The 54,854-nt window shown below is 62.9% G+C and carries 57 protein-coding genes and 1 tRNA gene (1 of these 58 running past the window's edge); 25 read left to right on the plus strand and 33 right to left on the minus strand.

The genetic code is table 11. The annotated features are described in order from the left end of the window. The 8 genes from AC097O_RS12765 to dusB all read right to left on the minus strand — a co-directional run. Window positions 1-190 (minus strand): helix-turn-helix domain-containing protein (locus tag AC097O_RS12765; RefSeq protein ID WP_479593192.1); only part of this gene is annotated, 190 nt, incomplete at its 3' end. A 71-nt stretch (window positions 191-261) separates the two neighbouring features. Next, complete coding sequence (locus AC097O_RS12770; RefSeq protein WP_479593193.1) at window positions 262-561, minus strand: helix-turn-helix transcriptional regulator; 300 nt, start codon at window positions 559-561, stop codon at window positions 262-264. 4 nt (window positions 562-565) lie between these two features. Beyond that, a complete protein-coding gene (locus AC097O_RS12775) occupies window positions 566-1,804 on the minus strand; it encodes a type II toxin-antitoxin system HipA family toxin (protein WP_479593194.1) in 1,239 nt (412 codons plus the stop codon). A 160-nt stretch (window positions 1,805-1,964) separates the two neighbouring features. After that, window positions 1,965-2,255, minus strand: a complete 291-nt coding sequence (locus AC097O_RS12780) for an antibiotic biosynthesis monooxygenase (protein WP_315182589.1) — start codon at window positions 2,253-2,255, stop codon at window positions 1,965-1,967. 24 nt (window positions 2,256-2,279) lie between these two features. After that, a complete protein-coding gene (locus tag AC097O_RS12785; RefSeq protein WP_479593195.1) occupies window positions 2,280-2,594 on the minus strand; it encodes a c-type cytochrome in 315 nt (104 codons plus the stop codon). Between the two features lie 4 nt (window positions 2,595-2,598). Further along, window positions 2,599-4,176: a bifunctional phosphoribosylaminoimidazolecarboxamide formyltransferase/IMP cyclohydrolase gene (purH, locus tag AC097O_RS12790; RefSeq protein ID WP_479593196.1), complete on the minus strand. Its 1,578-nt coding sequence runs from the start codon at window positions 4,174-4,176 to the stop codon at window positions 2,599-2,601. Between the two features lie 49 nt (window positions 4,177-4,225). After that, window positions 4,226-4,462 (minus strand): Fis family transcriptional regulator, encoded by a 237-nt coding sequence (locus AC097O_RS12795; RefSeq protein WP_315182599.1) that lies wholly within the window; start codon window positions 4,460-4,462, stop codon window positions 4,226-4,228. After that, window positions 4,459-5,505 (minus strand): tRNA dihydrouridine synthase DusB, encoded by a 1,047-nt coding sequence (gene dusB / locus AC097O_RS12800; protein ID WP_479593197.1) that lies wholly within the window; start codon window positions 5,503-5,505, stop codon window positions 4,459-4,461. The genes AC097O_RS12795 and dusB overlap by 4 nt, the downstream gene beginning before the upstream one ends. A gap of 177 nt (window positions 5,506-5,682) precedes the next feature. On the opposite strand from dusB, the gene AC097O_RS12805 reads away from it, so the two are divergent. Beyond that, window positions 5,683-6,210, plus strand: a complete 528-nt coding sequence (locus AC097O_RS12805) for a septal ring lytic transglycosylase RlpA family protein (RefSeq protein ID WP_479593198.1) — start codon at window positions 5,683-5,685, stop codon at window positions 6,208-6,210. Between the two features lie 83 nt (window positions 6,211-6,293). On the opposite strand, the gene aceA is transcribed toward AC097O_RS12805, so the two are convergent. Next, window positions 6,294-7,613, minus strand: coding sequence for an isocitrate lyase (gene aceA, locus AC097O_RS12810; RefSeq protein WP_315247155.1), 1,320 nt, complete (start codon window positions 7,611-7,613; stop codon window positions 6,294-6,296). A gap of 305 nt (window positions 7,614-7,918) precedes the next feature. Between aceA and AC097O_RS12815 the strand changes: the two genes are divergently transcribed. Next, window positions 7,919-8,383 (plus strand): YqaA family protein, encoded by a 465-nt coding sequence (locus tag AC097O_RS12815; protein ID WP_479593199.1) that lies wholly within the window; start codon window positions 7,919-7,921, stop codon window positions 8,381-8,383. Here the strand turns inward: AC097O_RS12815 and AC097O_RS12820 are convergent. The 7 genes from AC097O_RS12820 to AC097O_RS12850 form a co-directional block, all read right to left on the minus strand. Further along, on the minus strand, window positions 8,380-9,132 hold the full coding sequence (locus tag AC097O_RS12820; protein ID WP_479593200.1) for an RNA pseudouridine synthase: 753 nt from the start codon (window positions 9,130-9,132) through the stop codon (window positions 8,380-8,382). The genes AC097O_RS12815 and AC097O_RS12820 overlap by 4 nt on opposite strands. 75 nt (window positions 9,133-9,207) lie before the next feature. Beyond that, a complete protein-coding gene (gene ychF, locus AC097O_RS12825) occupies window positions 9,208-10,293 on the minus strand; it encodes a redox-regulated ATPase YchF (RefSeq protein ID WP_479593201.1) in 1,086 nt (361 codons plus the stop codon). Window positions 10,294-10,432: 139 nt separating this feature from the next. Then, window positions 10,433-13,642, minus strand: a complete 3,210-nt coding sequence (locus AC097O_RS12830; RefSeq protein WP_479593202.1) for a type I restriction endonuclease subunit R — start codon at window positions 13,640-13,642, stop codon at window positions 10,433-10,435. A 114-nt stretch (window positions 13,643-13,756) separates the two neighbouring features. Next, the gene (locus tag AC097O_RS12835; protein WP_479593203.1) at window positions 13,757-14,833 is read right to left on the minus strand and encodes a Fic family protein; all 1,077 of its coding nucleotides are present in this window, start codon (window positions 14,831-14,833) and stop codon (window positions 13,757-13,759) included. 203 nt (window positions 14,834-15,036) lie between these two features. Beyond that, window positions 15,037-16,317: a restriction endonuclease subunit S gene (locus AC097O_RS12840; RefSeq protein WP_479593204.1), complete on the minus strand. Its 1,281-nt coding sequence runs from the start codon at window positions 16,315-16,317 to the stop codon at window positions 15,037-15,039. Next, window positions 16,307-17,860: a class I SAM-dependent DNA methyltransferase gene (locus AC097O_RS12845; RefSeq protein ID WP_479593205.1), complete on the minus strand. Its 1,554-nt coding sequence runs from the start codon at window positions 17,858-17,860 to the stop codon at window positions 16,307-16,309. Before AC097O_RS12845 ends, AC097O_RS12840 begins: the two co-directional genes overlap by 11 nt. 21 nt (window positions 17,861-17,881) lie before the next feature. Beyond that, window positions 17,882-18,733, minus strand: a complete 852-nt coding sequence (locus AC097O_RS12850; protein ID WP_479593206.1) for an MOSC domain-containing protein — start codon at window positions 18,731-18,733, stop codon at window positions 17,882-17,884. Window positions 18,734-18,787: 54 nt separating this feature from the next. Here AC097O_RS12850 and AC097O_RS12855 point away from each other — a divergent pair, with 54 nt between their 5' ends. The 7 genes from AC097O_RS12855 to AC097O_RS12885 all read left to right on the plus strand — a co-directional run bounded on the left by AC097O_RS12855 (window position 18,788) and on the right by AC097O_RS12885 (window position 25,249). Next, window positions 18,788-19,915, plus strand: a complete 1,128-nt coding sequence (locus AC097O_RS12855; protein WP_479593207.1) for an FAD-dependent monooxygenase — start codon at window positions 18,788-18,790, stop codon at window positions 19,913-19,915. A gap of 13 nt (window positions 19,916-19,928) precedes the next feature. Beyond that, the gene (locus tag AC097O_RS12860; protein WP_479593208.1) at window positions 19,929-20,645 is read left to right on the plus strand and encodes a DsbC family protein; all 717 of its coding nucleotides are present in this window, start codon (window positions 19,929-19,931) and stop codon (window positions 20,643-20,645) included. A 75-nt stretch (window positions 20,646-20,720) separates the two neighbouring features. Further along, window positions 20,721-21,167: a DUF3429 domain-containing protein gene (locus AC097O_RS12865; protein ID WP_479593209.1), complete on the plus strand. Its 447-nt coding sequence runs from the start codon at window positions 20,721-20,723 to the stop codon at window positions 21,165-21,167. Between the two features lie 24 nt (window positions 21,168-21,191). Further along, window positions 21,192-23,006: a M61 family metallopeptidase gene (locus tag AC097O_RS12870; protein ID WP_479593210.1), complete on the plus strand. Its 1,815-nt coding sequence runs from the start codon at window positions 21,192-21,194 to the stop codon at window positions 23,004-23,006. An 82-nt stretch (window positions 23,007-23,088) separates the two neighbouring features. Then, on the plus strand, window positions 23,089-23,868 hold the full coding sequence (locus AC097O_RS12875) for an enoyl-CoA hydratase (RefSeq protein WP_479593211.1): 780 nt from the start codon (window positions 23,089-23,091) through the stop codon (window positions 23,866-23,868). A 37-nt stretch (window positions 23,869-23,905) separates the two neighbouring features. Beyond that, window positions 23,906-23,982 (plus strand) — tRNA-Met (locus tag AC097O_RS12880). A gap of 70 nt (window positions 23,983-24,052) precedes the next feature. Further along, window positions 24,053-25,249, plus strand: a complete 1,197-nt coding sequence (locus AC097O_RS12885) for a multidrug effflux MFS transporter (RefSeq protein ID WP_479593212.1) — start codon at window positions 24,053-24,055, stop codon at window positions 25,247-25,249. A gap of 19 nt (window positions 25,250-25,268) precedes the next feature. Here the strand turns inward: AC097O_RS12885 and AC097O_RS12890 are convergent, their stop codons facing one another. The 4 genes from AC097O_RS12890 to AC097O_RS12905 form a co-directional block, all read right to left on the minus strand. Then, complete coding sequence (locus AC097O_RS12890; protein WP_479593213.1) at window positions 25,269-26,336, minus strand: ABC transporter ATP-binding protein; 1,068 nt, start codon at window positions 26,334-26,336, stop codon at window positions 25,269-25,271. 22 nt (window positions 26,337-26,358) lie between these two features. Further along, window positions 26,359-27,159, minus strand: a complete 801-nt coding sequence (locus AC097O_RS12895) for an ABC transporter permease subunit (RefSeq protein ID WP_315208281.1) — start codon at window positions 27,157-27,159, stop codon at window positions 26,359-26,361. Further along, window positions 27,156-28,028 (minus strand): ABC transporter permease subunit, encoded by an 873-nt coding sequence (locus AC097O_RS12900; protein WP_315183204.1) that lies wholly within the window; start codon window positions 28,026-28,028, stop codon window positions 27,156-27,158. The genes AC097O_RS12895 and AC097O_RS12900 overlap by 4 nt, the downstream gene beginning before the upstream one ends. A gap of 107 nt (window positions 28,029-28,135) precedes the next feature. Further along, the gene (locus tag AC097O_RS12905; RefSeq protein ID WP_479593214.1) at window positions 28,136-29,245 is read right to left on the minus strand and encodes an ABC transporter substrate-binding protein; all 1,110 of its coding nucleotides are present in this window, start codon (window positions 29,243-29,245) and stop codon (window positions 28,136-28,138) included. A 328-nt stretch (window positions 29,246-29,573) separates the two neighbouring features. On the opposite strand from AC097O_RS12905, the gene AC097O_RS12910 reads away from it, so the two are divergent. The 6 genes from AC097O_RS12910 (at window position 29,574) to miaB (ending at window position 35,822) form a co-directional block, all read left to right on the plus strand. Continuing rightward, window positions 29,574-30,365, plus strand: a complete 792-nt coding sequence (locus tag AC097O_RS12910) for a sterol desaturase family protein (protein ID WP_479593215.1) — start codon at window positions 29,574-29,576, stop codon at window positions 30,363-30,365. Beyond that, window positions 30,346-31,203, plus strand: a complete 858-nt coding sequence (locus AC097O_RS12915) for a fatty acid desaturase (protein WP_479593216.1) — start codon at window positions 30,346-30,348, stop codon at window positions 31,201-31,203. Before AC097O_RS12910 ends, AC097O_RS12915 begins: the two co-directional genes overlap by 20 nt. Beyond that, on the plus strand, window positions 31,203-33,104 hold the full coding sequence (locus tag AC097O_RS12920) for an iron-containing redox enzyme family protein (protein ID WP_479593217.1): 1,902 nt from the start codon (window positions 31,203-31,205) through the stop codon (window positions 33,102-33,104). The genes AC097O_RS12915 and AC097O_RS12920 overlap by 1 nt, the downstream gene beginning before the upstream one ends. Continuing rightward, entirely contained in the window at window positions 33,101-33,973 is an 873-nt protein-coding gene (locus AC097O_RS12925) for a DUF6999 family protein (protein ID WP_479593218.1), read from the plus strand. Before AC097O_RS12920 ends, AC097O_RS12925 begins: the two co-directional genes overlap by 4 nt. 61 nt (window positions 33,974-34,034) lie before the next feature. Further along, a complete protein-coding gene (locus AC097O_RS12930; RefSeq protein WP_479593219.1) occupies window positions 34,035-34,436 on the plus strand; it encodes a hypothetical protein in 402 nt (133 codons plus the stop codon). Between the two features lie 48 nt (window positions 34,437-34,484). After that, on the plus strand, window positions 34,485-35,822 hold the full coding sequence (gene miaB / locus AC097O_RS12935) for a tRNA (N6-isopentenyl adenosine(37)-C2)-methylthiotransferase MiaB (RefSeq protein ID WP_479593220.1): 1,338 nt from the start codon (window positions 34,485-34,487) through the stop codon (window positions 35,820-35,822). 192 nt (window positions 35,823-36,014) lie between these two features. Here miaB and AC097O_RS12940 read toward each other — a convergent pair whose 3' ends face one another. The 4 genes from AC097O_RS12940 to AC097O_RS12955 all read right to left on the minus strand — a co-directional run bounded on the left by AC097O_RS12940 (window position 36,015) and on the right by AC097O_RS12955 (window position 39,147). After that, window positions 36,015-36,896, minus strand: coding sequence for a hypothetical protein (locus AC097O_RS12940; RefSeq protein ID WP_479593221.1), 882 nt, complete (start codon window positions 36,894-36,896; stop codon window positions 36,015-36,017). A 241-nt stretch (window positions 36,897-37,137) separates the two neighbouring features. After that, window positions 37,138-37,911, minus strand: a complete 774-nt coding sequence (locus AC097O_RS12945; RefSeq protein ID WP_479593222.1) for a hypothetical protein — start codon at window positions 37,909-37,911, stop codon at window positions 37,138-37,140. A 36-nt stretch (window positions 37,912-37,947) separates the two neighbouring features. Next, entirely contained in the window at window positions 37,948-38,622 is a 675-nt protein-coding gene (locus AC097O_RS12950) for a TetR/AcrR family transcriptional regulator (RefSeq protein WP_479593223.1), read from the minus strand. A 63-nt stretch (window positions 38,623-38,685) separates the two neighbouring features. After that, entirely contained in the window at window positions 38,686-39,147 is a 462-nt protein-coding gene (locus tag AC097O_RS12955; protein WP_479593224.1) for a phasin family protein, read from the minus strand. Window positions 39,148-39,304: 157 nt separating this feature from the next. On the opposite strand from AC097O_RS12955, the gene rfbB reads away from it, so the two are divergent. The 4 genes from rfbB to rfbC are packed head-to-tail and all read left to right on the plus strand — an operon-like array spanning window position 39,305 to window position 42,718. Continuing rightward, the gene (gene rfbB, locus AC097O_RS12960; RefSeq protein WP_479593225.1) at window positions 39,305-40,372 is read left to right on the plus strand and encodes a dTDP-glucose 4,6-dehydratase; all 1,068 of its coding nucleotides are present in this window, start codon (window positions 39,305-39,307) and stop codon (window positions 40,370-40,372) included. A gap of 8 nt (window positions 40,373-40,380) precedes the next feature. Then, a complete protein-coding gene (gene rfbD / locus AC097O_RS12965; RefSeq protein ID WP_479593384.1) occupies window positions 40,381-41,277 on the plus strand; it encodes a dTDP-4-dehydrorhamnose reductase in 897 nt (298 codons plus the stop codon). Next, window positions 41,274-42,173, plus strand: a complete 900-nt coding sequence (gene rfbA, locus AC097O_RS12970) for a glucose-1-phosphate thymidylyltransferase RfbA (protein WP_479593226.1) — start codon at window positions 41,274-41,276, stop codon at window positions 42,171-42,173. Before rfbD ends, rfbA begins: the two co-directional genes overlap by 4 nt. Further along, window positions 42,170-42,718, plus strand: coding sequence for a dTDP-4-dehydrorhamnose 3,5-epimerase (gene rfbC / locus AC097O_RS12975; RefSeq protein WP_479593227.1), 549 nt, complete (start codon window positions 42,170-42,172; stop codon window positions 42,716-42,718). The genes rfbA and rfbC overlap by 4 nt, the downstream gene beginning before the upstream one ends. A 110-nt stretch (window positions 42,719-42,828) precedes the next feature. Here rfbC and AC097O_RS12980 read toward each other — a convergent pair whose 3' ends face one another. After that, the gene (locus tag AC097O_RS12980; protein ID WP_479593228.1) at window positions 42,829-43,125 is read right to left on the minus strand and encodes a polyhydroxyalkanoic acid system family protein; all 297 of its coding nucleotides are present in this window, start codon (window positions 43,123-43,125) and stop codon (window positions 42,829-42,831) included. 110 nt (window positions 43,126-43,235) lie between these two features. Here AC097O_RS12980 and AC097O_RS12985 point away from each other — a divergent pair, with 110 nt between their 5' ends. Continuing rightward, window positions 43,236-43,544: a DUF1840 family protein gene (locus tag AC097O_RS12985; RefSeq protein ID WP_315182689.1), complete on the plus strand. Its 309-nt coding sequence runs from the start codon at window positions 43,236-43,238 to the stop codon at window positions 43,542-43,544. A gap of 66 nt (window positions 43,545-43,610) precedes the next feature. On the opposite strand, the gene AC097O_RS12990 is transcribed toward AC097O_RS12985, so the two are convergent. Then, the gene (locus AC097O_RS12990) at window positions 43,611-44,585 is read right to left on the minus strand and encodes a tripartite tricarboxylate transporter substrate-binding protein (protein ID WP_479593229.1); all 975 of its coding nucleotides are present in this window, start codon (window positions 44,583-44,585) and stop codon (window positions 43,611-43,613) included. Window positions 44,586-44,689: 104 nt separating this feature from the next. Further along, on the minus strand, window positions 44,690-45,142 hold the full coding sequence (locus AC097O_RS12995; protein WP_315182696.1) for a universal stress protein: 453 nt from the start codon (window positions 45,140-45,142) through the stop codon (window positions 44,690-44,692). A 121-nt stretch (window positions 45,143-45,263) separates the two neighbouring features. Between AC097O_RS12995 and AC097O_RS13000 the strand changes: the two genes are divergently transcribed. Next, window positions 45,264-45,968: an alpha/beta fold hydrolase gene (locus tag AC097O_RS13000; RefSeq protein WP_479593230.1), complete on the plus strand. Its 705-nt coding sequence runs from the start codon at window positions 45,264-45,266 to the stop codon at window positions 45,966-45,968. 135 nt (window positions 45,969-46,103) lie between these two features. Here AC097O_RS13000 and coaD read toward each other — a convergent pair whose 3' ends face one another. From coaD to AC097O_RS13020, 4 genes are read right to left on the minus strand one after another with little or no spacing between them, the layout of a single operon-like run. Next, a complete protein-coding gene (gene coaD, locus AC097O_RS13005; RefSeq protein ID WP_479593231.1) occupies window positions 46,104-46,598 on the minus strand; it encodes a pantetheine-phosphate adenylyltransferase in 495 nt (164 codons plus the stop codon). Further along, window positions 46,595-47,257, minus strand: coding sequence for a 16S rRNA (guanine(966)-N(2))-methyltransferase RsmD (rsmD, locus tag AC097O_RS13010; protein ID WP_479593232.1), 663 nt, complete (start codon window positions 47,255-47,257; stop codon window positions 46,595-46,597). Before rsmD ends, coaD begins: the two co-directional genes overlap by 4 nt. Next, complete coding sequence (locus AC097O_RS13015) at window positions 47,254-48,597, minus strand: M16 family metallopeptidase (RefSeq protein ID WP_479593233.1); 1,344 nt, start codon at window positions 48,595-48,597, stop codon at window positions 47,254-47,256. The genes rsmD and AC097O_RS13015 overlap by 4 nt, the downstream gene beginning before the upstream one ends. Further along, window positions 48,597-49,970, minus strand: a complete 1,374-nt coding sequence (locus tag AC097O_RS13020) for a M16 family metallopeptidase (protein ID WP_479593234.1) — start codon at window positions 49,968-49,970, stop codon at window positions 48,597-48,599. Before AC097O_RS13020 ends, AC097O_RS13015 begins: the two co-directional genes overlap by 1 nt. Before the next feature lie 28 nt (window positions 49,971-49,998). On the opposite strand from AC097O_RS13020, the gene ftsY reads away from it, so the two are divergent. Both ftsY and AC097O_RS13030 read left to right on the plus strand, forming a co-directional pair. Beyond that, the gene (gene ftsY, locus AC097O_RS13025; RefSeq protein ID WP_479593235.1) at window positions 49,999-51,042 is read left to right on the plus strand and encodes a signal recognition particle-docking protein FtsY; all 1,044 of its coding nucleotides are present in this window, start codon (window positions 49,999-50,001) and stop codon (window positions 51,040-51,042) included. Between the two features lie 169 nt (window positions 51,043-51,211). Further along, on the plus strand, window positions 51,212-51,928 hold the full coding sequence (locus tag AC097O_RS13030) for a PEP-CTERM sorting domain-containing protein (RefSeq protein ID WP_479593236.1): 717 nt from the start codon (window positions 51,212-51,214) through the stop codon (window positions 51,926-51,928). Between the two features lie 7 nt (window positions 51,929-51,935). Here the strand turns inward: AC097O_RS13030 and AC097O_RS13035 are convergent, their stop codons facing one another. Next, window positions 51,936-52,688 (minus strand): hypothetical protein, encoded by a 753-nt coding sequence (locus AC097O_RS13035; protein WP_479593237.1) that lies wholly within the window; start codon window positions 52,686-52,688, stop codon window positions 51,936-51,938. Window positions 52,689-52,779: 91 nt separating this feature from the next. On the opposite strand from AC097O_RS13035, the gene AC097O_RS13040 reads away from it, so the two are divergent. Both AC097O_RS13040 and AC097O_RS13045 read left to right on the plus strand, forming a co-directional pair. Next, window positions 52,780-53,472: an alpha/beta hydrolase gene (locus tag AC097O_RS13040; protein ID WP_479593238.1), complete on the plus strand. Its 693-nt coding sequence runs from the start codon at window positions 52,780-52,782 to the stop codon at window positions 53,470-53,472. Next, on the plus strand, window positions 53,469-54,725 hold the full coding sequence (locus AC097O_RS13045) for an Hsp70 family protein (RefSeq protein WP_479593239.1): 1,257 nt from the start codon (window positions 53,469-53,471) through the stop codon (window positions 54,723-54,725). The genes AC097O_RS13040 and AC097O_RS13045 overlap by 4 nt, the downstream gene beginning before the upstream one ends. A gap of 62 nt (window positions 54,726-54,787) precedes the next feature. On the opposite strand, the gene AC097O_RS13050 is transcribed toward AC097O_RS13045, so the two are convergent. Next, on the minus strand, window positions 54,788-54,854 hold the 3' portion of the coding sequence (locus AC097O_RS13050; RefSeq protein ID WP_479593240.1) for a DUF2059 domain-containing protein. It continues 497 nt past the right edge of the window; the window shows 67 of its 564 coding nt (coding positions 498-564); the start codon falls outside the window, past its right edge; its stop codon occupies window positions 54,788-54,790.

Raw genomic sequence — 54,854 nt, forward strand, 5'->3', positions numbered from 1 at the left:
AGCGCTGATGGGCAAAGGTGCCGCTGTAGGCGGCCAACGGGGCATTGCGCTCAATCTCACGGCTGATGGTGGAGGGTGAGCGGTGAAGCAGTCGGGCGATGGCCCGGATGCCCAAGCCTTGCTCGCGGTACTGTGCCAGCGCGATGCGCTCGTCCGACTGAAGTTGCTGGTACTGGGGGGCTTTTGTCATTTCTGCACCTTAGTTGAATAAGGTGTTGCACTTCAGATTTGAACTCGCCAAGCACAAACGGCCTATTTCCCTTACAACTCGTTTTGGGGTGCTTGCAGGGGCACCAAGCCTACACGCAGCCCGAAAATCTGCGCCAGCTTGTTGAGGGTGTCCACCGTGGGGTTGCCCTGGTCGCGCTCGATCTGGCGCAGGGCTTGCAGGCTCACCTGGCGGTGGGCGGCGTATTCGGCCTGGGTCAGGCCGCTGATCTTGCGCATCGCCCGCACCGACTGGCCCAGGCTCATCTCGCCCGTGGGCGCGGCGGCGTACAGCCGGGCGCGGGCCGCGCTGAGGGCATCGGGGTCGCGGGATTTGACGCGTTTATCGGCCATGGGGTCAGGCGAGATTGCGCAGCTGGGCGGCCTGGGTGGCGATGGTCTGGGCGCACTGGGCCAGCACTTCGGGCTCCACACCGTGGACGGCAGCCGTGGTGGGCAACGCGGCCACCACCTCGGCAAAGGCCTGCAAGGCGGCCACGACCTGCGCATGTTCAGACTCGGGGAGACGCAATTGCGGCAACACTGCAGACCAATCGGCCAGGCGCTTGCCGTCGGCATCGACCCAATGGCAGCCGCGCAGCACCACTTCGGTGTCCAGGAACATGGGTGCAAAGTCGAACACCGGGGTGAGCTGCACGCGGCCACCGGGCAGGGTTTGCACGGCGGTGTTGCGGGCGTGGTTGTCGGTGTTGCGCAGGGCCAGGTTCAGCACGTCGCGCTTCAAAAACTCAATGGTCTCGGCCAGCGGGTCGTGGACCACGCGGCGCAGGCCTGCCAGCAGCGCGTTTTGCGTGGGCGTGCGGCCAAAACCGGTGAGGCCCAGCACGCTGGCCAGGCTTTCCTGGTGCAGGCGGTGCAGGCCCGCACCGTCCACCAACCGGTCGAAGCGCGGAACAAACAGCATTTCATCCACCAGCATGGGCTCGCCGTGCACCCGCAGCCCGCAGGCCGCCGCCACGCGCAGGTAGGCGGCCTCGTTGCGCAGCACGGCCCGGTCGGCTTCGCTCTTGCCGCGCGGCAGTTTCAGCAGCCAGTGGCCGCGCGCCAGGTCGTCGGCCAGCGCCATGTCGGCAAACCATTGGCCCTGTGCGTCGGTGGCCAGTAAAAATTTGGGGGCCACGCCCTGCACGCCCGTGGTGCCCGCGGCCAGCATGGCGTGCACCGAAAGCTGGTCCAGGTAGTCGGCGCTGCGCTGCACGATGTCGTCCAGCGCAAAGCCGCGCTGCGCGCCCAGCGGGGCGGAGGCAGCCTTTTGCGCCTGGAGGGTAAAAAAATCGACTGCCGAGGCGATGCGCAAGTTGCCGATCGGGTTGAAGGCCCCGGCCATCAGCAGCGGCATGACCACGCCGTCGGCATCGGCCAGGCCCAGGGCATTGCACAAGAACGCCCGGCCTTTGCCTTGCGGCACCAGGTCGAACAGAAAGGAAGGCGGCGTGAGGTCTTCGACCGGACCGATGCCCCGGTCCACCATTTTGGGAGGCTGGTAACCCACGGGCAGATTCAGGGCGATGGCTTGGGGGTGGGTGCCGAAAATGTAGTCGGCACGGTATTCGACCCGGCAGGTGGCGGTGTCCACGGCGCGGATATCCGCTGCGGGAACCCAGCGCCCATGCTGAAAAACCTCGATGGTAGATTTTTCGGGATAACGCGGAGTGACTGCCATATTACCTATTTTAATAGGCAATATAGAAGAGTGAAAGAGGTAACTTTATATGCTTTGATAGTCAAATTATGATTTAAGCCACCTGGCGCATCTGCAGCAGTTCGAAGTCGCCAATCCAGTCGCCTGCCTGGGCGCGGAAAGCGACGCTGTGGGCACCGGCGATGTGGTTTTCCCAGGCGTTGCGGTCGGCCCAGCGCTCGTAGAACAGCACTTTGCCGGGCTGGCTGAGGTCTTCGTGCAGTTCGTAGGCTATGCAGCCGGGCTGCTGGCGCGACAGCTCGACCAGGGCGGTTTGGGCGGCGACCAAGGCGGCTTCAAAACCGGGTTTGGCCTGGGCACGGGCGATGATGATGAGATCGGGCATGGAAAGTCTCCAGGGATATGGGGCTTATGGTTGTGAGAGCACCCAGCGGGCCAGCGCCAATGCGTCGGCCTCGCTGAGCTGGGGATGCCGGGGCATGATGACACGGCCCCACACCCCCACGCTGCCGTTGCGGATCTTGCCCGCCAGCCGCGCCGGGGCATCCGCATCACCACGGTAGCGCGCGGCGATTTGTGCAAAGCCAGGGCCGACTTGTTTGTGCACCATACCGTGGCAGGCCAGGCAGTCGGATTTCTGGGCCAGGGCCTGCGGCGGGAGCGCCTGGGCGGCGGCCAGCCCGCTGCCCAGCAGCCAAGCCAGGGTCAGCGGGGCCCGCAACATACTTTTAGTGACGGAAGTGGCGCACACCCGTCAACACCATGGCCACACCGCGCTCGTTGGCGGCGGCAATCACTTCATCGTCGCGCATGGAGCCGCCGGGCTGGATCACGCAGGTCGCGCCCGCATCCACCACCACGTCCAGGCCGTCGCGGAACGGGAAGAAGGCATCGCTGGCCACCGCTGTACCGGCCAGGGCCAGACCGGCGTGGCCGGCCTTGATGCTGGCGATGCGGGCGGAATCCAGGCGGCTCATCTGGCCTGCGCCCACACCCATGGTCATGCCGTCTTTGCAGAAGACGATGGCGTTGCTCTTGACGAACTTGGCAACCTTCCAGGCGAACAGCAGGTCTTCGAGCTGCTGCGGCGTGGGTTGCAGGGTGGTGACGACCTTCAGGTCGGCCAGCACCAGTTCGTGGTTGTCGGCGGTTTGCATCAGCAGGCCGGAGCCAATGCGCTTGATGTCCATGGCGTTCTGGCCCTTGTCCCAGGCGGTGGCCCCCCCTGGAGGCAAAGCGATCTCCAGGATGCGGACGTTGACCTTGGACTTGAACACTTCCAACGCCTCGGCGGTGTAGCCGGGGGCCATCAGCACCTCTACGAATTGCTTCGAAATTTGCAGCGCTGCATCCTTATCCAATGTGCGGTTGAGGGCAATAATGCCGCCGAATGCGGAGGTCGGGTCGGTCTGGAAGGCCTTGCTGTAGGCCTCCAGGCCGTTTACACCCACGGCCACGCCGCAAGGGTTGGCGTGCTTGACGATCACACAGGCAGGCACGTCGAAACTCTTCACACATTCCCAGGCCGCGTCGGCATCGGCGATGTTGTTGTAGCTGAGTTCCTTGCCCTGCAACTGTTTGGCCGTGACCAGCGAGCCGGGGGCGGGGTACAGGTCGCGGTAGAAGGCAGCCTGCTGGTGCGGGTTTTCGCCGTAGCGCAGGTCTTGCAGCTTGACGAAGCGGCCATTGGTCTGTGCGGGAAACAGCGCGTGGCTGCCGTCCTCCTGGATGCTGGACAGGTAGTCGCTGATGGCACCGTCGTACTGGCTGATGCGGTTGAACGCGGCGACAGACAGGGCGAACTTGGTCTTTTGGCTGACGCTGCCGGTGGCTTGCAGCTCGGCCAGCACGGTGGCGTACTGGCTGGCATCGGTGAGCACGGCCACGTCTTTCCAGTTCTTGGCGGCGCTGCGCACCATGGCGGGGCCGCCGATGTCGATGTTCTCAATCGCGTCTTCCAGCGTGCAGCCGGGCTTGGCGACGGTGGCTTCAAACGGGTAGAGGTTGACCACCAGCAGGTCGATGGTGGCGATGTCGTGCGTCTTCAAAGCCGCCATGTGCTCGGGGAAGTCGCGGCGCGCCAGCAGGCCGCCGTGGACCTTGGGGTGCAGGGTTTTGACGCGGCCATCCAGCATCTCGGGGAAACCGGTGTGGTCGGCCACTTCGGTGACCGGCAGGCCGTTGTCGGCCAGCAGCTTGGCGGTACCGCCGGTGGACAGCAGGCCAAAGCCCAGGGCGTGCAGGGACTGGGCAAGTTCCAAAACACCGGTTTTGTCAGAGACGGAGAGAAGTGCGTTCATGGGCATCGGGGGATCGAGGGGAGGTTAAAAATCGTTACGAACAAGCCGTTGCGGCCTATTCCATCAAATGGTGTTCCAGCAGCTTCTTGCGCAGGGTGTTGCGGTTCAGGCCCAGCCAGGCGGCGGCGCGCGACTGGTTGTGGTCAGCCTGGGCCATGACCACTTCGAGCAGGGGCTTTTCCACCACCCGCACCATCATGTCGTACATGCCTGCGGGGTCGATGCCGTCCAGGTCTTTGAAATAGCTTTCCAGACTGGCGCGCACGCACTCGTCGATACTTTTTTGGCTCACGCGGCGCTCTCCAGATGCAGGTGTTCTTGTTCGGGGCTCGATAGGGCAGCAGGCATGCGGTCCATGCGGCTGGCCAACTCGGCAAAAAAATTGTCCACCGCGGCCCATTGCTGCTGCGGGTCTTCCAGCAGGTTCATGCGGGCGCGGAAGGCTTCGCCACCGGGCAGGGTTTTGACGTACCAGCCGATGTGCTTGCGGGCGGTGCGCACGCCGCTGTATTCGCCGTACAGGCTGTAGTGGTCTTGCAGATGGTCGAGCAGCAGGCGCTGGACTTCGGCCACCAACGGCGGGGCCAGGTGGGTGCCGGTGTCCAGAAAGTGCGCCACTTCGCGGAAGATCCACGGGCGGCCCTGGGCGGCGCGGCCAATCATCACCGCGTCGGCCCCGGTGGCGGCCAGCACGTCGCGCACTTTCTCGGGGGTGGTCATGTCGCCATTGGCCACCACGGGCACGCGCACCGCGGCTTTGACGGCGGCGATGGTGTCGTATTCGGCGTGGCCGGTGTAGCCCTGCTCGCGGGTGCGGCCATGCACGGTCAGCATCTGGATGCCGGCCTGCTCAAACTGTCGCGCCAGCGACACGGCATTCTTGTTCGCCTGGCTCCAGCCGGTGCGCATCTTCAGGGTGACGGGCACGTTGTGCGGGGCGCAGGCGGCCACTACGGCTTCGACGATGGCCAGGGCCAGCGGCTCGTCTTGCATCAGCGCCGAACCGGCCCATTTGTTGCACACCTTCTTGGCCGGGCAGCCCATATTGATGTCGATGATTTGCGCGCCGTTGGCGATGTTGTAGGCCGCCGCCTCGGCCATCATTTCGGCGTCCGTCCCAGCAATTTGCACGGCGATGGGGGCGGCTTCGCCGTCGTGGTTGGCGCGGCGCGAGGTTTTCAGCGTGGCCCACAGGTCGCGCCGCGAGGTGACCATTTCACTGACTGCATAGCCCGCACCCAAGGATTTGCACAAACGCCGAAACGGCCGGTCCGTCACGCCGGCCATGGGCGCAACAAACAGGCGGTTCGCTAACGCGTACGGGCCAATGTGCATAGGAATAGGAATCAGCGCCGGTAAGGCGCCAAGGAAATACGGGGGATATTTGGGGAGAATAGGCATTCTAACTGCCCAAAATTTCAGCAATTGAAATCTGACGTTTGCTTACACCCGTACCATGACCCATCGGTGACGCGGCTATGACCGTTGGCTGACAGGCACTAACATGCCGCCATGTTTGAAAAGTCTTTTGTTGTGTTGGCCTTGCTGCTGAGCGCTGCTGCGTGCGGACAGGCATCCGCGCAAGCCCAACCCGACACACCCGAGGAAGCAGACGGCGAAGCTCCACCCGCTGAGATCATCCGCGCCTCCCCTGCCGACTTTTGGGCCACCGACCTGGGCGCAGGCACCGGCCAGCGCGGCAAGGCCAGCTGGTACGGCCCGCGTTTCCACGGCAGGCGCACCGCCTCGGGCGAAGTGTTCAGGATGCACGAACTGACCGCCGCCCACCGCACCTTGCCGCTGCTGAGCTACGCCAAAGTCACCTACCTGCGCAACGGCAAAAGCGTCATTGTGCGCATCAACGACCGGGGCCCGCACATCCTGACCCGCCGCCTCATCGACCTCAGCCGCGCCGCCGCCGCCGAACTGGGGCTGATCGACCAGGGCGTTGGCGACGTGCTGGTAGAACGTGTGGTGGCGCGCCAGGACGAAGACGCGGCACCGCCCCGACTGCGCCTGCCATTGCTACCAAATAGGTAGCTACAAATGCAAGCAGCCTGCGCGGTGGCAGGCTGTTTGATTCAAAAACCACCCCAGGCTAGCCGGGGTGGAAGCGCCAGTCCTTAGTGGAACTGCTCTTCTTCGGTAGAACCGGTCAAGGCCGTCACGCTGGACTTGCCGCCCTGGATCACCGTGGTCACTTCGTCGAAGTAACCGGTGCCCACTTCCTGCTGGTGCGACACGAAGGTGTAGCCGCGGTCACGGGCGGCGAACTCGGGTTCTTGCACCTTCTCGACATAGGCCGACATGCCGCGCTTCACGTAGTCTTGCGCCAAGTCGAACATGTTGTACCACATGGAATGGATACCGGCCAAGGTGATGAACTGGTACTTGTAACCCATGGCACCCAGTTCGCGCTGGAACTTGGCAATGGTCGCGTCGTCCAGGTTCTTCTTCCAGTTGAACGAAGGCGAGCAGTTGTAGGCCAGCATCTTGCCGGGGTGGACCTTGTGCACGGCTTCGGCAAACTTGCGGGCAAATTCCAGATCCGGCGTGCCGGTTTCGCACCACACCAGGTCGGCGTAATGGGCGTAGGCGATGGCGCGGCTGATGGCCTGGTCCATGCCCTTGTTGGTCTTGTAGAAGCCTTCGGAGGTGCGCTCACCGGTGATGAAAGGCTTGTCGTTTTCGTCATAGTCGCTGGTCAGCAGATCGGCGGCTTCGGCGTCCGTCCGGGCAATCACCAGGGTGGGCACGCCGCACACGTCGGCGGCCATGCGGGCAGCGATCAGCTTTTGCACGGCTTCAGCGGTAGGCACCAGCACCTTGCCGCCCATGTGGCCGCATTTCTTGACCGAAGCCAACTGGTCTTCCCAGTGCACACCCGCCGCGCCGGAGTTGATCATGGCCTTCATCAGTTCGAACGCGTTCAGCACGCCGCCGAAACCGGCTTCCGCATCGGCCACGATGGGCGCGAAGTTGTCGATATAGCCTGCATCGCCTGCGTCAATGCCCTTGCTATGCTGGATTTCATCGGCACGGCGGAAGGTGTTGTTGATGCGCTCGACCACCTTTGGCACCGAATCCACGGGGTACAGCGACTGGTCGGGGTACATGGCGGCGTAGCCGTTGTTGTCGGCAGCGACTTGCCAGCCGGACAGGTAGATGGCTTTCACGCCAGCCTTGACTTGTTGCATGGCCTGGCCACCGGTCAACGCACCCAGGCAGTTGACGTAGGCTTCGGTGTGCAACAGATCCCAGAGCTTCTCAGCGCCGCGGCGTGCCAGCGTGTGCTCGATGGGGAAAGAGCCACGCAGGCGCACGACTTCGGCGGCGGTGTAACCACGCTTGATGCCCTTCCAACGGGGGTTGGTGTCCCAGTCTTTTTGCAGAGCGGCAGCTTGTTGGTCACGGCTGAGTTGTTCGGTGATGGATTGCGGCATAAAAAACTCCAAGGTGGATTGAAAGGGGTCTGCACTGCGTGGGCTTGCGGTGCCGATGGACAAATTCTAAGTCTTCTATAAGACTTTTCATACTCTTATGTCTTATATAAGATTAAAAATATTAATGATAAGAATCAATAACTTACGTTTTATTTTTTATGATACGAAAACATTTTTTGTAGTTTGGTAAAAAATATTGCAGTGCAGCATGGGGCGTTTTCGCAGAGCGGTTTTTAATTTCCACATCGTGAAAAATACACCGGCACAGACCCCAACCGGGCCATACGCCCCACTACACTGCCCCGATGGAATCCTGGATCGCCCACCTTCTCACCCTGCTGGCCCTGCCCCAGTTCGGCCTGAGCACCGTCTTCATCGTCGCGTTCATCTCGGCCACGCTGCTGCCACTGGGCTCGGAGCCGGTGGTGTTTGGGCTGGTCAAACTCAACCCGGAGCTGTTTTGGCCCGCCATATTGGTAGCCACCGCAGGCAACACGCTGGGCGGTGCGGTGGACTGGTGGATGGGTTATGGCGCACACAAGGTGGCGGATAAATACCAGCACTCGTCCCACCACACCCGCGTACTCGGTTGGCTGGAAAAGCTGGGGCCCAAAGCCTGTTTGCTGGCCTGGTTGCCCCTGGTGGGCGATCCGTTGTGCGCAGTGGCGGGTTGGCTCAAGCTGCCGTTCTGGCCGTGCCTGGGTTATATGGCGATTGGCAAATTTGCCCGTTATCTGCTGATGACAGGCTCGCTGGTCTGGGCTTTTTAAAACCGCTCGTGTTCCGCCAAGTAGCGCCACTGGCCGGGCGCTAAAGCCGTCATGGCCACGCGGCCCACGCGGATGCGCTTGACGCTGCGGATCTGCAAGCCCGCGCCTTCGCACAGGTAGTCGATCTGGCCGGGGCGCTCGCCTTTGAGGGCAAAGCGCAGGCGGGTCTCGGTATCGGTATTGCTGCTGATGCTGACCTTGGCGGCGGTCAAAATCTTCTCGTGGTACTGCACCGGGTCCGCCAGTTTGCGCAGCATGCCGGGGGTGACATCGCCCGCCACCTCGACCATCACCTCGTGTTCGATCAGGTCTGCGTCTTCTTCCAGCTTGCGCACCACGCGGCCATCCTGGGTGTAGACCACCAGGCCACTGGCGCGGCTGTCCATGGGCGTGGCCAGGCGCAACTGGGCGAAGTGCTTCTTCAAGGTGCGGATGCCGGAACGGTCGTCCGGCGTGTGGTTCTCACGCGTCAGCAAGCTCAGCGCGGCCTGTGCTTTCGGGCCAGGGCCTGCGTCCAGCCCAGCGGTGAAGCCCACTGGCTTGTGCAGCACCAGAGTGACCGTAGGCGGTGCCAGCAGCGTGGCATCCGGGTCTACGGTGATCTTTTGCGCGCCGACGCGGAACATCGGCTCTTCCACCAGTTGCCCGTCCACCCGCACCCAGCCGCCTTCGATGTACTGCTCCGCCTCGCGGCGGGAGCAGGCCAGCTGTTCAGCGAGACGTTTGGCAAGGCGAACCGGTTCGGTCATGGAGTGGGCTACTACAAAATAAATAGCTGCTCACGCCCATTCCATGAGCGCTAGCAGCCTAAAAGATTCAAAAAATCAGGAGCTGAACAAGAAGTTCATCACGTCGCCATCCTTGACCACGTACTCCTTACCTTCCGCGCGCATCTTGCCCGCGTCTTTCGCGCCCTGCTCGCCCTTGAAGGCGATGTAGTCGTCAAACGCGATGGTCTGGGCGCGGATGTAGCCCTTCTCAAAGTCGGTGTGGATCACGCCCGCGGCCTGCGGGCCGGTGTCGCCGACGTGGATGGTCCAGGCGCGCACTTCCTTCACACCGGCGGTGAAGTAGGTTTGCAGGCCCAGCAGGGTGTAGGCGGCGCGGATCAGGCGGTTCAGGCCGGGCTCGGTCTGGCCCAGCTCTTCCAGGAACATGGCGCGGTCTTCGTCTTCCATCTCGGCCATTTCGGCTTCCATCTTGGCGCTGATGGCCACCACGGGCGCGTTTTGCGCGGCAGCATAGGCCTTCAGGCGGTCGAGCATGGGGTTGTTCTCAAACCCGTCTTCGGCCACGTTGGCCACAAACATGGCAGGCTTGGCGGTGATCAGGAAGAATTGCTTGAGCAGCGGCAGCTCTTCCTTGCTGAAGTCCAGCGTGCGCACCGGCTTGGCTTCGTTCAGCGCCACCTGGCACTTCTCCAGAATGGCCACCAGCTTGATGGATTCCTTGTCGCCCGAGCGGGCCAGCTTGGTCACGCGGTGCAGGGCTTTTTCCACCGCAGCCAGATCGGCCAGGCACAGTTCGGTCTGGATCACCTCGATGTCGGAGATCGGATCGACCTTGCCCGCCACGTGGATCACGTTGTCGTCTTCAAAGCAGCGCACCACATTGATGGTGGCATCGGTTTCGCGGATGTGCGCCAAAAACTTGTTGCCCAGGCCTTCGCCGGTGCTGGCCCCGGCCACCAAACCGGCGATGTCGACAAATTCGACCACCGCAGGCACCATGCGCTCGGGCTTGACGATCTCGGCCAGTTGCGCCATGCGCGCATCCGGCACTTCGACAATGCCCACGTTGGGCTCAATGGTGCAAAACGGATAATTTTCCGCAGCGATGCCCGCCTTGGTCAGCGCGTTAAACAGGGTCGATTTACCGACATTGGGCAAGCCCACAATGCCACATTTCATGGGGAATCCTTCAGGAGCCGAGTCTTTGCGCCGGTAAAACCACCACGGCGCAGAGGAAAAAAGAGGGAGAACAGGCCCGCTGCGCGGTGGCAGGAGGCTGTGTGAAGCCCGCCATTGTAATGACCCCGCTGCCCGCAGACTAAAGCGCCCAATCCTCGCCGATGGCCTGCATTTGCTGCAAAACCAGCTCCACCGCGCTGTCTTGCAGGTCCGGCGGGTACTTGTATTTGCGCAGAATGCGCTTCACCATCAGCCGCAGCTTGGCGCGCACGCTCTCGCGCTCGGACCAGTCCACGCTGAGGTTTTGGCGCAGGTTCTCGGTCAGCTCGTGGGCGATCTTCTTCAGGGTCTCGTCGCTGAGTTCGCGCACAGCAGACTCGTTGTTGGCTAGCGCATCGTAGAAACGTACCTCGTCTTCGGTCAAGCCCAAGGTCTCACCGCGTGAAGACGCTGCACGAAACTCCTTGGCCATCTGCACCAGCTCTTCCATCACCTGGGCGGTCTCGATGGATCGGTTTTGGTAGCGGGTGATCACGTTCGCCAGCATTTCAGAGAATTTGCGGTCCTGCACCACGTTGCTGGCAAAGCGGCTTTTGACTTCGCCCTCCAGCAGGCGCTGCAACAGCTCCACCGCCAGGTTGCGCTCGGGCAGGTTGCGCACCTGGGCCAAGAATGCATCGTCCAGCAGGCCGATGTTGGGCTTGTCCAGGCCCACGGCATCGAAGATATCGACCACCGCGTCGGACACCACCGCCTGGTTGATGATCTGGCGGACAGCCAGGTCGCGGGATTCCATGCTGCGCTTTTGGGCTGTGGCATCTTTCTTGGTCAAGATGACCTTGACGCCCTGCATAAAGGCCACTTCTTCGCGCACCAGCTTGGCCTCGTCTAGCGTGCAGCACAGGGTGAAGGCGCGGGCCATGGCCACGGCGTTGTCGGCAAAACGTTTCTTGCCGTCCCGGGTCGGCCCGGTTTGCAGGCCCAGAACATGGTTGGCGGCCCCGGCCAGGGTTTTGTGGCCACCGGTCAAAAAGCCGCTGTAGTCAAAGCCGTGCAGCAGGCTGCGCAGCACGTCGATCTTCTCCATCAGCACGCTGTACGCTTCAAACGCGTCCACTGTGGGGCGGCCCCGGCCCTGGGCCTGGGTGTATTCCTTCATGGCGGCTTTGAGCTCGTTGCCAATGCCGATGTAGTCCACCACCAGGCCACCGGGCTTGTCCTTGAACACGCGGTTGACGCGGGCAATCGCCTGCATCAGGTTGTGGCCCTTCATGGGCTTGTCCACGTACAGGGTGTGTACGCAGGGCGCGTCAAAGCCGGTGAGCCACATGTCGCGCACGATGACGATCTGCAGCGGATCGGTGGGGTCTTTGAAGCGCTTTTCCAGCCGCTTCTTGGTTTGCGGGCTGTAGATGTGCGGGCGCAGCAGGGCGCGGTCGCTGGCCGATCCGGTCATGACGATCTTTATCGCGCCTTTCTCGGGGTCAGCATCGTGCCAACTGGGGCGCAGGCGCACGATCTCGTTGTACAGATGCACGCAGATGTCGCGGCTCATGGCCACCACCATGGCTTTGCCAGGCTGGGCCGCGTTGCGGGTCTCGAAGTGCGCGACCAGGTCCGCCGCCACGCTGGCCACGCGGGGCTCTGCACCCACCACTTTCTCCAGCGCGGCCCAGCGGCTTTTCAGAGCGGCTTGCTGGCTGTCTTCTTCGTCCTCGGTCAGCGCGTCTACCTCGTCATCGATCTGCAATAGGTCATCGTCCTTCAGCCGCAGCTTGGCCAGACGGGCTTCGAAATAGATGGCCACCGTGGCCCCGTCTTCCTTGGCCTGCTGCATGTCGTAGACGTGGATGTAGTCGCCAAACACGGCGCGGGTGTCGCGGTCGGTGCTGCTCACCGGCGTGCCGGTAAAGGCCACGAAGGTGGCGCGCGGCAGTGCGTCGCGCAGGTGCTGGGCGTAGCCGACCTGGTAGCGCTGGGTGATAAACGGCGGTGGCGCAAACGCCACGTGGTGGGGGTTTGGCACGCCATCGCCTGTAGCTATGACATTCGTAGCTGCTTGCGCCCATCCATTCAGCACGGGAGGCACTTTTCGCTCTTTTAACTTAGCCTCAAACCCGTACTGCGTGCGGTGCGCTTCGTCGGCGATCACTACGATGTTGTGCCGGTCGGACAGCACCGGGAACGTGTCTTCGTCCTCCCCCGGCATGAACTTCTGGATGGTGGCGAACACGATGCCACCTGACGGGCGATTCCCCAGCAGCGCCCGCAGCTCCTGCCGGGTACGCGCCTGCACCGGCTGCTCGCGCAACAAATCCTGCGCCAGGCTGAACACGCCGAACAACTGCCCGTCCAGATCGTTGCGGTCGGTGATGACCACGATGGTCGGGTTCTGCATGGCGGACTCTTGCATCACCCGGGCGGCAAAGCAGGTCATAGTGATGCTCTTGCCGCTGCCCTGGGTGTGCCAGACCACGCCGCCCTTTTGGCTGCCACCGGGCTGAGAAGCTGCCACCACCTGCCCAATGGCCGCGCGCACCGCGTGGAACTGGTGGTAGCCCGCAATCTTCTTCACCAGCGTGCCGTCGTCCTCAAACAGCACGAAGTAGCGCAGGTAGTCCAGCAGATAGGCTGGAGCCAGCACGCCGCGCACCAGGGTTTGCAGTTCGTTGAACTCGCCCAACGGGTCCAGCGTGGCTCCGTCGATGGTGCGCCAGGCCATGAAACGCTCGGGGTCGGCGCTCAGCGAGCCCAGCAGCGCCTCGGTGCCGTCGGAGATGACCAAGATTTCGTTGGTCTGGAACACGTCCGGGATCTGCTCTTTGTAGGTCTGAATCTGCTCGTACGCCTTCCACACGTCGGCATTCACATCAGACGGGTTCTTCAGCTCCAGAAGTACCAGCGGCAGGCCATTGACGAACAAAATGATGTCGGGCCGCCGCGTGTGGCGCGGGCCGCGGATGCTGAACTGGTTGACCGCCAGCCAGTCGTTCTGCGCAGGTACGGCCCAATCTACCAGCCGCACAAAGTCGCCCCGCGTATCGCCATTGAGCTGGTACTGCATCGGCACGCCGGTCACCAGCAGGCGGTGGAACTGCCGGTTGGCGGCCAGCAGCACCGGCAGACCCAAGTCCAGCACTTGCTGCATTGCGTCTTCCTTGGCACCCGCAGGCACGGTCGGGTTCAGCCGGTTGATTGCCTCCCGTAAACGGCCCACCAGCAGCACCTGGCGGTGGTTGCTCCGCTCGGGCGCGTGGCCATCGGGGGCGATGTCGGGGCCGTAGGCATGGGTGTAGCCCACGTCTTGCAGCCAGGCCAGGGTTTCGCGTTCGAGCTGGTCTTCGGTCATGCGTTCGCGGTGTCCACCGACATGTTGATCCAATCGACAGATAGGAAATATATGTTTAAAAAATTAGTGAAAATCGACATGTTTTGCAGAAATGTCGATCGCGTCACCCTATCGTCACCCCACCAACTGGGCAAACAAGGCATCGTTGACGTAATACTTCTCACGCCCATGCTTACTCTCGCGTAGCACCCCCAGGCCGGCCAAGGTCTGCAAATAGCCCGATGCCGTTTGTCGCTTGGCAATACCAGCCTCCACCACAAACTGTATTTTTGTGTAGGGATGGCGAAATATCACCTCCACCAAATCTTTGCTGTACACGCCCGGCGCTTCACGCTGCACCCTCTCACGCACCTGCTCCATCAGATCCCGTATGCGGGTCACCTGGTCGAAAGTTTGCTGCGCCGTACTCTCCACAGCCTTCAACATGAAGAGCAACCAGTTCTCCCAGTCCTGCGACTCGGTCACCCGGCGCAGCCCCTCGTAGTAAGCCGCTTTGTTGGCAATGATGTAGCGGGATAGAAACAGCACCGGAATGTCCAGCAGACCCCGCTCCACCAGATACAACAAATTCAAAATGCGCCCCGTGCGGCCATTGCCATCCGGAAACGGATGGATCGCCTCAAACTGGTAGTGCATCACGGCCATCTTGACCAATGGGTCCAAATCGTCCTCGGCGTGGATGAACTTCTCCAGATTCGACAGCTTGTCGCGGATCACGGCATCGCCCACCGGGGGCGTGTAAATCACCTCGTCACGCTCATTCTTGAGTGCCGTACCCGGTAGCACCCGTACCTGCAGCTCGGTCTGCTTGATGAGTTGCACGATCTCCACAAACAAGTTCGTCGTCAACGGCCGGTCGCGCAGCGCATGAAACCCGTGGTACAGCGCCTGGCGGTAACGCAGCACCTCTTTGGTATGCGCATCGGTTTTGCCATCGGCATCGGCATCGGCCCGGTACAGCTCATCGTTGGTCGTCACGATGTTTTCAATCTCCGACGACAACCGCGCTTCCTGCAACACGATGCTGTTGATCAACACACCCTGGTTCGGTATTTGCGCAGCCAGTCCCCGCAAGTTAGCCAACACCCGGTTCGCGGCAATCGCCTGCTTGAGCACGACCTTGCTTTCCAATTCGGCCGCAGGCGGCAACAACGGCAGTGCGTTATAGGGCTGGCTACGGTCAAACAACATAGGTATGCGGGCCTCCACTAGACATGGTTAAAAAACGCGAATTTCTATGCATGTTAGTCCGCACATGTATAGAAAACGCGGTTTTTTATACATGTGCGTGGCGGCGTGGCGTGGGGTAGCACGCTTTGACTTATGCATGAAATCAGTCTCTAGCGCAGATATCACCTGCGCAAGCAGCTATCTAAAAAATAGCAATCAGCGTTTTATGCACAAACCTCGTCCAGCACCGCTTCGGCCTGTGGCAGCCGCAACTGGCCGGAGATCAAGCGCGGGAGCAGGGTGTCGCGGAGGGTGGCGAGGATTCTGGCGCACTGCTTCGCCTGAACTATTTTTTTATACAAATCATCCACAACAAAACCGAACGCCTTAAGCACCAGTGGATCAGGCACCTTTATCTTGAAACGGTCGATATCATTTTTCCCAAGATGAATCACTGTTGTAGCAGTTTCTGATGCTTCGACAGAAGCAAGCAACGGCATGATGCTGCGGTGTAAATAGGCCGCTGGAAAGCCCGCCTTGGGCGCAAATACACACACTCGTTGATTTAACCAGGCTTCATCGCCGCCCCACAGGTATGCACGGAACTCACCGTCCATGCCAACGACAACATCGCCTGGCTGCACTAAATATCCTTTGGAATGCTCCTCTGGCGTAAAAATACCGGGTGACTCGTCACGCAAATCGCGAATGCGAATAAGTGGTTTCCCAATACCCTCAGAATTGAACTTTTTTGAGGCAAAGGGAGCGCCATAGATTACGTTCGCGGCGGCATAAACGGACTCCACACGCCACCCTTTCGGTATCAAACCCAACTCCGAATCCTCCAAGCCATCGGGAAACAGCGCCGCTGTGGCCTCATCCATGCCTTCGGGGGCGCGGCCTTCCATCTTAGCGCGCACGGGGTCGAAATCGACAAACCACGACTTGAACAGCGCCTGGGCGATGCCCTCGAGCGTGGCATTGGTTTCGCGCAGAAGGGTGATGCGGTCGTCGAGGGCTGCCAGAACTTCAGAAATTCTCCGTTGTAGATCGAAAGGCGGGAGATCGAACTGGAAGTCCCGCATCAACTTTAGAGACACGTTCTTAATCGTCGATCCAGTGGCGAGATTCTGTATGTAGCTTTGGAAGATTTCACTCTCGAGCACGTAGCGAATGAAATGTTTATCGACGTTATCTTCAACATTAAAGTAACAAGCACTTTTTCCAAGAACAACCTTTTCACCTGCATAAATAGCAACGTTGCCTAGGGTTCCATTGATCGACACCAGTATTGTTCTGTCGGTAAGCTTTTTTTTGTACTTATTGAACTCGGAAACTGCAACGCGTTTCGTTGTGTCATTGAAGGCAATCTTGCCGTTGCTAAGGTTGTTGCCATTGATGAAAAAATATTCACCATGCGGATCGTATTCAGGTGTGCCGTGAAGGCCATCACCCAGAACAGACGTGACCTCTTTGAGTGTGACTCGGCTCCAATCAGAAGTCATACCCCAGCCCCCCCAACTTCCTTCGGATCACTTGGTCCAGCTCCGCCCCCTTGGCCATCTGCTCACCCAGCTTCTCCGTCAACAGCTGCATCTTGGTCGCAAAGTCCGCGTCGTTGTCTTCCACCTCTTCCGCGCCCACGTAGCGGCCGGGGGTGAGCACGTGGCCGTGCTGGGCGATCTCGGCCAGTTTTACGCTGCGGCAGTAGCCGGGCTCGTCGGCGTACGCCTCGGCACCGGGCTCACCGCGCCAGGCGGCGACGGTGGCGGCGATGCGGTCGATCACCGCGTCGGTGAACTCGCTTTGCACGCGGCTGATCATGGTGGCGAGTTTGCGGGCGTCGATGAACAGCACTTCGCCCTTGCGCTGCGTCTTCTGCTTCACCAGAAACCACAGGCAGGCGGGGATCTGGGTGTTGAAGAACAGCTGGCCGGGCAAGGCGACCATGACTTCCACCACGTCGGCATCAACCATGGCTGCGCGGATCTCGCCCTCGCTGTTCTGGCTGCTGCTCATGCTGCCGTTGGCCAGCACGATGCCTGCGCGACCGGTGGGCTTGAGGTGGTACAGCATATGCTGCAGCCAGGCGTAGTTGGCGTTGCCTGGGGGCGGCTCGCCATAGGCCCAACGCGGGTCGCCGCTGAGGCTGGCGTGCCACCAGTCGCTGATGTTGAAGGGCGGATTCGCCAGGATGAAGTCGGCGCGCAGGTCGCGGTGCTGGTTGCGGGTGAAGCTGTCGCCGGGCTCTTTGCCCAGGTTGAAGTCGATGCCCCGGATGGCTAGGTTCATGGCGGCCAGACGCCAGGTGGTGGGGTTGGATTCCTGCCCGTAGATGGACACGTCGCCCCGCTTGCCACCGTGAGATTCGATGAACTTCTCACTCTGCACAAACATACCACCCGAGCCGCAGCAGGGGTCGTAGACCTTGCCGGTGTGCGGGTTCAGGATGGCGACCAGGGTTTTGACGATGCTGGCCGGGGTGTAGAACTGGCCGCCACGCTTGCCCTCGGCGCTGGCGAACATGCCCAGAAAGTACTCGTACACCTGGCCCAGGGTGTCGCGGGCCACATCGGGCGTGGCACCGAAGCCTATGGTGGACACCAGATCGACCAGCTCGCCGAGCTTGCCGTCGGGCAACTGGGCGCGGGCGTAACGCTTGTCCAGGATGCCTTTGAGGCGCGGGTTCTCGGCCTCGATCAGGGTCAGCGCGTCGTCAATGTGCTTCCCGATCTCGGGCTGTTTGGCCGCTGCCCGCAGGGCTTCCCAACGGGCCGCTTCGGGCACCCAGAAGATGTTGGCCTCGGTGTAGTAGTCGCGGTCTTCCAGCTCGGCGGCCACGTCTTCGGCACTGGCCTGGCCGTAAAAATAGGCATCCTCCGGGTCCACCAGACGCAGGGCCAGGCTGGCGTGGTGGGCGGCAAAGGTGTCGGAGATGTATTTGACGAAGATCAAGCCGAGCACCAGGTGCTTGTATTCGGCGGCGTCCATGTTGGCGCGCAGTTTGTCGGCGGTGGCCCAGAGTGTTTTTTTAATGTCGTCAAGCATGCAGAGGGCAGGTTTCCAGGTTTAGTCAAATTTGTAGTCAGCACAGGCGCTTTGGCCCACGCGCAACTCACTATCCATCCCAGCCAGCACGATGGCATTCATGCCAAAGGCCACGGCCCCGCCGACCACGGCGGTTTGGCGGTAGGTTTGCAGCATGTCGCCTACCGTGGGGGTGCTGAGGGCGGTGGCGGGGTCGATGTTGGGGATGGGGCAGCGCGGGCAGGGTTTGACCATGCGCAAGCGCGCCTCACCCTGTGCGGTGGTGATCAACAGCTCGTCCAGGCGGTCTTCGTCGTGGGCTTCGATGCCTGAGAGCACAATGTTAGGGCGAAAGCGCTCCATGGTCACAGCGGCCTCTCCGGCGGCGGCCAGGCGCTGGTTCAGGCCGTCGAGCGAGGCCTCGCTGACGACCAGCACGGCGTAGCCGTCGGAGAACTGGTTCAGCCCCTTGGCATCGCCGGTCCATTGCGCGCTGGAGAGGCGGCGGTGCTCGGGGTGGAAGCGCACCAGGCGCAGCGGCTGGCCCAAGAAGTCGCTGAACCACTGCGCCAATGCGTCGCCCATGTCGAAGGCGGGCACGGTGTCTTTCCACACCGTCACCTGCACGGGGTGCTCTATTTTGTCTAGCTGCACACGCTGGTCCAGCATGCCCGGGGCCCGTAAAACCATGTCAAAAGTCTGCAGCTCGGGCTGGATGAGGGCCATGCGCGGCAGCTCGCGCTGGGTGACGAACTGGCCTTGCGCGTCCACCACCATCCAGGCGCGGTCGAATTCCAGGCCGGTTTCCGTCAGCGTCGCGTGGTCCAGTGCCACCCCGGCGCAGGATTTGACGGGGTAGACGAACAGGCGGGTGATGGTGGCGGCGACATCCATAGGGCGATTCCTCGGGCAAATTTGCGCATTGTGCCCCGCTCCTACAATCGAAAGATGGCCCAACCTTTTGACATTTGTATCCGTGGCGCTGGCATTGTCGGCCGCACTTTGGCGTTGTTGCTGGCGCGCGACCGGCTGCGCGTGGCTTTGGTGGCCGACCCGGCCCACCCCCACCCGGCCGACGACGTGCGCGCCTACGCGCTCAATGCAGCATCGCGCACGCTGCTCGAATCCCTGCGCTGCTGGCCCGATGCGGAGCACGCCACCGCCGTGCAGCAGATGCAGGTGTGGGGCGACAAGGGCGGCGAGGTCACGTTTACCGCCAGCCAGCAGGGCGCGCCTGCGCTGGCCTGGATTGTGGACGTGCCCGCACTGGAAGCCCGCCTGGGCGAGGCCGTGCGCTACCAGCCGATGATCGAGGTGGTGGAGGCCCCCGTTAACACCGCGCTGACCGTGGTCTGCGAAGGCAAGGCCAGCGCCACCCGGGCCGAGCTGGGCGTGGAGTTCGACAGCATGCCCTACCACCAGCAAGCCATCGCCACCCGGCTGGTGTGCGAAAAGCCGCACGGACAAACCGCGCGGCAATGGTTTGCCAACGGCGAAATCCTGGCTTTTTTGCCCTTGCAGGGCGAGGCTGGGAACTCTGTGGCCGTGGTGTGGTCTGTGCAAGAGGCCCGTGCAGCCGCGCTGCTGGCCTTGTCGCCCGAAGATTTCTGCCTGGCTTTGCAAGAGGCCAGCCACGGCGCGCTGGGGGTACTTACTTTGGATGGTCCACGGGGAGCCTGGCCGCTGCACAAGGCGCAGGCCAACCATTGGATTGGCAGCAAGGACCAGCGTGCATGGGTATTGGCAGGCGACGCCGCCCACACCGTGCACCCGCTGGCGGGCCAGGGGCTGAACCTGGGCCTGGGCGATGCGGCCACGCTGGCGCAGGTGCTACACGGGCGCGACTACTGGCGCAGTGTGGGCGATGTGAAATTGCTGCGGCAGTACGAGCGGGCGCGCAAGACGGCGCTGCTGGCGGTGGGCGGGGCGACGGACGGTTTGCAGCAGTTGTTTGCGCGCGGCGATGCCACCACGCAGGGGCTGCGCAACTGGGGCATGCAGGGGTTTGAGCGCAGCGGCTGGGTGAAAGCCTGGGTCGCGCGGCAGGCCATGGGATTGGAAACTCTTGGGAATTGATCGGGAAATTGACATGACATTGATGAAATACGCGGCAGCCACGGCCATCGCCATCGCCTGCCTGGGTGCGCAGGCCGACGAAGCCTCCATCCGCAAAAACCTGGCCGAGCGCATTCCGCAAATGCCCAAGATCGAAGAGATCACCAAAAGCGCGATGCCCGGCCTGTTCGAGCTGCGCACCGCCGAGAGCGACATCATGTACACCGATGCCGATGGCAACTTTCTAATCCAGGGCAACCTGATCGACACCAAGGCCCGCCGCAACCTCACCGAAGAGCGTCTCAACAAACTCAGCGCGGTGGACTTCGACAGCCTGCCCAGCAAAGACGCGTTCACCATCGTGCGCGGCAACGGCAAACGCAAGATTGCGGTGTTCGAAGACCCCAACTGCGGCTATTGCAAGCGCTTCGAGAAGGATTTGCAGAAGGTGGACAACGTGACCATCTCGCTGTACCTCTACCCCATCCTGAGCGCCGACTCCACCGAAAAGTCGCGCAACATCTGGTGCGCCAAAGACAAGGCCAAGGCCTGGAACGACTGGATGCTGCGCAACCAGGTGCCCGCCGCCGCCGCCGCCAGCTGCGACGCGCCTGCACTGGCCCGCAACGTCGAGTTCGGCCGCAAATACCGCATCACCGGCACGCCTACGCTGCTGTTTGCCGACGGCTCGCGCATCCCCGGCGCCATTCCGGTAGAGCAAATTGAAGCCCAGCTCGCCAAGATCAAGTAACCCAGAGTTTTATGCCTTTCAGGCCTCTTGCGCTTATGGATAGGGCGTAAGAAGCTATTAAATATGAAGCAAAGTATGTTGCATACCCTGCCTGCAGAAACCCTGGTGCGCCGCCTGTCCTACCTGGGCCTGGTGCCTTTTGTGCTGCTGGCCGCGCTGATGTGGCTGGTATCGGCCGATCTGCACCCCTTTATCGCCATCGCGCTGGTCAGCTATGCCGGGGTGGTTGCCGCGTTCCTGGGCGGCATCCACTGGGGCATTGCACTGCGCCCCGATACGCTGAACGCACCACATGGCCGGTGGCACCTCGTCTGGGGCGTGGTGCCTTCGCTGGTGGCCTGGGTGGCGGTGGTCATGCCGGCCTACGCGGGCCTGCCACTGCTGGGCTTGCTGCTGGTGGCCTGCTGCGTGGTGGACTTCAAGACCTGGCCTGGCGTAGGGCTGGCGGCCTGGCTGCCGATGCGCCTGCGCATCACCGTCGTGGCGGTGGTCTGCTGCGTGCTAGGGGCTGCAGGCACCTGACTCCAGTGGGGTATTCTTGGTGCTATGCCCAACCCCACCGCGACCACTCCCGTCCATTACCGCGTGGAGGTGGCTAATCTCCACGCCCACCTGTTCCGCGTTACGCTGACCATCGCCCAGCCCGCCGCCCTGCAGCGGGTGTCGCTGCCGGTGTGGATTCCAGGCAGCTACCTGGTCCGCGAATTTTCCAAAAACCTGCAGCACCTGCAGGCCCGCCAGGGCAAGCGCGCCCTGCCCGTGCAGCAGCTGGACAAAAACACCTGGGAAGTTGCAGCCCAGCCGGGCAAGCCGCTGGTGCTGGTGTGTGAGGTCTACGCCAATGACGCATCCGTGCGCACCGCCTGGCTGGACGCGACGCGCGGCTTCTTTAACGGCACCAGCCTGTTTTTGCGGGTGCATGGGCAAGAAGACACGCCGCACGGGCTGGAGCTGGTGGCCAGCCCGGCCATCGCGCACTGGTCGGTGGCCACCGGGCTCACCGCCACCAAGATCGACCCCGCAGGCTTTGGCCAGTACCAAGCCGCCAGCTATGACGAACTGGTGGACTGCCCGGTGGAGCTGGGCACGTTCTGGAGCGGTGAGTTCAAGGCCTGTGGCGTGCCACACCGCTTTGTGGTGGCGGGCGCGCCGCCCTCGTTCGACGGCGCGCGGCTGCTGGCCGATACCAAGGCCATTTGCGAGGCCGAGATCCGCTTCTGGCACAGCGCCAACGGCGACGGCAAACGCCCCGGCAAGCCGCCGCACACAAGCTACGTCTTCATGCTCAACGCGGTGGACGACGGCTACGGCGGGCTGGAGCACTGCAACTCCACCGTGCTGGTCTGCAACCGCCGCGACCTGCCGCGCACGCCGGATGCCGAGGCCAAAAAGCCCGCCGCTCCGGTCAAGCGCAGCGAGGGCTACACCACCCTGCTGGGGCTGATCTGCCACGAATACTTCCACACCTGGAACGTCAAGCGCCTGCGCCCGGCCGAGTTTGCGCGCTACGCCTATGACGCGGAGCAGTACACCCGGCTGCTGTGGTTTTTTGAAGGCTTCACCAGTTATTACGACGACCTGCTGCTGCGCCGCGCCGGGCTGCTGGACAACGCCCACTACCTCAAGCTGCTGAACAAAACCATCAACCAGGTGCAGCAAACGCCGGGCCGCTTTGTGCAGTCTGTCGCCCAGGCCAGCATGGACGCGTGGGTCAAGTACTACCGGCAGGACGAAAACACGCCCAACGCCACCGTCAGCTACTACACCAAGGGCGCGCTGGTGGCCCTGTGCTTCGACCTGACGCTGCGCGGCCAGGGCCAGACCACGCTGGACGAGGTGATGCGCGCCCTGTGGCAGCGCTGCCAGGCCGGGCCCATGCGCGAGGCCGACTTTGCCGAGGTGCTGGCCGACCTGGCCGGGCGCAGCTTCGAAGCGGAAATCCAGGCCTGGGTGCACGGTACCGCCGACTTGCCGTTGAAAGACCTGCTGGCCGGCCACGGCGTGGCGGTGCATGAAGACCCGGCCCAACTGGCCCAGCGCCTGGGCCTGCGTGTGGGTGAGACCCAGGGCGTGCAGGTCAAGGTGGTGCTGCGCGGCGGCGCTGCCGAGCAGGCGGGTATGGCTGCAGGCGACGAATGGCTGGGCGTGGAAACCTCCGATGGCGGCTGGCGCATGGCCAAACTGGACGATCTGTTGCTGTACGCGGGCACCACCCGCCAGGTCACCGCCCTGGTGGCACGCGACAAGCGCCTGCTGCGCCTGCATTTGACCCTGCCCACGGTGGCCAGCACCACCACCTGGCGGCTGGCCACCGAGAATCCGCGCGCCGTGATGGCCTGGCTGGAGCCTGGCAAAACCTGATTTATATATAAAAGTGCCTCTACCGCTTATTTAATAAGCGTAAACAGCTCTTAATTCAATAGCAAACCCAAAAGGATTTTTAATGGACTACCAGGCAATTACCGTGACCACCGAAGCGGGCAAGGTCGGCATCGTCACCCTGAACCGCCCCAAGCAGCTCAATGCACTGAGCGACCAGCTGATGGACGAGCTGGGCCACGCACTCAAGGCGTTTGATGCCGATCCCGCCATTGGCTGCATGGTCGTCACCGGCAGCGAGAAGGCCTTTGCGGCGGGCGCGGACATCGCGGCCATGGCCGCCTACGACTTTGCCGAGACCTTCAAGACCGACTTCGTGACCCGCAACTGGGAGACCATGCGCACCGTGCGCAAGCCGGTAATTGCCGCCGTGGCGGGCTTTGCGCTGGGCGGCGGCTGCGAGCTGGCGATGATGTGCGACTTCATCATCGCCGCAGACAACGCCAAGTTTGGCCAGCCCGAAATCAAGCTGGGCGTAATTCCCGGCGGCGGCGGCACCCAGCGCCTGCCACGCGCCGTGGGCAAATCCAAAGCCATGGACATGGCGCTGACGGGCCGCATGATGGATGCCACCGAGGCAGAACGCGCGGGCCTGGTCAGCCGCGTGGTGCCGCTGGACCAGCTGATGACCGAGGTGCTGGGTGCGGCGCTGATGATTTGCGACTACGGCCAACTGGCCGTGATGGCGACCAAAGAATCGGTCAACCGCGCCTTCGAGAGCAGCCTGAGCGAAGGCATGTTGTTCGAGCGCCGCCTGTTCCACGCCATGTTCTCCACCGCCGACAAACGCGAAGGCATGGACGCGTTCCTGAACAAGCGCAAGGCGGTTTTTACGCACCGCTAAAAACCGGGGCAAAATCCGGTATATAATTTTGCTCTTTGGTGATATAGCTCAGTTGGTTAGAGCGCAGCATTCATAATGCTGATGTCGGTGGTTCAAATCCACCTATCACCACCAAATTTAAAACCCGCAGAGCACACGCTCTGCGGGTTTTTCCGTTTTTGGGTTTCAGTTACAGACTCACCACATGAAATCGAACTTCTTTCGCACTGCACTGGTCCTGGGTTTGCTGTCGGCCATTGGCCCCTTCGCCATCGACATGTACCTGCCCGCCCTGCCCTCGATCGGCCAGACCTTGAACGCCTCCATGGCGGCGGTGCAGCTCAGCCTGATGGTGTTTTTTGTGTCCATGGGCATTGGGCAAATCATTTACGGGCCGGTGTCGGACATGTTTGGCCGCAAGGCACCGCTGTACTTTGGCCTGCTGCTGTTTGCGGCGGGCAGCATTGGCTGCGCGCTGGCCCCCGACGTACAGACCCTGGTGGTGCTGCGCTTCATCCAGGGCCTGGGAGCCTGCGCGGGCATGGTGATTCCACGCGCCATCGTGCGCGACCTGCACACCGGCCACGATGCTGCCCGGCTGATGTCACTGCTGATGCTGGTGTTCAGCGTGTCGCCCATCCTGGCCCCGCTGGCGGGCAGCTTTTTGATCGAATGGTTTGGCTGGCGCAGCGTGTTCTGGGCCGTCACGGTAGCTGCGGCCCTGGGCCTGGCCCTGCTGGCCACCAGCCTGCCCGAAACCCGCCCTGCGGCGGACCGGGTCAACAGCAGCGTAGCCAGCGCCCTGGCGGGCTACGGCAAGCTAATGCGCGACCGGCATTACCTGGGGCTGGTGCTGATCGGGGCCTTTGGCATGGCCAGCTTTTTTGCCTACCTGGCCAATTCGTCTTTCATCATGATCGACCACTACGGACTCACGCCGCGCGAGTACAGCTTTACTTTCTCGGTCAACGCCGCCGCCTTCATCGGCGTGTCGCAGTTCACCGGCCAGCTGAGCCAGCGCTTTGGCCTGGTCAAGGTGGTGAACTTTGCCGTGGCCGGGTTTGCGGCGGTGATGGGCGTGCTGCTGCTGGTGAACCTGGGCGGCGTGGACCGGCTGGATGTGCTGATCGCTCTGCTGTTCGTCGGCTTTGGATTTTTGGGCCTGGTGGTGCCCACCACCGCCGTGCTGGCGCTGGAAGAGCACGGCGAGATAGCCGGCACCGCATCGGCCCTGATGGGCACCATCCAGTTCGTGGTGGGCGCGCTGGTGATGGCCGTGGTGGGCCTGTTTGTGGACGGCAGCGCCCGGCCCATGGTGCTGGGGATTGCCGGGTCGGCCATCGCCGCTTGGGTGTGCGCGCGCCTCACACTGGGCGGCACGCGCTCGGTACCGGCGGTTTAAGCACCACAGCGGCGAAGGCTCAGACTGTTTCTTCCAGCACCAGCAGGTTGTCAAACGAAAAGCCCAGGGTCACGCTCTCACCGCGCTGCGGCAGAGCGCGGTGCGGATCGTTGAACACGTCCAGCGACAGCACAAAAGTCCCCGTGCGGGCACGGATACGCACCACCGCACCCAAAAAGTTGACATCCTCCACGGTGGCCTGCAAAGCGTTGCGGCCGGGCACGGGTGGCTCCAACGTGATGGCTTCGGGTCGGATGGCCAGCGCCCGGGTTTGCCCCGCCACCGCGCCTGGCATCTTGGTGGCGGTAACCAAAGGCTGCCCGGCTACCGAAATCTGGCCCGCAGCCGGATCGACCACCGCGCCCGACAGCAGGTTCAGCGTGCCCACAAACGAGGCCACGAAACGGGTGCGCGGAAAGTTGTAGACCTCGCTGGGCGTGCCGATCTGCTCGACCCGGCCTTCGTTCAGCACCACGATGCGGTCGGAGATGGACAGCGCCTCTTCCTGGTCGTGGGTCACAAAAACCGAGGTGATGCCCAGCTCGCGCTGCACGGCGCGGATTTCTTCGCGCAGCGAGACGCGGATCTTGGCATCCAGGGCGGACAGGGGTTCGTCCAGCAGCAGCACCTGCGGCTTGCCCGCCAGCGCACGGGCCAAGGCCACCCGCTGCTGCTGGCCGCCCGACAGCTGCCAGGGGTAGCGCGCGCCCAAGGCGGCCAGGCCGATGAGCTTGAGCATCTCGGTCACGCGCAGGTGGATCTGCTCTTGCGGCATCTTGGCCACCTTGAGGCCAAAGCCGATGTTCTCGGCCACCGTCATATTGGGAAACAGCGCGTACGACTGGAACACCATGCCGATGTTGCGCTGGCTGGTGGGCGTGTGGGTGACATCCTTGCCGTCAAACTTGATGTTGCCGCCCGACGGGCCTTCAAACCCGGCCAGCATGCGCAGGATGGTGGTCTTGCCGCAGCCGGAGGGCCCAAGGAAAGTGATGAACTCGCCCTTGGCGATGTCCATGGTGAAGTCGTGCACGGCGGTTTGCGTGCCAAAGGTCTTTTTCAGATGGGAGATTTCGAGGAAAGCCATGTAAGGGTGTTTTTCTGAAAAATTATTGTTTGACAGCGTTCTTGGCATTGCGCCCGAAAACCTGGATCAGGCCCATGGAGGCCCAGGTGATCATGAAAGCCATGATGGCCAGCGCCGACGGCTCATAGGCCTTGTTGGCACCCACCAGTTGCAGGTAGGGGCCAAACGCCGGGCGGCTCAGCAGGCTGGCCATGGTGAACTCGCCAATCACTACCGCAAAGGTCAGGAACGCGCCCGACAAAATGGCCGAGCGCAGGTTCGGAAAAATCACCTTGAACAAAATGGTGAAGGTGCCCGCCCCCAGCACCTCGGCGGCCTCGGTCAGGGTACGCACGTCGATAGTGCGCAGGCCGGTGTCGACGGAACGGTACATGTAGGGCAAGGACAAGGTCACGTAGCTGCACATCAGCAAAAAGTCGGTAGCCCGCTCGTTGCCTGTCAATGGAATCCACGAGTTGCTGCCAAAGATGCGTAGGTAACCAAACACAATGACGATGGCCGGAATCACCAGCGGCAGCAAGGTGATGAACTCCACCAGCGGGCGCAGCTTGGGCAGGCGCAGCTGCACCCAGTAGGCCGTGGGCACCACCAGCAGCACACCCACCAGGATGGTGATGACGGCCATCAGGATCGAGTAGCCAAACGTGGCCTGGAACAGCGGGTCGGCAAACACCACCCGATAAGCTTCGAAGCTGTACTCGCCGCGCAGCATGCGCATGCTGAACTCGAAGGTGGCGATGAGCGGAATCAGAAAGTAGCTGGCCCCGATGCCGATGGCGATCCAGGCACCCAACCTGGACGGGGAAGAAGAGCTGGAACTCATGTGCGCCCCTTTTCCGATTTGCTGCGCAGCCAGATGTAGCCTGCGTTGGAAACACCCGTAATCACCACCATGCCCAGGGCCAGCGCGTAGCCCAGGTTGGGGTTGTGCAGCACGTCGCCCCGGATCTGCGCGTACAGCAGGATGGGGACGATGTTGAGCGAGCTGCCGGTGAGCGCATAGGCTGTGGCCACCGCACCAAAAGCATTGGCGAACAGCAGCAGCATGGCCCCCATGATGCTGGGCCACAGCACAGGCATCGCGATATAGCGCCAGTAGTGGTAGGCCGAGCCGCCCAGGCAGTCGCAGGCTTCGCGCCACTCGCGTTTCAGGCCCTCCAGCGCAGGCGAAATGATCAACACCATCAATGGGATTTGAAAGTACAGGTAGGTCAGCGTCAGCCCGGTGAAGCTGAGGATGCTGAAGCCGGTGGAGTACAGATCAAACCCCAGGTAATTGCGCATCAGCGCCGTGACCAGGCCCACCCGGCCCAGCGTGGCCAGAAAAGCAAAAGCCAGCGGCACACCTGCGAAATTGGAGGCCACGCCGGAGAACGTCATGAGCGTGGGCTTGATCCAGGCGGGCAGCTTGCCCTGCACTGCGGCCCAGGCCAAAAGGAAACCAATGGCACCACCGCCCAGGGCCGAGGCGGCACTGATGCGAATACTGATCCAGTAGGCACTGAGCACATTGGGCTCGAACAGCCCCCGGATGTTGGCCAGCGTGAAACCGCCATCCCCATCCTGGAACGCCCCCACCATCAGATACGCAGTGGGCAAAATCAGAAACATGGCGGCGAACACCAAAAACGGAAACACGCCCAACCAGTGCCAAGGGACGGATGTGGGCGCAGCCCCGCCGCCAGAATTCAAACTATGTGCCACGAGGTGCTACGCCTTTCAGCCAAGAATCCAAGCCCCAAAAAAACTTGGCATGGCCCCAAGAGGCCATGCCAAGACACACCTGAAGAGGCGCGGCTTTACTTCGCTACGTTGGCGCCCACCACCGCATCCCACTGCTTGGTGATGGCCTCTTTGGAGGCGTTTTGCTGGTCCAGCGTGGGGAATACAGCGCGGGCATAGCCGTCAGCCGGCGGCAGTTTGTCCAGCATAGCCTTGGGGAACTTGTTCTTGGCCACCATGTCGGCAAAACGGATGGGATGGCAGTAGCCATCGAGCCAACCCGTCTGGCCTTCATCGGAGTACAAAAACTCCATCCACAGCTTGGCGGCATTGGGGTGGGGTGCATACGCGCTGATGGCCTGCACATACACGCCTGCCACCACACCGGTCTTGGGCACCACTACGGCCACCTTGGGGTTGCCCTTGAGCGCGTCGCGGTCGGCCAGTGCGTTGTAGTCCCAACGGATGATGATGGGTGTTGTGCCTTGCGCCAGCGATGCGGCCTTGCCAGTCACGGGCACAAAGTTGCCCGCCTTGTTCATGTCGGCAAAATACTTCAAACCCGCCGCACTGATGGATGCCGGGTCTTTGCCGCCCATGGCCACACCTGCGGCATACACCCCCTGGATGGCCTGTGAGGAAGTACGCGGATCACCGGCCAGGGCGACCGAATTTTTGTACTCGGGCTTGAGCAGGTCGCTCCAGTCGGCTGGCACTTTGCTGATCAGGTCGGTATTGACCTCGAAGGCCAGCACGCCGTAGTAGTCACCGTACCAGTAGCCATCGGCATCCTTGGAGTCGGCGGGAATGGTGTCCCAGGTGGCGACTTTGTAGGGTTGCAGCAACCCGGCGGCTTTGGCCTGCGGGCCAAACGATAAGCCCACATCGATCACGTCGGGGGCTTGCGGGCCCTTGTTGTCCTTGTTGGCCTTGATAGCCTCCAACTCGTCGCCCGAACCGGCATCGGGGTTCAGTTCATTGACCTTGAGGCCGTACTTGGCCTTGAAGGTTTTGATCAGATTGCCGTAGCCGCACCAGGAATTGGCCAGCGCAATCACAGTCAGTTGGCCTTCTGCCTTGGCCGCTGCAATCAACTGGGCCGATTGGGCCGATGCATTCTGTGCACCACCCAATGCCGCAGAAACAGCTGCGGAGACGGCAAGAACCTTGAACATTTGACGATGCATATCACTTCCTTTTTGAGATGTCGGTAATCCGAAGAAGACACATTGGGCAGATGAAAGATCAGGGTTCTGCAAACGTCTACACAAGCGCATCCGTTTGCAAATACCCAGCCTGGGCTGGCGGCATGAAGGCAGAAAATACGCCTGGTACTCCCCGATTGCATACTACTGCCAGCCCTGTGCTTGCACAATCGTAGTGACGATATATGACCACTTTGCGACCATTTTGTGACACTAGCAATTTACAAGCCAACGACACCGCCCGCTGTACCTGCCTGGAGTGCTACAGTAAACTGAGCACCACACTGCCCTATCTTTTTGCCTGCCATCGATGCGCGACACCATTCTTCACCTGAGCTGGGCCCAGATCATGCTGTGGGGCTGCGGTTTTTTCGGCGTGCTGTACCTGGGCACCGGTGCGTTGAACCTGTTCATCGTGCGCCATCTCATGCCCCGCTGGGGCCGCGGCGGCCCGCTGGACCCGCGCCCCACCAGCCCCGGACAAACCGCCCGTGAGCTCCGGCAATCGGCCATCGCCATCCTGCTGTTTGGCGTGGGCAGCGTCGTGCCCTGGGGCTTTTTGCAACTCGGCTGGGCCCACCTGTCCATGGGTGCGAGTGGCTGGCAAATCGCGCTGGAAATTGGCGTATTGGTGGTGTGGAACGAAGTGCACTTCTACGCCAACCACTGGCTGCTGCACCGGCCCTGGTTGCGCCAGTTTCACCTGGTGCACCACCGCTCGGTGGTGGTCACGCCCTGGTCTAGCTACTGCTTTCACCCGGTGGAGGCGATGATGCTGGGCAATGTGATTCTGTTGCCCATGCTGGTGCATGACTTCAACGTGTGGTCGCTGCTGGCGGTGCCGGTGTTCAGCATTGTGTTCAACAACATCGGCCACTCCAATTACGACTTTTTGCCCGATGCCGACCACGACCGCTGGTGGCTCAACGGGGCCCGCCGCCACCACCTGCACCACGCCTGCTACCAGGGCAACTTTGGCTTTATGTTTCCGTTCATGGACCGGCTGTGCGGCACGGCGCTGCCGCCGGATGCGGCCCAAGGTCATATTGCCCGCCACCAAGCCCAGAATCACAAGAACAAGCATGCTGCGCCACCCGCGTGACTGGCAGTCGCTGCTGTACCTGCTGGCCCTGCCCGCGCTGGTGGTGTGGCAGTGGCGCTATGGCATCCATTGGTGGCTCTACCTGCCGATGCTGTTTTTGACCCTGGGCATCAGCGTGGTGCACCATAACCACGCGCACCTGAAGATGTGGCGCAGCCGGGGGTTGAACCGTGCTACCGACCTGTGGCTGACCTTGCTGCAAGGCCACCCCGGCTTTGTGTTCCACGCCACCCACAACGCCAACCACCACCGTTACCACCACGGCCCAAAGGACGCTGCGCGCACCTACCGCTTTGGCGGCGACCACAACCACCTGGCGGGCTATCTGCTGCATCCCCTGCAAGCCACCTGGGCGCTGTACCCGCTGTTTGTGCGCTGGCTGCTGAAGTTGCGTCGGCGCGCGCCGGGGGCGTTTCGCTACTGCCTGTTGCAGTACCTGCTGGTCGCTGCACTCTGGGGCGGGCTGGCGCTGCTGGATTGGCAGAAGTGGCTGCTGCTGGTGTTGCTGCCGCAACTGCACGGCCTGCACTGGCTGCTGGCCACCAACTACCTGCAGCACGCGCATGCCGATGGCTATTCCAAAACCGATTTCGCCCGCAATTTCGAGGGCGCGCTGAACCCGCTGTTGTTCAACATCGGCCTGCACACCGCCCACCACCAGCAGGGCCGCGCGCACTGGTCTACCCTGCCCGCTTTGCACACCCAAGTGCGCCGCCAGGTCCACCCGCGTCTCAATTGCGGCGGGCTGCTGCCGTATATGTTCACCACCTTTGTGCTGGGCCTGCTGCTGCCGCGTTACCGCAGCCAGCCACTCATGCCATCCCACAAGATCACCTGATGCCCACCCGTTTTAACCACGTCTACATCGAATCCGCAGGTTCTTTCTTGCCCGGCGCGCCCATCGCCAACGACGAGATGGATGCCTACATCGCGCCGCTGAACCGCATCTCCAGCCGCATCAAGGCCCGCATCCTGGCCGAGAACGGCATCCAGTCGCGCCATTACGCGATAGACACCGAGGGCCGCACGACCATATCCCACGCCCAGATGGCCGCCGCCGCCGTGCGCGACTGCCTGGGCCAGGCGGGAGCCAACATCGCCGATGTGTCGCTGCTCAGCGTGGGCTCATCCGGTGGCGACGCGCTGATGCCCGGCTTTGCCAACATGGTGCAGGGCGAAATGGGCGCGCCACCCATGGGCACGCTGTCCAGCCAGGGCGTGTGCGCGGCGGGGGTCACCGCCATCCTGCACGCCGCGCAGGGCATCGAGCTGGGCGCGCACCAGAAGGCACTGGCGGTGGCGGCAGAGATGCCCTCGCGCATGTTCAAGCGCAGCCGCTTTGGCCCGCGCGGCTACCAGAGCGACTTCGATGCGCATTTTTTGCGCTGGATGCTGTCGGACGGCGCAGGCGCGCTGCTGCTGGGTAACAGTACGCAGGGCCTGCACACGCCGCAAGGCCGCGCCAAGGTGCGCCTCAAGCTCCATTGGGTACACCAGCAAAGCTTTGCAGGCGACTACCCGGTGTGCATGCAACTGGGCCTGAGCGAAGACCGCAGCACCTCCTTCCTCGACTACCCCAGCGCCAGCGAGGCCGAGGCCGCCGGGGCCATGTCGCTGCGCCAGGACATCCGCCTGCTGCCGCACTTGTTCGACGTGTGTATCCACGAGTACGTGAAACTGGTGGACGCGGGCTGGGTGCAGTCCAGCGAGATTGACCACTTTCTGTGCCACTACTCGTCGGAAAAATTTATGCCCGTGGTGGCCGACCTGCTGGCCAAGGCCGGGCTGACGATTCCGCCTGAGCGCTGGTACAACAACCTGCGCACGCGGGGCAACACCGGGGCGGCATCGATATTCATCATGCTGGCCGAGTTCATCGCCACCCGCACCCTGAAGCCGGGCGAAAAAATTCTCTGCTTCATCCCCGAATCGGGCCGCATCAGCGCCGCCTACATGCTGCTGGAGGTGGAGGCGGCGGATGCACCCGCCACGCAGACGGTTACGGCGCCTATCGCACAACAGCCCCCCACCATCGCCGCCCCGCACGACCCGCAAGTTGCCCCGCCCACGCTGCAACCGCTGCTCACCGCCCTGGCCAGCATCTGGCACGGCTACCGCTCGGACGTATGGCGCAGCCCGGTCATCCACAAGCTGGTGGCGGGGCAGTTTGGCGTGGGGGATTACCGTAATTGGACAGCGCAGTGGGTGCCCCAGGTGCGCCAGGGCAGCCAGTGGATGCGCAAGGCCGTGGCCTCGCTCACGGGGCCCTTTGCCGAACTGGGCGCGCTGATAGAGACCCATGCCAGCGACGAGCAGGACGACTTTCACATCCTCTACGGCGACTACCTGGCCGCAGGTGGCACGCAGCCGCTGGATGCCTTGGCCCGCAACCCCGGCGGCGAGGCACTCAACAGCTACCTGCATGCCCTGGCCGCCACAGAGAACCCGCTGGGCCTGCTGGGTGCCATCTACATCATCGAGGGCACGGGCCAGCGCATCGTGCCCGCCCTGTTGCCACTGCTGCGCCAGCAGGTCAAGCTGCCGCCCAGCGCGTTTCGTTTTCTGGAATACCACGGAGCCAATGACGAGCACCACCTGGCCCGCTGGCTGGCAGCGATAGAAATCACCCTGGCGCTGGACCCGCGCGCAGCCGATGCCATCCTGCAAACCGCCCGCCACACGGCCCAGCTGTACCTGATGCAGTTTGAACACATCGCCCGAACTTCACATTCCCAATGAAACGCCTGCCCGACCTGCTCGCCCGCGACCACGACCCTTCTGACCCCAGCCCCTGGCTGGCGCTGTACCTGGACCAAAGCACGCCCCTGCCCGACCACGTGAAGCAGGCTTGGCTGGAGGATTCGAGTTCGGCATCCCGCCAATTCCTGCTGCCCTTTGTGCGGCCCCTGGCGCGCACCTGCATCGTGCTGATCCAGGTGGTCAAAGCCTTCATGCCCAAGGGCTGGGCGGCATCGAAAATGCTGCACCAACTGCTGGCCGAGGGGCTCAAGCGCCTGGTCTCGCCCGAGGCCAACTGGCTGGTGATGCGCCACTTCCACATGGGCGGGCAGATCTTGGAGTTCATCGCCAAAAACGCCCCCACGCCGGTCGCCACCAACCCACTGCGGCCCCTGACGCTGGACGACCTGAAGGACGAGACCTTCCTCAAGCACGACCTGAACCTGTTCAACTTTGTGATCCGCCTGAACCAGACCCTGCGCGATGCCGGGCAGCGACTGCAGTTTGTAGAAAAGCCCGACTTCAGCATGGTGGTGGAGCCGCCATTAACGGTGGAGCAGTTCCCGCATGGCCGCTGGAACAAGGTAGACCTGCAAACCGCCATCGAGTGCTTCACCCCCATCTACCAGCTGTTTCTGACCGACAACGACTTCTGGCGCGCCGCCAATTCGCTGCAACTGGACGAAACCATTGGCATCTACACCGCCACCATCCTGAACGCGCCCGAGCACCTGATCCTGCTCAACAACAAGCACCCTCTCGTGCCGCTGAGCACGCTGCGCGCCGGGCACCGGCTGGTGGTGCACGGCCTGTCTACCGAGATGCTGCACGCGCTGCTGATGGAGCTGAAGGCGGCGCAGGCCAAGTAAAAGGCCCGTAGACTTAAAATCAGCCTCCCCCAGCCTCTGGATGTTTACCACGAACCGCTGTATGCCGACCCTGCCTCCCCATCGAAACGCTATATTTAATATAGCTGCTACCGCCCTATTAATAAGCGCTGTAGCTACTTTTTCCTTAAATCTGCACGCCCAGGAACGCAACTTCCCGGCCACCGCCCTGCGCGGCACGCTGGAGGTCACCGTGCCACCGCAGGTGCTGCTGGACGGCAAGACCGACCAGCTCTCGCCCGGTGCCCGCATCTACGGCAGCAACAACATGCTGGTGCTGTCGGGCAGCCTGGTGGGCCAGCCGAAGATGGCCGTCAACTACACCCGCGAGATCGGCGGCGCAGTGCACCAGGTGTGGCTGCTGACCGAAGCCGAGGCGGCAGTCAAACGCCCCACCGGTCCTAACGGCGCCAAGCCCTGGCGCTTCTTTGGCCTTTTCGATTGAACGCCAGCGGCTGGCCCGCTGCGCTGTCCTGCACTGAGAGTTTCCCCCATGTCTAAAAAAGTCTTTATCAAAACCTTCGGCTGCCAGATGAACGAGTACGACTCGGGCAAGATGGTCGATGTACTGCACGCCGCCCAGGGCTACGAGGCCACGCTGAATGTGGACGAGGCCGACCTGATCCTGTTCAACACCTGCTCGGTGCGCGAAAAGGCCCAAGAAAAAGTCTTCAGCGACCTAGGCCGCATCAAGCACCTGAAGAAAAAGGGCGTGCAGATCGGCGTGGGTGGCTGCGTGGCCAGCCAGGAGGGTGATGCCATCATCAAACGCGCGCCCTATGTGGACGTGGTGTTTGGCCCGCAAACCCTGCACCGCCTGCCCGAGCTGCTGAACCAGCGCCTGCTGCAAAGCCGCCCGCAGGTAGACATCAGCTTCCCCGAGATCGAAAAGTTCGACCACCTGCCGCCCGCGCGTGTCGAGGGCGCGTCGGCCTTCGTCAGCATCATGGAAGGCTGCTCCAAATACTGTAGCTACTGCGTGGTGCCCTACACGCGGGGCGAAGAAGTTTCACGCCCGTTTGAAGACGTGCTGGTGGAAGTGGCCGGGCTGGCCGACCAGGGCGTGAAAGAGGTGACCCTGCTGGGCCAAAACGTCAACGCTTACCGGGGTGTGATGGGTGATACCGCAGACATCGCCGACTTCGCCCTGCTGCTGGAATACGTGTCGGACATCCCCGGCATCGAGCGCATCCGCTACACCACCAGCCACCCGAACGAATTCACCCCGCGCCTGATCGCCGCCTACGCCACCCTACCCAAGCTGGTGAGCCACCTGCACCTGCCGGTACAGCACGGCAGCGACCGCATCCTCATGGCCATGAAGCGCGGCTACACCGCCATGGAATACAAGAGCACCGTGCGCAAGCTGCGCGCCATCCGCCCGGATATGGCCATGAGCAGCGACTTCATCGTCGGCTTCCCCGGCGAGACGGAAGACGACTTCCAGAAAATGATGAAGCTCATCCACGACGTGGAATACGACAACAGCTTCAGCTTCATCTTCAGCCCCCGCCCCGGCACCCCCGCCGCCAACCTGGCCGACGACACCCCCCACGCCGTCAAGCTGGCGCGCCTGCAGCACCTGCAAGGTGTGCTCAACGACAGCGTACGCGCCATTGCCGCCCGCCGCGTCGGCACCGTGCAGCGCATCCTGGTCGAAGGCCCCAGCAAACGCCCCAGCGCCGAAGGCCTGGAGCTGATGGGCCGCACCGAGTGCAACCGGGTGGTCAACTTCCAGGGCCAGCCCCGCCAGATAGGCCAGATGGTCGACGTGCGCGTGACCGAAGCCATGTCGTTCTCGCTGCGGGGTGAGGTGGTGGTGCAGGGCTGAGGGTTTGCTGCGCTGCAGCGGGTGGTTGCTATCGACGCGGTGGCGGATTGCCGGTGGCGCTGAAAGCACTACGGCGAATTAAGTGCTTATTTGGCCCCTGGCGCTTATAAGATGGGCGCAAGCAGCTATATTTTGGATAGCAATCATGACACCAAACCTAAAGGGAATGAACGTTAGCGGTAGCCGAATGTACTAGTGCAAGACTTGGCCCCGCGCTTCTTGTTCACGCCGCTCCTTAAGGGGTAGTTGTTGATGTGGTAAGAGTCGGTAAGGTTGGGCAGCTAGAAGTATGTAAGTCAGTCCTGGGCTCTCGCCCATGCCTTCCCAGAGCAAGATGGCTCCACGATCGGACACTGCGAAGATCCAAGGGCGAGTTGATTGAATATTCTGTAAGCTGTTTTTCTTGAACCAAGCGGGGCTCAGTCCTCGGCGATCACCTTGTCCATCGCAGCACGATAGCTTCAGACCCCAGTACTCAGTAACTTGAAAAAAATGTTCACCATAGCCGCGCAGCCGCTCCCAGCGGCCAATGTGGCGCGCAGCGGATACATGCGGCTCAAGGCTGGGGTCTACGTCCTGAAGACGGATGGGCTGAATGCTCTTTATAGGTATTACCGTTGCCTCGCGGTGCTGTAAGGAATACCAAGCAATGGACGGATGGGTTTTAAAAACGTTGGTATCCAATGCGTCGATTTCCTGATGGGTACTCAGCAGCAAGGTATTGGTTGTCAGCGTTTTGACGAGTGTTTCATCTTGCACGCCTTGCGCCAAGCTTTGGGCATCAAGCTGGACGGGCACTAAAAAAAGCTTCTGCCCACCCCCATCACTTGCTGTTTTTGTGGTGCTTAAGCGGTGATGCAGGTAAGCCTTGATGACATTCAACCTCAACTCTTCCGCTGCCAAGGAAGGGCATGCCTTGCCGCACGTGACCCGTTCATAGGCCTCGGCCAACTCGGTGCGATTTGACATGAATGCACCCAGTGCCGAACAAAGCGTCAGCACACTCATCCAAACCTTGATGGACCGCACAAACTTCGATTTAGTTGATTCGTTGAATACGGATTGCTTGCTCATGTTCGACTCACCATGGGGTGCCAGGGCCAGGCCTTGTAATAGCACATTCCACCATCGGCAATTTTCATCTCCCCTGCATGCATGAGGTCGTAAATGCTATCTATAAGGTAGCTGCTTGCGCCCATCTTATAAGCGCCAGAGTCCAAAATAGCACGCAACATTACGGGATCTGGCGCTGCAACATTGCAAAAACTAGTCCCTCCGCCCCCTGCTCGCAGCGCGGCGAGATGTTGGTGCGGGCCTAACCATCCAACTCCGACCGCGCCAGGGCAGCATCCAGGTGTTCCATGGCATCCAGCGGCGCGGCGGTGGCGGCTTGCTCGTACAGGCGGGTGGCCTCGGCCAGGCGCTGCTGGCCGTCCAGCATCAGCAGGGCGTTGGCGTATTCGACCATGGCGATGGCGGCACCGGGGGTGAGGTTCAGGGCTTCTTGCAGCAGCTTCAAGCCCACGTCTTTGCGCACACCGTAGGTCATGCTGCCAATCAATGCGCCCACTTTGTCGATCACCTCGGCATGGAACGCGCCCAGGGCGATATGGGCCCCGGCGTGCTTGGGCTCCAGGCGGATGGTGCGCTCCAGCGACTCCTTGACCTTGCCGCCAAGGCCCTGGGCCAGGGCCTTGGCCACGCTGATGCCCTGGCTGTAGCGGCTTAGCGCGTAGGCGTGCCAGTACCAGGCATTGGCGTTTTGCGGCTCTTCCTGGGCCTGGGCCTCGGCGCGGGCGGCCACTTCCAGGAACAGGTCGAGCCGCAGGCGCTCAAACGGCTCCAGGTAGGTGGCGTAGATGCAGGTGGCCTTATTGGCCAGGGTCAGCCCAGCACCGCCCAGGGCCAGCCCGGCAGCGGCGGCTTTCTGGAATTCGCCGTTGTGGAACAGCGCCCAGGCTTCGAGCAGGGGCGCATCTGCGGGCAAGGGCTCCGAGTCGCCCTGGTGCAGGCGGGTCCAGCCCAGGGCGGTGCTGGCGGCATCAAACGCGTAGGCCCCGGGGTGGGGAAAGGCGGTCCATAAAGACATGGTTCGTTTCCTCGTGGGCGGGCTTGCAGGGAAATGTCAACCGGCGGCGTTGGCAGCGGGTTGGGTGTAGGCAGACACCAGGTTCAGCAAATGCAGGCGCTGGCCCGGCTCCAGGTAAGGCAGCAGCAAGTTCAACACGTGGTGGGCACCGCGCAACAGGGCCACCTGGGCGCTTTCGCCTTCCAGCGCATGGCGCGGGTCGCGCACGTATTCGAAACTCAGCCAGTAAGTCAGCACCACCACCATGCTGGTAGCAGTGGGCTCGGCTTCGCGGCTGTCGATCTGCAATGCGCCCGACTGGGCCATGCCGTCCAGCAGCGCGCGGATGGCGCGGGTCTTGTGCTTGAGCACCGACTGGAAATGGGTTTCCAGGTGCCGGTTGTTGCTCAGCAGGTCGTTCAGGTCGCGGTACAAAAACCGGTGTTCCCAGATCAGCTCGAACAGGCTGTGCATGAAAAACCAGGCATCTTCTACGTCGCGCACGCCGTCGCTGGCGTTGAGCAGCTCGGTCAGGCCGCGCTCGTAGCGGTCAAACAGGGCGTTGATCAGCTCTTCTTTGGCGGGGTAGTGGTAGTACAGGTTGCCGGGGCTGATAGACAGCTCGGCCGAGATCAGGGTGGTGGAGACGTTGGGCTCGCCAAACCGGTTGAACAGATCCAGCGTTACTTCCAGAATGCGTTCGGCCGTGCGGCGCGGCGCTTTTTTCGCCATGGATGTCTTCCCCTGTGATGGAGCATCCACTCTACCTCACACGGCCGCGGTGGCTTACTAGGGTTACGCCTCGGGCTTGGTCGCGCGCTTGGCTTTGGCGGCGGGCTCTTGCTGGGCTACCAGCGTTTGCACCAGCTTGCTGAGCTCTTCGACCCGGGCCGTCAGCACCGCCACGTCCTGGGCCGAGGGCACGCCCAGCTTTTTGAGGGCTTTGGCGACGCGGTCTTCGAAGATGTTTTCCAGCTTGTCCCACTGGCCGGTGGCCCGCTCGGAGATGCCCTGGGCCATGCTGGTCATCTTGCTGGCAGCCTCGGCCAGCTTTTCTTCGGCCATGGCCTGCGACTTGGTCTGCATGCCGATGCCGTCCTTGACCAGGGCCTCAAAGACCTTGCTGCCTTCTTCCTGCGCCTTGGCAAATGCGCCCAGACCCGCCAACCAGATTTGCTGCGCCGAGTCTTTGACGCTGGGTTTGGCGGATGCGTTGGCGGTGGTGTCGTCGTCGGAAGGGCCGGTATTTTTATCCATGGCAGTCTCTTTAATGGGGATAGGGTCTTCCACTGTACGCAGTAGCGGGTGTGGCGTGTAGGTGGGGACTTCTAAACGAACCGATGGCTGTGGCCGTGTGGGCTAAACTTTAGCGCTACATGCGCTGCCCGCAGCGCTTTGCTTTACAAGGAATATCATGATTTTGGTGACTGGCGGCGCAGGTTTTATTGGCGCGAATTTTGTATTGGACTGGGTCGCACAGACGGGTGAGGCGGTGGTCAACCTCGACAAACTCACCTACGCCGGCAACCTGGAAAATCTGGCCAGCCTGCAAGCCGACTGCCGCCACATCTTCGCCCAGGGCGACATTGGCGACCACGCGCTAGTGGCATCCCTGCTGGCCCAGCACCAGCCACGTGCCGTGGTCAACTTTGCGGCCGAGTCGCACGTAGACCGCTCCATCCACAGCCCCGAGGCCTTCATCCAGACCAATGTGATGGGCACCTTCCAGCTGCTGGAAGCGGTGCGCGCCTACTGGGGCGGATTGCAAGGCGAGGCCAAAACCGACTTCCGCTTTCTGCACGTCTCCACCGACGAGGTTTACGGCTCGCTGGCCGCCACCGACCCGGCGTTCACGGAAAAAAACCAGTACGAGCCCAACAGCCCCTACTCGGCCAGCAAAGCCGCCAGCGACCACCTGGTGCGCGCCTACCACCACACCTACGGCTTGCCGGTGCTGACCACCAACTGCAGTAACAACTACGGCCCCTACCACTTCCCCGAGAAGCTGATTCCGCTGATGGTGGTCAACGCGCTGGCGGGCAAGTCCTTGCCCATTTATGGCGACGGCCAGCAGATACGCGACTGGCTCTACGTCAAAGACCACTGCAGCGCCATCCGCCGCGTGCTGGAGGCCGGGCGCCTGGGTGAAACCTACAACGTGGGCGGCTGGAACGAGATGCCCAACCTGGACATCGTGCACACCGTCTGCGGCCTGCTCGACACGCTGCGCCCACGTGCCGACGGCCAGAGCTACACCACGCAGATCACGTATGTCACCGACCGCCCCGGCCACGACCGCCGCTACGCCATCGACGCCAGCAAGATTGAGCGCGAACTGGGCTGGAAACCTGCCGAAACCTTCGCCACCGGCATCGCCAAAACCATTGCCTGGTACCTGGACAACCCCGAATGGGTGGCCCGGGTGCAAAGCGGTGCTTACCGCGACTGGGTCGATACGAATTACGCAGCCCGCGCCGCATGACATCTGCCTTGAAAATCCTGCTGTTGGGCAAGAATGGCCAGGTAGGCTGGGAGCTGCAGCGCAGCCTGGCCCCCCTGGGCCACTTGACCGCACTCGACCGCCACAGCACCGATTACTGCGGTGACCTAGCCGATCTGGACGGCATTGCCGCCACCGTGCGCCGCCTGCAGCCCAACATCATCATCAACGCCGCCGCCCACACCGCCGTGGACCGGGCCGAGAGCGGGCCCGCGCTGGCACACACCCTCAACGCCCTGGCCCCCGGCGTGCTGGCCACCGAGGCTGCCCGTCTCGGCACGTGGCTGGTGCACTACTCCACCGACTATGTGTTCGATGGCAGCGGCAGCCAGCCCTGGCAGGAATCGGATGCCACCGGGCCGCTGAGCGTGTACGGCAAGACCAAGCTGGAAGGCGAACAACGCATCCAGGCCGCCTGTGCCAAACACCTCATCTTCCGTACCAGCTGGGTCTACGCCGCACGCGGCGGCAACTTTGCCAAAACCATGCTGCGCTTGGCCAAGGAGCGCGAGCAGCTCACCGTGATCAACGACCAATTCGGTGCCCCCACCGGGGCCGAACTGCTGGCCGACGTGACCGCGCACGCGCTGCGCGCTGCCATGGCCACGCCCTCTTTGGCGGGCCTTTACCACTTGGCGACGGCAGGCGTTACCACCTGGCACGGCTACGCGCGCCATGTGCTGGCCCACGCACAGCAGGCCGGTAGCGTACTCAAAGCCGGGCCCGACGCGGTCATCGCCGTGCCCACCAGTGCCTTCCCCACACCCGCCCAACGGCCTCTCAACAGCCGCCTGGACACCCATAAACTGCAAGCCGCCTTTGGCCTGACCCTGCCGGACTGGCAGACCGGCGTGGCGCGCATGCTCAACGAGACACTGACCCCATGACCACCACAGCCACCCAGCGCAAAGGCATCATCCTGGCAGGCGGCTCCGGCACGCGCCTGCACCCGGCCACCCTGGCCATCAGCAAGCAGCTGCTGCCGGTGTACGACAAGCCCATGATCTACTACCCGCTGAGCACGCTGATGCTGGCGGGCATCCGCGACATCCTGATCATCAGCACACCGCAAGACACGCCCCGTTTCACCCAGTTGCTGGGCGACGGCTCGCAGTGGGGCCTGAACCTGCAGTACGCGGTACAAGCCAGTCCCGACGGTCTGGCGCAGGCGTTCTTGATTGGCGAAGAATTCATAGGCAACGCCCCCACCGCGCTGGTGCTGGGCGACAACATTTTTTATGGCCACGACTTTGCCCATCTGCTGGGTACGGCCGATGCCCAAACCCGCGGTGCCTCGGTGTTTGCCTACCACGTGCAAGACCCCGAGCGCTACGGCGTGGTGGCCTTCGATGCCCAGGGCAAGGCCCGCAGCATCGAAGAAAAACCCCTCCAGCCGCAAAGCAACTACGCCGTGACCGGCCTGTACTTCTACGACAACCAGGTGGTGGACATCGCCAAGGCCGTCAAGCCCAGCGCGCGTGGCGAGCTGGAGATCACTGCCGTCAACCAGGCCTACCTGGACCAGGGCACCCTGGACGTGCAGATCATGCAGCGCGGCTATGCCTGGCTGGACACCGGCACCTTTGAGAGCCTGCTCGAAGCCGGGCAGTTCATCGCCACGCTGGAGCGCCGCCAGGGCCTGAAAATCGCCTGCCCGGAAGAAATCTCCTGGCGCAATGGCTTCATCACCAGCGAACAGGTGGAACGCCTGGCCCAGCCGCTGGCCAAGAATGGCTACGGCCAGTACCTGCTGCGTATGCTCAAGGAGGAACTGCGCAAATGAAAACCACCCCCACCCGCATTCCCGACGTGCTGATTCTGGAGCCCAAGGTATTTGGCGACGCGCGCGGCTTCTTTTTTGAAAGCTACAACGGCCAAGCCTTTGCCCAGGCCACCGGGCTGGACGTGGAATTTGTGCAAGACAACCATTCCCGCTCGGCCCAGGGCGTGCTGCGCGGCCTGCACTACCAGATCCAGCAGCCCCAGGGCAAACTGGTGCGCTGCGTGCGCGGCGCGGTGTTCGATGTGACGGTGGACATCCGCCGCCACTCCGCCACGTTTGGCCAATGGGTGGGTGCGGAACTGAGTGAAGAAAACAACCGCCAGATGTGGGTGCCCCCGGGCTTTGCCCACGGTTTTGTGGTGCTGACGGCCTCTGCCGACTTTCTGTACAAAACCACCGACTACTACGCCCCGGCCCATGAGCGCTGCATCGCCTGGGACGACCCGGCTATTGGGATTGACTGGCCCGCAGGCATGGTTCCCCAGCTCTCCGCCAAAGACCGCGTAGGTAGCCTGCTGGCCGAGGCAGAAGTGTTTGAAGGCTGAAGTGCACGCAAGGTGCCATGCTCTATAAAAAATAGCTACTCACGCTTATGGAATAAGCGCGAGCAGCCTTTCTGGCTTAAATAGTCCACCGCACGCAGCGGACGCTTGGGTCAGGTCACCTGGGTCAGCATCTTGTCCATGCGGCGGGCGACTTCGGCTTCGATCTTGTCCTTGAACGCGCTCCACAAAAAGCCCAGCTCCGCATCCAGCACAAAGCGGTCGTCGGTGATCTGCACCGTGCCCGTCACGCCTGCACGGCGGAAACTGATCTCGTCGGCGGCCGCGCCCTCGGTGTATTCACAGGTCATGCCCAGCCGGGTTTCGGCCTGCTCCAGCCAGTCGTTGGCCAGCTTGCGGGCAGCGGCCAGGCCCAGGGTGTGTTCGCGCTGCATATGGATGTCGGTCACTCAAAATCTCCTGTGGCGAATTGCCGTGTAAAGCCGCATCATGCCAGTCTGCGCACGCCAGTCCCGGCCTGCACGGGCACAATAGTGACACAACTTCACAGGGGACATCCATGCTCTATAAATTCAAATCCAAAGCCGACGGCGACCTCATTCTGCTGGAAGCCAATGGCCGCAAAGTGCTGGACATCATTGGCAAAGCCCCCGGCCCCCAGGGCATCATCCTGGTGAGCGAAATGGCCGCTGCCGTCACCGCGCTGCAAGCCGCCGTGGTGCTGGACGATGCCGCCCGCCAGGCCGCTACCGCCGAGGCCAAAGCCCATGAAATGGACACCGTGTCACTGCACCAACGCGCCCAGCCATTCATCAACATGCTGCGCCGCTGCGAAAAAGAAAACGCGGACGTGACCTGGGGGGCTTGAGGCTATGCCCCATGGAAAAAGCCGCCTGGCCTTGCGGCGCGGCGGCTTCCATGCAGCAGAAAAAGATCAGTCGGCGTAGACGTTGGCAGCCTTGATCACGGGGCTCCACTTGGCGATTTCGGCCAGCACAAACTTCTTGTGCTCCGCAGGCTCCATGCGCTTGTCGGTCACCACCACGGCACCCAGGCCTTCTTGCTTCTTGATGAAGTCGGGGTCTTTCAGGGCGGCCTTCAAAGCCGAGTTCAGCTTGGCCAGCACATCGGCAGGCGTGCCTTTGGGGGCGTACAGGCCGTGCCAGATGGTGACTTCAAAATCCTTCAGACCCGACTCTTGCAAGGTGGGCAGGTCTTTCAGCGAAGCCGTGGTCAGGCGCTTGGGCGTAGTGACGGCCAGGGCCTTGACTTTCTTGGCTTCGATCTGGCTGGTGGTATTGGTGGTCTGGTCGCACATCAGGTCGATCTGGCCGCCAATCAGGTCGGTCATGGCCGGGGCCGTACCTTTGTAGGGCACGGTGGTCATGTCGAGCTGCACGGCATTCTGGAACAGCAGGCCGCACAGGTGCGAGGCGGAGCCCACACCGGCATTGCCCAGATTGACCTTACCCTTGTTTTGCACCAACCAGGCCGACAACTCTTTGTAGTTGTTGGCCGGCAGGCTGGGCTTGGTGACCAGGGTCATCGGCACTTCGTTGACCAGACCCAGGTACTCAAAGTCGCTCTCCACTTTGAACGGCAGGTTGCGCACCAGCACTGGCATGGTGGCCATGCCGATGTGGTTCAACAGCAGGGTGTAGCCATCGGGCGTAGCCCGTGCCGCTTTAGCCGAACCGATGGAGCTGCCCGCGCCCGCCACGTTGTCCACCACCACACTCACGCCGCCCAGCTGCTTGCGCATGGCTTCGGCCAGATCGCGGGCTACGCGGTCGGTCGGGCCACCGGCTGTGAATGGCACGATGATGCTCACAGGTTTGGTGGGGTAGTCGTTGGCATGGCTGGCCATGGCGATGGCGGTCAAGGCCACCAAGGTAACAAATTTTTTCATCAAAGCTCCTGTGGAAATGGGGCCGATCATAGCCATGCCACAGCGATCCGATGTATGGGAAACCACGTAGACCCTGTCAAAGTCGCCAGAACGTGAAAACGTTCCTAGTCAGCGTCTGCGTCGGCCATCTCGCTGGGTTTGATCAACATTACCGGCACCTGTGCGGCGTGCAGCACCTCGTGCGACACCGACCCCAGCAGCGCGCTGCGCAGGCTGCCTTTGTCGCGTGCGCCCATCACCACCATGTCGCAGGCAAAGCGCTCCACGATGTCGATCAGCGTGTGTGCCGGGTCGCCCACGGCCACCTCGGTGGCATACGGAATGCCCGCGTGCCGCAGCAGGGCCTCGCCCGCCTTCAACGCCTTGGCACCGGCCTGGGCGCTGGCCCGGGCGATCAGCGCCGGGTCGGCGGCCATCACCATCTCGTACAGGTGGGCGGGCTCTTGCACATTGGCCAGCACCACCTCGGCCTGCAAGCCCTGGCGCACCAGACGGATTACCTGCCGCACGGCTTGCAGCGACACCTCAGAGCCATCCAAAGGCAACAAAATCTTCATCGCGTATTCTCCCGAGGTTTAACTTTCATGGACTCGGGTGCAGAGCGCCCCGAGCCATGAAAGTTCTTTCACATTAAACACAGCCAGCATAGGCCCAAATGGGGCCTTCCAAGATACCCACATGCCCCAACTCGTATTTATTCCCGGCCTGGCCACCGATGCCCACATGTGGCAGGACCAGCTTGCCGCCGTCTCTCCCGCCTGGCAGGCCACGGTAGCCGACGTGCTCGCCCACCATCCCCGCGTCGAGGACATGGCGCAGGCCGTGCTGCGCAAGCACCCCGGTGCGCTGGTACTGTGCGGGGCCTCCATGGGCGGCATCATCGCCATGGAGGCTGTGCGCCAGGCCCCGGAACGCATCCGCGCCCTGGCCCTGCTGGGCACCAGCGCCCGGCCCGAGCTGCCGCACCACCGCGCGCAGCGCGAAACCGCCATCCGGATGGTCGAGGCGGGTCGCCTGGCAGAGTTTGTGCGCGCCACCGCCGCCATGGCTTTTTCGCCCACCCACCCCAGTGACAAGAGCGACCTGCAGCGCTACAAAGACATGGTGCTGCGCACCCCGCCCGCCCTGTGGGTGCAGCAAAACCGCGCCTTGGCCGACCGGCCCGACGCGCGCCTGCACCTGGCCGACGTGCGCTGCCCGACGCTGGTGCTGTGCGGCGACAAAGACCTGATGACCCCGCCCAAACTCTCGGAAGAAATCGCCAGCCTGGTGCCCGGCGCAGAGCTGCACCTGCTGCCCCGCTGCGGCCACATGCTGACCATGGAACAGCCCGAAGAAGTCAACGCGGTACTGCTGGACTGGTTGGGGCGGTTGCCACTGTAATGCTACGTTTTAAATAGCTACTCACGCTTATTAAATAAGCGCCAGAGGGCGATTTGGCTTAAACAGGACTTACGCAAGTTCCCCCTGTAAGCCCGCAGGGCAATACAGGGGCGCTGCGTGAGTCCTATTAAATCCTCAGGCCCGCTCGCGCACCTTCTCGGCCAGCTTTTCCAGCACAAACGGCGAGACAAACTTGTGCACCTCACCGCCCAGCAGCGCAATCTCGCGCACAAAGGTGCTGGAGACAAACTGGAAGCCGTCGCTGGGCGTAAGGAACACGGTTTCCACATCTGGCATCAGGGTACGGTTCATGCCGGCCAGCTGAAATTCGTAGTCGAAATCGGTCACCGCGCGCAGGCCGCGCACCATGGCTTTGCCGCCCTTGGCCACCACAAAGTCACGCAGCAGACCGCTAAAACTTTCTACCTGCACTGCGCCATAGGGCTTGACCGATTCGCGCACCATCTCCAGCCGCTGCTCCAGGGTGAACAGCGTCTTTTTATGGTGCCCGGCGGCCACGGCCACGATCACCTGGTCGAACAACTGCGTGGCGCGGCGCACCACGTCTTCGTGGCCCAGGGTCATGGGGTCGAAAGTGCCGGGGTAGACAGCGATCACCGGGGGATTCATGGCACTTCGGCTGAAGTCAGCAATTGCAGCAAATGGGCGTGGATCGCGCCCGCCTTCAGGTAGCGGTGCACGCGCAGGCCCAGCGGGGCCAGCAGCTCGTCGGTCCACTTGGCGGGGGCCTCCATGTAGACAAAGCCGTTGGCCTGCACCGCCTTGGCAGCGGCCCCCATGGAGGGCTCGTACAGGCCGGATTCAAACGGCGGGTCCAGAAACACCAGGTCCAGGCTGCCCGCCGCCAGTTGCCGCAGCGCCGCCACGCCGTCGCCGCGCTGCACCTGGGTGGCCGTGGCCTGCAGCTTGGTTTGCGTGGTTTTGAGCTGGGCCACCAGGGCCGGGTCTTGCTCGAACAAATGCACGGTGGAGGCTCCGCGCGAGGCGGCTTCGAAGCCCAGCACGCCGGTGCCCGCAAACACGTCCACGCAGCGCCAGCCGGTCAGGTCCTGGCCCAGCCAGTTAAACAAGGTTTCGCGCACACGGTCGGGCGTGGGGCGCAGGCCGGGTTTGCTGGCCACGGTGAGCCGGGTGCGCTTCCACGCGCCGCCGATGATGCGGATCTCGCCGGGCTTGCCGCCCACCGGATGCGGGTCGGACGGGCGGGGTTTGGTTCTTTTAGCGCTATTTTTGGCGGCTTTTTTGGGGGGACGTTGCAACGTGCTCATGGTTTTTCTCCGACCACCACAGTGGCCATTTTTTCGGGTTGCAGGATACGGGCAAAAGCCGTTTGGATGTCGGCTTGCGTGACGCGTTCTATCTGTGCGGGCCAGTGGTCCAGGTAGTCCAGCGGCAGATGGTTCCACGCGATGTTAGCCACGTTGTCGAGCAGTTTGCGGTTGCTGTCTATGCGCAGGGCAAATCCGCCTTGCAGATTGTCCTTGGCGGCCTGCAGTTCGGCGGCGGTGGGGCCGTCGGCCACAAAGCGCTTCAACACGTCCTGGGCCACCTGGATGGCCTGTTGGGCCTGGTCAGGCCGGGTCTGCAGGCCGATGGTGAAGGCCCCGGCGTGCAGGGCGGGCGCAAAGCTGCTGTAGACGCTGTAGCTCAAGCCGCGCTTTTCGCGCACCTCGGTGGTCAGGCGCGAGCCAAAACCGCCGCCGCCCAGGATGTGGTTGCCCACCAGCAGCGCGAAAAAGGCCGGGTCGCTGCGCGCATAACCGACTTGGCCGATCAGCACCTGGGCCTGGGCGGCATCGAAGGGAATGTGTTGGTCACTGGCCTGGGTGAGCGGCTGCACATCCACCACGGCGGGCAAGGGTGTGCAGCCAGTGGCAGGCAGGCGGGCCAGCAGCCGGGTCACCAGCGCATCGGCCTGGGCCCGGTCTACCGCGCCCACCAGGCTGACAGTGGCACGGCAGGGCAGGATGCTGCGGGTGTAGAAGGCGCGCATGTCGGCTGTCTGGATGCGCGCCAAGGTGTCGGCGGTCAATTCATAACCGTAGGGGTGCGTGCCGTACACCGCAGCGGCAAACGCGCGCCCGGCCACGGTAGCGGGCCGGGTGGCGGATTCCTTGAGCTGGGCCGCCACGCGCTGGCGTTCGCGCTGCCACAGGCTGTCGCTGAAGGCGGGCTCGCCAATCTGGCGGGCGGCCAGGGCGGTGGCCTTGTCCAGCAGGTCGGGGTAGGTCAAGGTGCGCAGCGAGAAGCTGAAGCGGTCGCTGCTGGCGCTGCTGTCCAGCGATGCGCCCAGGTCGGCCCAGGCTTCGCCCAGGGCGTTTTCGTCCAGCGCTGGATTGGAGCCTACGGCACGCACGCCTTCCGAAGCCATGCCGGCCGTCAGGCTGGCCAGCCCGGCCTGCGCAGCCGGGTCGCGGCGGCTGCCCGCGTCGAAGTCGATCTGCACGTCGAGCATGGGAATAGCCGGGCTGGGCACCAGGTAGACCTGCGCCCCGCTGGGCTGGGTCCAGTGCTGGATGGGAATGCCCGCCCAGGCAGCATTTAAGCCAAACAGGCCGCTAGCGCTTATAGCAAGGGCGTGAGAAGCTACTTTTTTGATAGTAATCATCAGCGCAGCTCTCCCGGGGGAATGGCACGGGGTTTCTGGCGGTGGGGGTCCAGCGGCTGGGGCAGCAGCGTGGCCACGGTGAGCTGGTCGTCGCCAAAGTATTTCGCCGCCACGGCCTGCACCTGGGCGGCGGTGATGCCGCGCAGCCGGGCGATCAGGCGGTCGTTGGCATCCAGCGGCAGGCCTTGTACCCAGTTGCTGCCCAGTTCGCGGGCCTGGTGCATCAGCGAGTCGCGCTGGTAGACGGCGCTGGCCACCCACTGGGTTTTGACGCGGCCCAGCTCGGCCTCGGTCACGCCTTTTTGCGCCACCAAGGCCACCTGGGCGCGCAAGGCGGCTTCCACCTGCGCAGCGCTGTGGCCTGCGGCAGGCACGCCGTCCAGCACAAACAGTTGCGGGCCACGCCCGGACAGGCCGTTGTACGCCCCCGCACTGTCGGCCACCGAACCACCGGCCTGGCCGTGGTCTTGGGTCAAGGCGCGCTCCAGCCGGGCACCGGTATAGCCGTCCAGCACGGCGGCCAGCACGGTCAGGGCCAGCGCGTCGTCGTTGTCAGCCTGCAGGCTGGGCACCTTGAAGGCCAGGGTCACCACCGCCTGCTCGGCCGGGGCTTTGAAGTCCAGGCGCTTGGTGCCCGCCTGCGCGGGCTCCGGCCGGGGCTTGCGCGCAGGCACCGGGCGCGCCGGGATGCTGCCGTAGTGCTTTTGCGCCAGCGCGCAGACCTGCGCCGGGTCCACATCGCCCGCCACCACCACGGCGGCATTGCCCGGCACGTACCAGCGCTGGTAGAAGGCGCGGGCATCGCCAGGTGTCATGGCCTCCAGGTCGCTCATCCAGCCCACCACCGGACGGCGGTAGGGGGATGTGGCGAATACGCTGGCCAGCATCGCCTCGTTCATCAGGGCGCGCGGGGCATCTTCGGTGCGCATACGGCGCTCTTCCTTCACCACTTCGAGTTCGCGCTTGAATTCTTCGTCGGACCACTGGTTGTGGGCGAAACGGTCGGCTTCCAGCTGCATCACCGCTTCGAGTTTGCCCGCCGGGATCTGCTGGTAATAGCCGGTGTAATCCTTGGCGGTGAAGGCATTTTCCCGCCCGCCCAGGGCCGCCACCCGGCGCGAAAACTCGCCCGGTGGCAGGCTGGGCGTGCCCTTGAACAGCATGTGCTCCAGGATGTGGGCCACACCCGATGTGCCGTCCACCTCGTCCAGCGAGCCTACCCGCACCCACAGCATGTGCACCGCCGTGGGGGCGCGGTGGTCGGGCTGGACGATGACCGCCATGCCGTTGGGCAGATCGCACTGGGTGGGCAGGGTTTGGGCACCGGCTACGGCGCTGAACAGAGCGAAAAACGGGAAAAGTAGACGTTTCATAGAATGGCTGATTCTAAGAACCCACCCAATGTTCAGCTTTTTCAAGAAAAAACCCCCTGTTCCCGAAATTGCGGCTCCCGCACCCGTGGTGGAAGCACCCGCCTCAGGCTGGCTGCGCAACCCGTTTGCCGCCAAACCTGTGGCCGTGGAAGTGCCCGAAGCACCCACGCCCCCTCGCGCGGGCTGGATGGACAAGCTCAAGAACGGTCTGCGCAAAACCGGCTCCAGCATTGCCACCGTGTTCACCGGCACGCAGATCGACGACGCGCTGTACGAGGAGCTGGAAGAAGCCCTGCTGATGGCCGACACCGGCGTGAAGGCCACGCAATTTCTGCTGGCCGACCTGAAGCAGCGCGTCAAAGCCGCCAAGGCCACTGAGCCGCAGGCCGTCAAGGCGCTGCTGGTCGAGTCCATCACCGCCCTGCTGGCCCCGCTGGAAAAAGCCCTGGTGATAGGCCAGTACACGCCCACGGTGATCATGGTGACCGGCGTGAACGGTGCCGGAAAAACCACATCGATCGGCAAGCTCACGCGCCACCTGTCTGCTTCAGGCGCTAGTGTTTTACTAGCAGCAGCCGACACCTTCCGCGCCGCCGCCCGCGAGCAGCTCGGCGTGTGGGCCGACCGCAACACAGTGGAAATCGTCAGCCAGGAAGGTGGCGACCCGGCCTCGGTGGCGTTTGATTCGGTCAGCGCAGGCAAAGCGCGCGGCAAAGACGTGGTGCTGGTGGACACCGCTGGCCGCCTGCCAACCCAGCTACATCTGATGGAAGAGCTCAAGAAGATCCGCCGCGTCATCAACAAGGCCGACACACAAGCGCCGCACGAGGTGCTGCTGGTGATCGACGGCAACACCGGCCAGAACGCGGTCAGCCAGGTGAAGATTTTTGACGATGCTATTCAACTCACCGGCCTGATCGTCACCAAGCTGGACGGCACGGCCAAGGGCGGCGTGTTGGCAGCGATTGCCCAGGAGCGGCCGATTCCGGTGTACTTCATCGGCGTAGGCGAGCAGCTCGAAGATCTGGAAACCTTCAACGCCCGGGAATTTGCCCAGGCCCTGCTGGCCTGACGGCACCCAGGATACGAACGGTCGTGCGAAATAGTTAACGGATTCGCTACATCCCTTGGAAAATTCGCCCACCCATTGCATACACGTGAACAAGTTCACAAGCATTTAGAGGGCCCAGCCCTAGCATCCAGGTCATCGGGTTCACGCCCATACTTTGACCTTAAACGCTATGCAAAACACTGCTTTTTCCCGCACCAAACTGGCCAGCCGCATCGCCGGTGCACTCGCTGTAGGCTGGCTTGCGGCCTCCAACCCAGCCCAGGCCACCGCCCTGACGTTCCAAAACTACGTCCAAGGCTCCCAGGCGGTCAGCTTTACCAACGGCGCGCCCGCTGCCAGTGGCTCCTTCGGTGCGGGTGAAATGCTGTTTGGCATGAACGATGGCGGCGTGACCAGCGTGTTGCGCGCTTACTGCGTAGACATCTTCCAAAACGCCTCCTCGAGCGCCCAAAACTACACCCTGGCCAGCGGCATCGCCCACTTCGGTGCCGAAAAAGCCTCCGACCTGGGCCGTTTGTTCACTGCATTCGATGCCTGGAACGGTGTTACCTCCATTACCGCCCAGGAAACGGCGGCCTTGCAAATCGCGGTCTGGGAGATCGTCAATGAAACCGCGCGCACCGCATCGAGCCTGAAGCTGGACCTGTCGTCGGGCAACTTCCAGATCACCGCTGCCGCCACCGGCACGGTAGCCCTGGCCCAGGGCTGGCTCAACGGCCTGCCCACAGCCAACAACTGGTACCAGGTCAGCGCCTATGAAAACGCCTCCTACCAGGATTACTTGGTGCTGAACAAAGTACCCGAACCCGGCAGCCTGGCGCTGGTATTGGGTGCCCTGGGAAGCATGGGCCTCGTGGCCCGCCGCCGCAAGGCCAAAGCCGTTTAAAAATCCGTCACGGACGGGGCTGCACGCTGGTGCATGCCCCGCTGAACAGCAGCGCCCCACCTGCCCCCACCAGCCGCGCCCGGCTGGGCTGGCGGTCCACAATCCATTGGGCTCCGCTGCCAAACACCACCTCGGTGTCGCTCACAAATCCCGAACTCAGCCACTGCGTCTGCACCGCCACTGCATCGTCACTGGCGCTGTACCGTACCTCAGCACCGCGCCGGGTCTGCGTGCTGCCGTCGGCCTGCAGGTCGCACCACAGGCTACGCTGGTCCGGCGGCCCCCCTTTTTCCAGCAACTCCAGCGCGATCTGGCGGGCGCGGCCGGGCTGGCTGGTGCTGCGGCAGGCAAACTCGGCCACCATCCAGCTGCCATCGAGCATGTGCACCGGCTTGAACATGAGGCTGTCAATGTCCAGCGCGGTGGCGCGGCGCTGCAGCAACGGGATCTCGGCCTTTATGGAGCCGGACGGCAGACTCGATGCCAGCGTGGCCAGGCGCAGCGGGCCCTGGCAATCGGCCACGAACTCGGCCGTGCCCGCCACCGGGCTGGGCTGGCGCAGATTGATCAAGAAGTAGCTGCCCGCCACATGGCGGCGGCTGATGACTTCCAGCGACACCGCGTCCACGCCCACCAGCACGTTGTCGATGCGCTGCACGATCTGCATGTCTTTGCTGGACGGCATCTCGGGCGCAGCCCCGGCCCCGGTGCAAAAACCCAGATACAACAGGAGCAACAGGTGGCTTTGGATAGGCGGCATGCGGGCGATTTTGCCCGGGTTGGCGCGACCTCCTTAGAATCACGTTCCTCCCAAGCCCGCAATTTCAGGGTAAACCCCAGATTCGACCACCATGACCACCCCCACCACCCCGCTTTTGCAACGCATCGAAATCGAAAGCGCGCCCCACCCTACCGCGGCCGTCATCTGGCTGCACGGACTGGGCGCCAGCGGCGACGACTTCGCGGCCATCGTGCCGGAGCTGGACCTGGACGGCTGCGCCGCCATCCGCTTTGTCTTTCCCCACGCGCCCACCATGCCGGTCAGCATCAATAATGGCTATGTGATGCCCGCCTGGTACGACATCAAAAACGCCGACCTGGTGCGCCAGGAAGACCCGACCGGCATACACGCCTCGGCCCGCGCCATTGAGGCGCTGATCGCCCATGAAGTCGCCAGGGGTATTGCGCCCGAGCGCATCGTGCTGGCCGGTTTCTCGCAAGGCTGCGCCATGGCGCTACACACCGGGCTGCGCCACAGCGCACGGCTGGCGGGCATCATGGCCTTGTCGGGCTATTTGCCGCTGGCCAACACCCTGGCTACCGAGCGGCACCCGGCCAACTTCCAAACCCCTATCTATATGGCCCACGGCACGGCCGACCCGGTGGTGCCCCTGGCCCGCGCCGAAGCCTCGCGCCAGGCCTTGCTGGCGCTGGACCACCCGGTGCAATGGCACACCTACCCCATGCCGCACAGCGTGCATCCGCAGGAGGTGGCCGACATCAGCGCGTTTCTGCAATCGGTATTGGGAGCGAGCCAGGGATGATGCTCGGTATTGATTTCGGCACCTCGAACACCGTGGCCGCGCTGGTGCGCGCCGATGGTCGCCTGGAGACGATTGCGCTGGACGCGGGCAAGCCCACGCTGCCGACGGCCCTGTTCTTTTCCCACGAGGACCAGCACACCAGCTACGGCAGCGCCGCCATGCAGGCCTACCTGGCGGGCACCGAGGGGCGGCTGATGCGCTCCATCAAAAGCCTGCTGGGCAGCGGCCTGATGGACGAAAAAACCGTGGTCAACGGCCAGCTGGTCAGCTTTACCGACATCCTGGGCATGTTCTTCAAAGAGCTGAAAAAACGCTCGGAAGCGCACCTGGGCCACGCGGTGCAACACGCCATGCTGGGCCGCCCGGTGCACTTTGTGGACGACAACCCCGAACGCGATGCGCTGGCCCAGGCCACGCTGGAGCACGCGGCCCGTACGGCGGGCTTTGACGAGGTGCAGTTCCAGCTGGAACCCATCGCCGCAGCCTTCGACTTTGAGCGCCGCGTGACGCAAGACACCACCGTGCTGGTGGTGGACATTGGCGGCGGCACCTCTGACTTCACCGTGGTGCGCGTCGGCCCCGGCCGACAGGCCCTGGGCGACCGCAGCGCCGACATTCTGGCCACCACCGGCGTGCACATTGGCGGTACCGACTTTGACCAGTTGCTGAACCTGCGCCACGCCATGCCGCTGCTGGGCCTGGGCCATGTGGGCCCGAGTGGGCGCGAAGTACCGTCGGGCGTGTTTTTTGATTTGAGCACCTGGCATTTGATCCACCAGTCCTACGCGCGCAAAAGCATGGCGCACGCGGCGGACCTGCGCGATGCCTACAGCGACCGCGCCTTGCACCAGCGCCTGCTGCATGTGCTGCAGGAGCGGGTGGGCCACCATATTCTGGCCAATGTAGAGGCTGCCAAGATCGCCTGCTCGCTGTCGGGCACTGCCGCCACCATCGACCTGGACTGCATCGCCCGCGACCTCAGCGCCCAGCTCACGCCCGCGGGCCTGGCCCAGGCGCTACAAGCCCAGCTGGGCCGCGTGGTGCAGTGCGCGCAGGAGTGTGTGGAACTGGCCGGGGTGGTGCAACCCGATGCCGTGTACCTGACCGGCGGCTCGTCGGCGCTGGCACCACTGCAAACTGCCATGCAAGCCCTGTTTCCGCAGGTCCGCATGGTGGCAGGTGACCGCTTTGGCAGTGTGGCGGCGGGCCTGGCGTATGCGGGTTCGGTGGCGATGGAGTCGGCTACCGCTTAAAAATGATAGCTGCTCACGCCCATCTATAGTGGGCTAGCAGCCACTTTCCTTTAAAAAAACACTTACTTGCTGGCCGGTTTGGCGGGGGCGGATGCCTGGATGGCGGTGTTCAGGCGCTTTTCCACCGCC

The organism is Rhodoferax sp. LS1P39, assembly GCF_056521425.1.

Bases quoted from the DNA above. Each gene is read 5' to 3' on its own strand.
- AC097O_RS12930 (WP_479593219.1), top strand. From the start codon at position 34,035: ATGCCGACCCTGCCTCCCCATCGAAACGCTATATTTAATATAGCTGCT.
- AC097O_RS12845 (WP_479593205.1), bottom strand. From the start codon at position 17,860: ATGCTTGACGACATTAAAAAAACACTCTGGGCCACCGCCGACAAACTG.
- AC097O_RS12910 (WP_479593215.1), top strand. From the start codon at position 29,574: ATGCGCGACACCATTCTTCACCTGAGCTGGGCCCAGATCATGCTGTGG.
- rfbC (WP_479593227.1), top strand. From the start codon at position 42,170: ATGAAAACCACCCCCACCCGCATTCCCGACGTGCTGATTCTGGAGCCC.
- AC097O_RS12920 (WP_479593217.1), top strand. From the start codon at position 31,203: ATGCCCACCCGTTTTAACCACGTCTACATCGAATCCGCAGGTTCTTTC.
- AC097O_RS12955 (WP_479593224.1), bottom strand. From the start codon at position 39,147: ATGGATAAAAATACCGGCCCTTCCGACGACGACACCACCGCCAACGCA.
- AC097O_RS12805 (WP_479593198.1), top strand. From the start codon at position 5,683: ATGTTTGAAAAGTCTTTTGTTGTGTTGGCCTTGCTGCTGAGCGCTGCT.
- aceA (WP_315247155.1), bottom strand. From the start codon at position 7,613: ATGCCGCAATCCATCACCGAACAACTCAGCCGTGACCAACAAGCTGCC.
- coaD (WP_479593231.1), bottom strand. From the start codon at position 46,598: ATGAATCCCCCGGTGATCGCTGTCTACCCCGGCACTTTCGACCCCATG.
- AC097O_RS13035 (WP_479593237.1), bottom strand. From the start codon at position 52,688: ATGCCGCCTATCCAAAGCCACCTGTTGCTCCTGTTGTATCTGGGTTTT.
- AC097O_RS12785 (WP_479593195.1), bottom strand. From the start codon at position 2,594: ATGTTGCGGGCCCCGCTGACCCTGGCTTGGCTGCTGGGCAGCGGGCTG.
- AC097O_RS12875 (WP_479593211.1), top strand. From the start codon at position 23,089: ATGGACTACCAGGCAATTACCGTGACCACCGAAGCGGGCAAGGTCGGC.
- AC097O_RS12985 (WP_315182689.1), top strand. From the start codon at position 43,236: ATGCTCTATAAATTCAAATCCAAAGCCGACGGCGACCTCATTCTGCTG.
- AC097O_RS12990 (WP_479593229.1), bottom strand. From the start codon at position 44,585: ATGAAAAAATTTGTTACCTTGGTGGCCTTGACCGCCATCGCCATGGCC.
- AC097O_RS12815 (WP_479593199.1), top strand. From the start codon at position 7,919: ATGGAATCCTGGATCGCCCACCTTCTCACCCTGCTGGCCCTGCCCCAG.
- AC097O_RS12850 (WP_479593206.1), bottom strand. From the start codon at position 18,733: ATGGATGTCGCCGCCACCATCACCCGCCTGTTCGTCTACCCCGTCAAA.
- AC097O_RS12905 (WP_479593214.1), bottom strand. From the start codon at position 29,245: ATGCATCGTCAAATGTTCAAGGTTCTTGCCGTCTCCGCAGCTGTTTCT.
- AC097O_RS12890 (WP_479593213.1), bottom strand. From the start codon at position 26,336: ATGGCTTTCCTCGAAATCTCCCATCTGAAAAAGACCTTTGGCACGCAA.
- AC097O_RS12915 (WP_479593216.1), top strand. From the start codon at position 30,346: ATGCTGCGCCACCCGCGTGACTGGCAGTCGCTGCTGTACCTGCTGGCC.
- AC097O_RS12835 (WP_479593203.1), bottom strand. From the start codon at position 14,833: ATGTTGTTTGACCGTAGCCAGCCCTATAACGCACTGCCGTTGTTGCCG.
- AC097O_RS13045 (WP_479593239.1), top strand. From the start codon at position 53,469: ATGATGCTCGGTATTGATTTCGGCACCTCGAACACCGTGGCCGCGCTG.
- AC097O_RS13030 (WP_479593236.1), top strand. From the start codon at position 51,212: ATGCAAAACACTGCTTTTTCCCGCACCAAACTGGCCAGCCGCATCGCC.
- AC097O_RS12940 (WP_479593221.1), bottom strand. From the start codon at position 36,896: ATGAGCAAGCAATCCGTATTCAACGAATCAACTAAATCGAAGTTTGTG.
- rsmD (WP_479593232.1), bottom strand. From the start codon at position 47,257: ATGAGCACGTTGCAACGTCCCCCCAAAAAAGCCGCCAAAAATAGCGCT.
- AC097O_RS12855 (WP_479593207.1), top strand. From the start codon at position 18,788: ATGGCCCAACCTTTTGACATTTGTATCCGTGGCGCTGGCATTGTCGGC.
- AC097O_RS12780 (WP_315182589.1), bottom strand. From the start codon at position 2,255: ATGCCCGATCTCATCATCATCGCCCGTGCCCAGGCCAAACCCGGTTTT.
- AC097O_RS12840 (WP_479593204.1), bottom strand. From the start codon at position 16,317: ATGACTTCTGATTGGAGCCGAGTCACACTCAAAGAGGTCACGTCTGTT.
- ftsY (WP_479593235.1), top strand. From the start codon at position 49,999: ATGTTCAGCTTTTTCAAGAAAAAACCCCCTGTTCCCGAAATTGCGGCT.
- ychF (WP_479593201.1), bottom strand. From the start codon at position 10,293: ATGAAATGTGGCATTGTGGGCTTGCCCAATGTCGGTAAATCGACCCTG.
- miaB (WP_479593220.1), top strand. From the start codon at position 34,485: ATGTCTAAAAAAGTCTTTATCAAAACCTTCGGCTGCCAGATGAACGAG.
- AC097O_RS12860 (WP_479593208.1), top strand. From the start codon at position 19,929: ATGACATTGATGAAATACGCGGCAGCCACGGCCATCGCCATCGCCTGC.
- AC097O_RS13000 (WP_479593230.1), top strand. From the start codon at position 45,264: ATGCCCCAACTCGTATTTATTCCCGGCCTGGCCACCGATGCCCACATG.
- AC097O_RS12895 (WP_315208281.1), bottom strand. From the start codon at position 27,159: ATGAGTTCCAGCTCTTCTTCCCCGTCCAGGTTGGGTGCCTGGATCGCC.
- AC097O_RS12770 (WP_479593193.1), bottom strand. From the start codon at position 561: ATGGCCGATAAACGCGTCAAATCCCGCGACCCCGATGCCCTCAGCGCG.
- AC097O_RS12865 (WP_479593209.1), top strand. From the start codon at position 20,721: ATGTTGCATACCCTGCCTGCAGAAACCCTGGTGCGCCGCCTGTCCTAC.
- AC097O_RS12925 (WP_479593218.1), top strand. From the start codon at position 33,101: ATGAAACGCCTGCCCGACCTGCTCGCCCGCGACCACGACCCTTCTGAC.
- AC097O_RS12830 (WP_479593202.1), bottom strand. From the start codon at position 13,642: ATGACCGAAGACCAGCTCGAACGCGAAACCCTGGCCTGGCTGCAAGAC.
- rfbB (WP_479593225.1), top strand. From the start codon at position 39,305: ATGATTTTGGTGACTGGCGGCGCAGGTTTTATTGGCGCGAATTTTGTA.
- AC097O_RS12995 (WP_315182696.1), bottom strand. From the start codon at position 45,142: ATGAAGATTTTGTTGCCTTTGGATGGCTCTGAGGTGTCGCTGCAAGCC.
- AC097O_RS13015 (WP_479593233.1), bottom strand. From the start codon at position 48,597: ATGATTACTATCAAAAAAGTAGCTTCTCACGCCCTTGCTATAAGCGCT.
- purH (WP_479593196.1), bottom strand. From the start codon at position 4,176: ATGCCCATGAACGCACTTCTCTCCGTCTCTGACAAAACCGGTGTTTTG.
- AC097O_RS12945 (WP_479593222.1), bottom strand. From the start codon at position 37,911: ATGTCTTTATGGACCGCCTTTCCCCACCCCGGGGCCTACGCGTTTGAT.
- dusB (WP_479593197.1), bottom strand. From the start codon at position 5,505: ATGCACATTGGCCCGTACGCGTTAGCGAACCGCCTGTTTGTTGCGCCC.
- AC097O_RS13020 (WP_479593234.1), bottom strand. From the start codon at position 49,970: ATGAAACGTCTACTTTTCCCGTTTTTCGCTCTGTTCAGCGCCGTAGCC.
- AC097O_RS12950 (WP_479593223.1), bottom strand. From the start codon at position 38,622: ATGGCGAAAAAAGCGCCGCGCCGCACGGCCGAACGCATTCTGGAAGTA.
- AC097O_RS13040 (WP_479593238.1), top strand. From the start codon at position 52,780: ATGACCACCCCCACCACCCCGCTTTTGCAACGCATCGAAATCGAAAGC.
- rfbA (WP_479593226.1), top strand. From the start codon at position 41,274: ATGACCACCACAGCCACCCAGCGCAAAGGCATCATCCTGGCAGGCGGC.
- AC097O_RS12820 (WP_479593200.1), bottom strand. From the start codon at position 9,132: ATGACCGAACCGGTTCGCCTTGCCAAACGTCTCGCTGAACAGCTGGCC.
- AC097O_RS12870 (WP_479593210.1), top strand. From the start codon at position 21,192: ATGCCCAACCCCACCGCGACCACTCCCGTCCATTACCGCGTGGAGGTG.
- AC097O_RS12885 (WP_479593212.1), top strand. From the start codon at position 24,053: ATGAAATCGAACTTCTTTCGCACTGCACTGGTCCTGGGTTTGCTGTCG.